The 57,671-nt window shown below is 56.9% G+C and carries 35 protein-coding genes (1 of these 35 running past the window's edge); 26 read left to right on the top strand and 9 right to left on the bottom strand.

Annotated elements, in window-relative coordinates; translation table 11 throughout:
- The 6 genes in view from C7459_RS20285 to lpdA are tightly spaced (at most 42 nt apart) and all read left to right on the top strand, a layout consistent with a single transcriptional unit that may run on beyond the window.
- Nucleotides 1-573, top strand: the end of a protein-coding gene (locus C7459_RS20285; RefSeq protein ID WP_109691109.1) for a thiolase family protein. The gene continues 627 nt to the left of window position 1, outside the view; the window shows 573 of its 1,200 coding nt (coding positions 628-1,200); its start codon lies off the left edge, out of view; its stop codon occupies nt 571-573.
- Between the two features lie 42 nt (nt 574-615).
- Nucleotides 616-1,695 carry a Leu/Phe/Val dehydrogenase gene (locus tag C7459_RS20280; protein WP_245884665.1) on the top strand — a complete coding sequence of 360 codons (1,080 nt, stop codon included), beginning with the start codon at nt 616-618 and terminating at the stop codon, nt 1,693-1,695.
- 38 nt (nt 1,696-1,733) lie between these two features.
- The gene (gene pdhA / locus C7459_RS20275; RefSeq protein WP_109691108.1) at nt 1,734-2,870 is read left to right on the top strand and encodes a pyruvate dehydrogenase (acetyl-transferring) E1 component subunit alpha; all 1,137 of its coding nucleotides are present in this window, start codon (nt 1,734-1,736) and stop codon (nt 2,868-2,870) included.
- A 2-nt stretch (nt 2,871-2,872) separates the two neighbouring features.
- On the top strand, nt 2,873-3,850 hold the full coding sequence (locus C7459_RS20270) for an alpha-ketoacid dehydrogenase subunit beta (protein ID WP_109691107.1): 978 nt from the start codon (nt 2,873-2,875) through the stop codon (nt 3,848-3,850).
- Nucleotides 3,851-3,865: 15 nt separating this feature from the next.
- The gene (locus C7459_RS20265) at nt 3,866-5,197 is read left to right on the top strand and encodes a dihydrolipoamide acetyltransferase family protein (RefSeq protein ID WP_109691106.1); all 1,332 of its coding nucleotides are present in this window, start codon (nt 3,866-3,868) and stop codon (nt 5,195-5,197) included.
- Between the two features lies 1 nt (nt 5,198).
- Nucleotides 5,199-6,617, top strand: a complete 1,419-nt coding sequence (lpdA, locus tag C7459_RS20260) for a dihydrolipoyl dehydrogenase (protein ID WP_109691105.1) — start codon at nt 5,199-5,201, stop codon at nt 6,615-6,617.
- Between the two features lie 161 nt (nt 6,618-6,778).
- Here lpdA and C7459_RS20255 read toward each other — a convergent pair whose 3' ends face one another.
- Nucleotides 6,779-7,405, bottom strand: coding sequence for a hypothetical protein (locus tag C7459_RS20255; protein ID WP_109691104.1), 627 nt, complete (start codon nt 7,403-7,405; stop codon nt 6,779-6,781).
- Between the two features lie 196 nt (nt 7,406-7,601).
- Here C7459_RS20255 and C7459_RS20250 point away from each other — a divergent pair, with 196 nt between their 5' ends.
- Nucleotides 7,602-8,351, top strand: a complete 750-nt coding sequence (locus tag C7459_RS20250) for a YebC/PmpR family DNA-binding transcriptional regulator (RefSeq protein ID WP_109691103.1) — start codon at nt 7,602-7,604, stop codon at nt 8,349-8,351.
- Nucleotides 8,352-8,525: 174 nt separating this feature from the next.
- Here the strand turns inward: C7459_RS20250 and C7459_RS20245 are convergent, their stop codons facing one another.
- From C7459_RS20245 to C7459_RS20225, 5 genes are all read right to left on the bottom strand, one after another.
- On the bottom strand, nt 8,526-10,742 hold the full coding sequence (locus C7459_RS20245) for a PAS domain S-box protein (protein ID WP_109691102.1): 2,217 nt from the start codon (nt 10,740-10,742) through the stop codon (nt 8,526-8,528).
- Between the two features lie 375 nt (nt 10,743-11,117).
- The gene (locus C7459_RS20240) at nt 11,118-11,351 is read right to left on the bottom strand and encodes a hypothetical protein (RefSeq protein ID WP_109691101.1); all 234 of its coding nucleotides are present in this window, start codon (nt 11,349-11,351) and stop codon (nt 11,118-11,120) included.
- A gap of 202 nt (nt 11,352-11,553) precedes the next feature.
- Complete coding sequence (locus C7459_RS20235; RefSeq protein WP_109691100.1) at nt 11,554-12,675, bottom strand: Ger(x)C family spore germination protein; 1,122 nt, start codon at nt 12,673-12,675, stop codon at nt 11,554-11,556.
- Nucleotides 12,659-13,753 carry a GerAB/ArcD/ProY family transporter gene (locus tag C7459_RS20230; protein ID WP_109691099.1) on the bottom strand — a complete coding sequence of 365 codons (1,095 nt, stop codon included), beginning with the start codon at nt 13,751-13,753 and terminating at the stop codon, nt 12,659-12,661. The genes C7459_RS20235 and C7459_RS20230 overlap by 17 nt, the downstream gene beginning before the upstream one ends.
- Complete coding sequence (locus C7459_RS20225; protein WP_109691098.1) at nt 13,750-15,087, bottom strand: spore germination protein; 1,338 nt, start codon at nt 15,085-15,087, stop codon at nt 13,750-13,752. The genes C7459_RS20230 and C7459_RS20225 overlap by 4 nt, the downstream gene beginning before the upstream one ends.
- Nucleotides 15,088-15,211: 124 nt before the next feature.
- Between C7459_RS20225 and C7459_RS20220 the strand changes: the two genes are divergently transcribed.
- Genes C7459_RS20220 through C7459_RS20210 form a run of 3 tightly spaced genes read left to right on the top strand, consistent with a single transcriptional unit; the run spans nt 15,212 to nt 16,967 of the window.
- Nucleotides 15,212-15,421: a spore coat protein gene (locus C7459_RS20220; RefSeq protein WP_109691097.1), complete on the top strand. Its 210-nt coding sequence runs from the start codon at nt 15,212-15,214 to the stop codon at nt 15,419-15,421.
- Nucleotides 15,422-15,437: 16 nt separating this feature from the next.
- Nucleotides 15,438-15,815: a spore coat protein gene (locus C7459_RS20215; RefSeq protein WP_109691096.1), complete on the top strand. Its 378-nt coding sequence runs from the start codon at nt 15,438-15,440 to the stop codon at nt 15,813-15,815.
- A gap of 15 nt (nt 15,816-15,830) precedes the next feature.
- Complete coding sequence (locus tag C7459_RS20210) at nt 15,831-16,967, top strand: zinc-dependent alcohol dehydrogenase (RefSeq protein ID WP_109691095.1); 1,137 nt, start codon at nt 15,831-15,833, stop codon at nt 16,965-16,967.
- A gap of 43 nt (nt 16,968-17,010) precedes the next feature.
- On the opposite strand, the gene C7459_RS20205 is transcribed toward C7459_RS20210, so the two are convergent.
- Nucleotides 17,011-18,201, bottom strand: coding sequence for an MFS transporter (locus C7459_RS20205; RefSeq protein ID WP_109691094.1), 1,191 nt, complete (start codon nt 18,199-18,201; stop codon nt 17,011-17,013).
- Between the two features lie 414 nt (nt 18,202-18,615).
- Here C7459_RS20205 and C7459_RS20200 point away from each other — a divergent pair, with 414 nt between their 5' ends.
- On the top strand, nt 18,616-19,293 hold the full coding sequence (locus tag C7459_RS20200; protein ID WP_109691093.1) for a TerC family protein: 678 nt from the start codon (nt 18,616-18,618) through the stop codon (nt 19,291-19,293).
- Between the two features lie 74 nt (nt 19,294-19,367).
- The gene (locus C7459_RS23515) at nt 19,368-19,505 is read left to right on the top strand and encodes a hypothetical protein (RefSeq protein WP_170119579.1); all 138 of its coding nucleotides are present in this window, start codon (nt 19,368-19,370) and stop codon (nt 19,503-19,505) included.
- Between the two features lie 66 nt (nt 19,506-19,571).
- Here the strand turns inward: C7459_RS23515 and C7459_RS20195 are convergent, their stop codons facing one another.
- Together C7459_RS20195 and C7459_RS20190 are read right to left on the bottom strand one after the other, a co-directional pair.
- Nucleotides 19,572-19,877, bottom strand: a complete 306-nt coding sequence (locus C7459_RS20195; RefSeq protein ID WP_245884663.1) for a HesB/IscA family protein — start codon at nt 19,875-19,877, stop codon at nt 19,572-19,574.
- Nucleotides 19,878-19,925: 48 nt separating this feature from the next.
- Nucleotides 19,926-20,705, bottom strand: coding sequence for a hypothetical protein (locus C7459_RS20190; RefSeq protein ID WP_109691092.1), 780 nt, complete (start codon nt 20,703-20,705; stop codon nt 19,926-19,928).
- Between the two features lie 119 nt (nt 20,706-20,824).
- Between C7459_RS20190 and C7459_RS20185 the strand changes: the two genes are divergently transcribed.
- The 14 genes from C7459_RS20185 to C7459_RS20120 form a co-directional block, all read left to right on the top strand.
- On the top strand, nt 20,825-21,850 hold the full coding sequence (locus C7459_RS20185) for a DUF3231 family protein (RefSeq protein ID WP_170119578.1): 1,026 nt from the start codon (nt 20,825-20,827) through the stop codon (nt 21,848-21,850).
- Between the two features lie 293 nt (nt 21,851-22,143).
- On the top strand, nt 22,144-24,090 hold the full coding sequence (locus tag C7459_RS20180) for a cyclic peptide export ABC transporter (protein WP_109691090.1): 1,947 nt from the start codon (nt 22,144-22,146) through the stop codon (nt 24,088-24,090).
- Between the two features lie 13 nt (nt 24,091-24,103).
- On the top strand, nt 24,104-24,814 hold the full coding sequence (locus tag C7459_RS20175; protein WP_109691089.1) for a thioesterase II family protein: 711 nt from the start codon (nt 24,104-24,106) through the stop codon (nt 24,812-24,814).
- A gap of 42 nt (nt 24,815-24,856) precedes the next feature.
- Nucleotides 24,857-27,400 (top strand): non-ribosomal peptide synthetase, encoded by a 2,544-nt coding sequence (locus C7459_RS20170; protein WP_109691088.1) that lies wholly within the window; start codon nt 24,857-24,859, stop codon nt 27,398-27,400.
- A gap of 36 nt (nt 27,401-27,436) precedes the next feature.
- Nucleotides 27,437-31,336, top strand: coding sequence for a type I polyketide synthase (locus C7459_RS20165; RefSeq protein ID WP_109691087.1), 3,900 nt, complete (start codon nt 27,437-27,439; stop codon nt 31,334-31,336).
- Nucleotides 31,337-31,368: 32 nt separating this feature from the next.
- Entirely contained in the window at nt 31,369-39,036 is a 7,668-nt protein-coding gene (locus C7459_RS20160; RefSeq protein WP_109691086.1) for an SDR family NAD(P)-dependent oxidoreductase, read from the top strand.
- A gap of 13 nt (nt 39,037-39,049) precedes the next feature.
- On the top strand, nt 39,050-42,982 hold the full coding sequence (locus C7459_RS20155) for a type I polyketide synthase (RefSeq protein ID WP_109691085.1): 3,933 nt from the start codon (nt 39,050-39,052) through the stop codon (nt 42,980-42,982).
- A 15-nt stretch (nt 42,983-42,997) separates the two neighbouring features.
- Nucleotides 42,998-48,199: an SDR family NAD(P)-dependent oxidoreductase gene (locus C7459_RS20150; RefSeq protein ID WP_109691084.1), complete on the top strand. Its 5,202-nt coding sequence runs from the start codon at nt 42,998-43,000 to the stop codon at nt 48,197-48,199.
- A 20-nt stretch (nt 48,200-48,219) separates the two neighbouring features.
- Nucleotides 48,220-49,083, top strand: coding sequence for a 3-hydroxyacyl-CoA dehydrogenase family protein (locus tag C7459_RS20145; RefSeq protein WP_109691083.1), 864 nt, complete (start codon nt 48,220-48,222; stop codon nt 49,081-49,083).
- 38 nt (nt 49,084-49,121) lie between these two features.
- A complete protein-coding gene (locus tag C7459_RS20140) occupies nt 49,122-49,358 on the top strand; it encodes an acyl carrier protein (protein WP_109691082.1) in 237 nt (78 codons plus the stop codon).
- A 29-nt stretch (nt 49,359-49,387) separates the two neighbouring features.
- Entirely contained in the window at nt 49,388-50,521 is a 1,134-nt protein-coding gene (locus C7459_RS20135) for an acyl-CoA dehydrogenase family protein (protein WP_109691081.1), read from the top strand.
- Between the two features lie 28 nt (nt 50,522-50,549).
- Nucleotides 50,550-51,596: an HAD-IIIC family phosphatase gene (locus C7459_RS20130; protein WP_109691080.1), complete on the top strand. Its 1,047-nt coding sequence runs from the start codon at nt 50,550-50,552 to the stop codon at nt 51,594-51,596.
- 34 nt (nt 51,597-51,630) lie between these two features.
- The gene (gene fabD, locus C7459_RS20125; protein WP_109691079.1) at nt 51,631-52,902 is read left to right on the top strand and encodes an ACP S-malonyltransferase; all 1,272 of its coding nucleotides are present in this window, start codon (nt 51,631-51,633) and stop codon (nt 52,900-52,902) included.
- A 74-nt stretch (nt 52,903-52,976) separates the two neighbouring features.
- On the top strand, nt 52,977-57,671 hold a 4,695-nt coding region (locus C7459_RS20120), incomplete at its 3' end, for a non-ribosomal peptide synthetase (protein ID WP_146201058.1).

Below are 57,671 nucleotides of genomic sequence, written 5' to 3'. Positions count from 1 at the left end.
ATTGCACAGCGCAAGGGCGAGCCGATCGTCGTCGACACCGATGAGCATCCGCGCGCCGACACGACGATTGAGAAATTGGCAAAATTGAAACCGGCGTTCCGCGAGGGCGGTTCGGTCACAGCTGGCAACGCCTCAGGCATCAACGACGGTGCGGCGGCTGTGCTGGTCATGTCGCGGGAAAAAGCGGAGCAACTCGGCTTGAAGCCGTTGGCTCGCTATGTGGCAGGAGCGGCGGCGGGCGTCGATCCGAGCATCATGGGCGTCGGCCCGATTCCGGCGATTCGCAAAGCGTTGAAGATTGCCGGGCTGTCGGTCGAGCAGATCGATACCTTCGAAGTCAACGAAGCGTTTGCCGCCCAAGTGCTGGCGTGCGCACGCGAACTGAACATCGACTTGGCAAAATGCAACCCGAACGGTGGCGGGATCGCACTCGGACATCCACTGGGTGCCACGGGAGCGCGGATGGTTACGACGTTGGTGCATGAGATGAAGCGCGAAGGGCATCGCTATGGCGTGACCACGATGTGCATCGGAGTCGGCCAAGGCTTGGCCACGGTTTTTGAACGCATCTAAGGCATCTACGAAACGACTTCCAAGACGGAGAGGTGTACCACTTTGGGGATTTTTGATGAAATGGCGAAGTATGGTCATGAGCAACTGCACTTTTTCCAACACCGCGGGACGAAGCTGAAAGCGATCGTCGCGATTCACAATACGGTCATGGGACCGGCGCTCGGCGGTTGCCGGATGCGCCCCTACGAAACAGAGGAGGACGCGCTGTTCGACGTGCTGCGCCTGTCGCGTGGCATGACCTACAAGTGTGGCGTGGCGGATGTGGACAACGGCGGCGGCAAGTCGGTGCTCATCGGTGACCCGAACGCAGACAAGACCCCGGAGATGTTCCGCGCATTCGGCCGCTATGTCGAAGGCTTGGGCGGGCGTTTTTACACCGGGACGGACATGGGCACGACACCGCAGGACTTCGTGCATTCGCAACGCGAGTCCACGCGCTTCGTCGGCCTGCCGCTCGAATACGGCGGCTCGGGCAACACGGCGATTCCGACGGCTCTGGGCGTTTTCCAAGGCATCCGCGCCACCGCTCGCGAGCTGTGGGGGCATGAAGACCTCGCGGGCAAAACCTTCGCGATCCAAGGCGTCGGCAAAGTGGGGGCGCTGGTCGTCGAACACCTCGTGCATGCAGGGGCTCGCGTCTACATCACCGATGTGTACCAGCCGTTCCTCGATACGTTGGTGGACACCACGCCGAAAGCGAACATGTTGGGCGTCGTCGCACCGACGGAGATCTATGGGTTGGATGTGGATATGTTCATCCCGTGTGCGCTCGGTGCCATCCTGAACGACGAGACGATTCCGCAATTGATGTGCAAAGCGATCGTCGGTTCGGCGAACAACCAGTTGCTCGACATGGAGAAGCATGGTGCGCAACTGCATGATCTCGGCATCCTGTACGCACCGGATTACCTCGTCAACGCAGGCGGCCTGATTCAAGTGGCCGACGAGATGAAAGGGTATGTGCCGGAGCGCGTGTTGGCGAAAACCAACTCGATCTACCAGATGCTCTTGCAGATCTACAAACTCTCCAAGGAACAAAACATCCCGACGTGGCTGGCCGCTGACCGCTTGGTTGAAGCGCGCATCGAGACGATCAAGGATTTCAAAAGCGTCCGCATCTAGCTCCACACGCAACGAATAGACGAGAGGGGGAGGAACGCATGAAACAAGTAGAAGACCACGACCTGACAAAACCAGTTCATGAACGGGAACGCAACGTGACGTCCGCGAGAGACGGCGCTTCGAGTGCGAGTGCGAAGGAAGCCGCTACAACAGGCGAGAGTGCTGGAAACCTCGTATCGCCTTCCGACGAACAACTGCTTGAGATGTACCGCTCGATGATCCTCGTGCGGCACTTTGACCGTCGTGCCGTGCATCTGCAGCGCACCGGCCGCCTCGGCACGTATGCCCCGCTGGAAGGGCAAGAAGCTGCCCAAGTCGGCTGTGGATTTGCCCTCGACAAGCGTGACTGGCTGTTCCCGACCTACCGCGAACATGGCGTGTCGATGGTACACGGACTGCCGATGTCGACTGTTTTTCTGTACTGGAACGGTCGCCCGGAGGGGTGTATCCCGCCAGCGGGCGTGAACATTTTCCCGATCGCAGTGCCGATCGCGACCCAACTTCCGCATGCGGTGGGCGCGGCGTGGGCCTCGAAACTCAAGGGCGAGGACGTGATCTCCGTCGGTTTCCTCGGCGACGGCGCGACCTCTGAGGGTGACTTCCATGAAGCGATGAACTTCGCGGGGGTCTTCAAACTCCCGGTGATCATCTTCTGCCAAAACAACGGCTACGCGATCTCCGTTCCGCTCAGCAAACAAACCGCCGCCGAGAACCTCGCCAGCAAAGCGGCAGGCTATGGCGTGGAAGGCGTGCGCATCGATGGCAACGACATCACCGCCGTCTATGAAGCGGTCAAAAAAGCGGCGGACAAGGCGCGCCGCGGCGATGGGCCGACTTTTATCGAAGCCGTGACCTATCGCTTCGGTTCGCACACCACCGCTGATGACCATACCCGCTACCGGGCAGGTCAGGAAGTTGACGAGTGGAAATCCAAGGACCCGATTGAGCGCTTGAAAAAAGACCTGCTGGCGCGCGGTCTCTGGAGTGAGGAACAGGACGAAGCGGCGTGGGCGGAAGCGGATGCTCAGGTGCAAGTGGCGATTGACGAGATGCAAGCCGTACCGCCGGTTGACCACAACCGCCTGTTCGACTACGCGTATGCAGAACTGCCGCAGCATCTGGTCGAACAGCGTGACGAGATGCGCAGCTTGTACGGAAACGGAGGGGCGAAGTAGACATGGCCAAGATGACAATTATCCAAGCGATCACCGACGGCCTGCGCGTCGCCCTGCAGGAAGACCCGCGTGTGCTCGTGCTCGGCGAGGACGTCGGCGTGAACGGCGGCGTTTTTCGTGCGACAGAAGGGTTGCAAGCGGAGTTTGGCGCGGCGCGAGTGGTCGATACGCCCTTGGCCGAAGCGGGCATCATCGGTTCGTCGGTCGGTCTCGCAGTCAATGGGATGAAACCGATTCCAGAGATTCAGTTCTTCGGGTTCATCTACCCGGCGATGGAACAGATCGTGGCGCACGTGGCACGGGTACGGATGCGTTCGCAAGGTCGGTTCACCTGCCCGATGGTCATCCGTGCTCCGTATGGGGCGGGGATTCGCGCACCGGAGTTGCACGGCGACTCTCCAGAGGCGTTTTTTGTCCACCAGCCGGGGATCAAAGTCGTCTGCCCGTCCAATCCGTATGATGCCAAAGGCTTGTTGTTGGCGGCGGTGGATAGCGAAGACCCGGTGTTGTTCCTCGAACCGTTGCGCATCTACCGCGCCTTCCGCGACGAAGTGCCGGAGGGGCGTTACACGGTGGAACTGGGCAAAGCGAACGTGGTGAAGGAAGGCAAGGACGTGTCTGTTTTTGCTTGGGGCACGATGTTGCGCGTGGCGTTGGAAGCGGCGAAACTGGCCAAGGAAAAGGGCTGGGATGTGGAAGTTGTCGACCTGCGCTCACTCTCGCCGTTGGATCGGGAGACGATTGCCGAATCTGTGAAAAAAACGGGGCGTGCGGTCGTGGTGCATGAAGCGCCCAAGACCGCAGGGCTGGGTGCAGAGATCGCTTCGGTGATTCAGGATGAGGCGTTCCTGTACTTGGAAGCCCCCGTTGTGCGCGTGGGTGGGTATGACACGCCGCAGCCGTTGTTCTCGTTGGAAGATATTTTTGCGCCGGATGCGAAGCGAGTTCTGCATGGCATCGACAAGGCGATGAACTTCTAGAGGAGGTGTTGAGACATGACCATCGCATTTAAACTGCCGGATGTCGGCGAAGGGATTCACGAAGCCGAGATCGTCCGCTGGCTGGTCAACGTCGGCGACACCGTGCGGGAGTTTGAGCCGATCGTCGAAGTGCAAACGGACAAAGCTTTAGTTGAACTCCCCGCCCCGACCAGCGGCACCGTTCTCGAAATCAAAGCTCAAGCGGGATCGCTCGCCTTTGTGGGCGATGTCATCATCGTGTTCGGGGAAAAAGGCGCTGAAGCGCTGGACGCAAGTGCCACAGGTGCGCAAACGGGTGCTGCCGTAGAAACCCTCTCGCCAAAGGGAACCTCTCCTGCGCAACCTCCTGTCGCGCAGGGCGAACAGCTCGATCTACGCACGCTCCCCGCTGGACGCGTTCTCGCCACCCCAGCCACCCGCAAGCTCGCGCGTGATCTAGGCGTTGACCTCAAACTGGTCACCGGCACCGGCAAAGCCGGCCGTGTCACCAAGGAAGACGTCCGCCAATTCCACCAAGGCGATACTCAAGCACCACCGTCACCACCCGTCGCAGCTACCCATTCCTCAGACGCGGCACCTGCTGCCACACCTGCAGCTCCGACCCGTGCGGCGGTTCCGACCCCGGCTCCGGTCATCCCGAGTGCGGATGACGAACGCGTCCCGTTGCGCGGTCTGCGTCGAACGATCGCCAACCGCATGGTGCAATCGGCGTTTACCGCTCCGCACGTCACGGCGTTTGACGATGTGGACATGACCGAACTGATGGCGTACCGCAAGCAGGCCAACGCGCTGCTTGCCGAGCGTGGCATCAAATTGACGTTCCTGCCGTTCATCTTGAAAGCGCTAACTTCGGCCCTCAAAGCCTACCCCTACCTCAACGCACACATGGATGATGCCGCGGGCGAGATCGTTTTGAAAAAAGACTATCACCTTGGCATCGCCGTCGACACCCCGGACGGGTTGCTCGTTCCGGTGCTCAAGCATGTCGACCGCAAAAGCATCCTCGACATCGCGTCTGAGATCAAAGTTCTCGTCGACAAAACGCAAGCTCGCACGCTCGACGTGTCTGAGATGCGCGGCGGGACCTTCACGATCTCGAACATGGGGCCGATCGGCGGCCTTTTTGCCACCCCGATCCTCAACTACCCGGAAGTCGGCATCCTCGGGGTACACAAGATCGAAGAAAAACCGGTCGTCCGCAACGGCGAGATCGTCATCCGCTCGATGATGAACCTCTCGCTGTCGTTCGACCACCGTGTCATCGACGGCGCAACGGCGGTGCGTTTCACCAATCACATGAAACGCTTGCTGGAAAACCCGAACCTCATGTTCTTGGAGATGAACTAGCATGGTAGTCGGAGATATCGCAGTAGAAGTCGAAGTTGTCGTGATCGGCGGCGGTCCTGGCGGCTATGTGGCTGCCATCCGTGCGGCCCAACTTGGCAAGGAAGTCGTGCTGATCGACAAAGACACCGTCGGTGGCGTCTGCCTCAACCGGGGATGCATCCCGTCCAAAGCGGTGATCCATGCAGCCAAAACTGCGGCCACCGCTCGCAAGTCTGAGCACATGGGCATCCGTGTGACGGGCGTGGAAGTGGACATGGAGCAAGTGCAAGCTTGGAAAGGCGGCGTCGTCTCCAAGCTGACGGGCGGCGTGCAATCGCTGCTCAAAGCCAACGGCGTCACCGTCGTTTCGGGCAGTGCGTTGTTCATGGCGGACAACCGAATCGGCGTCGAAACCCCGTCGGGGATGGAGTACTTCAAGTACGAACACTGCATCCTCGCGACCGGCTCGCGTCCTGTGCAGATTCCGGCGTTCCCGTTTGATGGCGAGCACATCCTGTCGTCCACCGAAGCGCTGGCACTCACGGAGATCCCGCCGTCCCTGCTCGTGATCGGCGGCGGGTACATCGGGCTCGAACTCGGCACCGCGTTCGCCAAGTTTGGCAGTCGCGTGACGATCATCGAGATGGGCGCGAACCTGTTGCCGGGCGTCGACCCGACGTTGGTGCAAATTGTGAAAAAAAACCTCAAAAAACTCGGTGTCGAGATCCTCACCCAAGCAGCAGCGTCCGGCTACGAGATTCGCGATGGTCAGATCCATGTCACCGCTGATGTCCAAGGCAACCCACGCGTGCTCAGCGCCGACAAAGTGCTGGTCACCGTCGGTCGCCGCCCGAACACCGAAGAACTCGGTCTTGCCCAAGTTGGCTTGACGCCAGATGCGCGAGGTTTTCTCGAAACAGACGCCCAACAGCGCACCCAAAACGCCACGATCTTCGCGATCGGTGACATCACACACGGGCCGATGCTGGCCCACAAAGCCAGCAAGGAGGGCATCGTCGCGGCGGAAGTGATCGCAGGACATGCCAGTGAGATGGACGCCGTGGCGATCCCGGCGGTCATTTTTACCGATCCAGAGATTGCGACCGTCGGCCTGAGTGAGACGGAAGCACAGGAGCGGGGGATGGAGACGGTTGTTGGCAAATTCCCGTTTGCCGCCAATGGCCGGGCGTTGACGACCAACGACGGAGATGGATTCTGCACGGTCGTTGCGGAGAAGTCGAGTGGCGTGGTGCTCGGCGTACACATCGTCGGCCCGGAAGCTTCGACCTTGATCGGGGAGGCGACGTTGGCGATCGAGATGGGCGCAACCCTCGAAGATTTCCACCTGACCGTCCACGCGCACCCGACGTTGTCGGAAGTGCTGATGGAGGCTGCGGCAGATGCAGATGGAGTCGCCGTACACATTGCCAAGCGAAAATAGGCATAAAAAATACACCCTCGTCCCGGGGGTGTATTTTTTCACGGGAATTATAGGGATCGAATTTCCCAGAACGGGAACTGATCAACGGGGAACGTTTGAAAAAAGGAAAGGAAGGTGTTCAATCGGCAACCAATCTGAGTTCCAACGAGAGCGTTACGAGGTTACTTCTTGCGACGTTGCTGTTGTTTCATCAAGCGACGAATCTGGAGTTCATGCTTCTCGACCTGCCACTTCAACTTCACGACCACGCCGCCAATTTCTCGCAGGCCCTCCAACATCTCGGCACGAAACGCACCGATCTCCCGCGTAAACAAACTTGCCAGCATGTCAAACTGCTGACCCATCTCCTCACGCAGCCGGTTCTCCGACTGAGCGATCTCGCCTCGAAGTCGCTCTTCCAACTGGCCCATCTCGCCTCGAAGTTGCGTAACAACGCGCTCCTCTGACTGCGCAATCTCACCTCGAAGTTGCGTAACAACGCGCTCCTCCGACTGAGCAATCTCGCCCCGGAGTCGTCCTTCCAACTGGCCCATCTCGCCTCGAAGTTGCGTAACAACACGCTCCTCCGACTGAGTGATTTCGCCCCGGAGTCGTCCTTCCAGCTGGCCCATCTCACCACGGAGTCGCCCTTCCAGCTGGCCCATCTCGCCTCGGAGCTGTCCAACAATCCTCCTCTCTGAGTCCTTGATCTCCGCCTTCAACTCACCCTCCATCGTGTCACAGCGTTCCATCACCGCACGGAACATCACTTTGGTGTCGTCCGTAGGCTTTCGTACTTGTCTTCTCATTGCAATTCCTCCTCTCTACCCCTAGCCTACCAATTCTCTCCTTGATAAAACAACCCCGAATTTGATGTTAAAATTCCTCAAGTCGATGAAAAAAGTCCCGTTCCGCAACCAATCCACCCATAACCCCTTTTGACCGCCAATTCGCCCAATGCTACACTAATTAGAATGATGCTTTTGGAATAAGGAGAATGAAACAATGCCGAAGTTTAAAAACTTTGCCGCTCGAAAAGGCGTCCAAGACGCGGCCCGCAACAACCAAATGGTCAAAATCGGCCGCCAGATCATGGCCGAAGTCCGGGCGACCGGTATTTCCGACCCGAACCACAACTTTAAGCTGAAACAACTGGTCGTCAAAGCGCGCGCCATCAACATGCCGGTCGACAACATCGAACGCGCCATCAAAAAAGGCGCAGGTGATCTCGAAGGCGAAGAGTACGTAGAAATCCGCTACGAAGGCTACGGCCCAGGTGGCGTCGCCGTCCTCGTACATTGCCTGACCGACAACCGCAACCGTTCCGGCGCCGAAGTTCGCGCCACCTTCAACAAGCGCAAAGGCAACATGGGCGAACCGAACTGCGTCGCTTGGATGTTTGAGGAGAAGGGCGTTCTGACCATCGACCGCGCGGAGACCGATGCAGATGAGGACACGGTCATGATGACCGCGCTTGATGCAGGGGCCGAAGACCTGATCGCCTCCGAGGACGAATTCGAGATCCAAACCCAACCGTCCGACTTCGAAGCGGTCAAAACTGCACTCGAAGAAGCGGGCTACACCATCTCCAACGCCGAAGTGGCGATGGTTCCGAAAAATACCGTCAAAGTCACCGGCGATGACGCGAAGAACATGATCAAGATGATCGAAACCTTCGAAGACAACGATGATGTCCAGCACGTGTACACCAACATGGAGATTGACGAGGAAGAACTCGCCGCCCTCCAAGGCTAACAACCCCCACCACCTTACACAAAAAGCGACTGATCGCCCACGGGCTCAGTCGCTTTTTTTCGCAAAACCGCTTCAGTTCACACAGCACAGAACCTCGCCCTGCCGGACTCGCGTAGTTCACACAGAACCTCGCCCTGCCGGACTCGCGTATCTCCACGCGTCAGTCCGGCTTTTTCAGGCCCGCGCCCGCTCCATCACCGCAAGCCTTGGCAATGTCAGCGTGATCATCGTCCCGACATCCTGCTCGCTCTCGATCTGCACCGATCCGCCGTGCTGTTGAATGATCTTGAAACTGACCATGAGCCCAAGCCCGGTTCCCTTGTCCTTGGTGGTGTAGAAGGGCTCGCCGATTTTGGCGATGCGCTCCTTGGAGATCCCACACCCTTCATCGAGGAAGCGCAACTGCACATCACCGGATGCGGGGCAGGAGACTTCGATGCGAATCTCACCCCCGCGAGGCATCGCTTCGATCGCGTTTTTCAGGAAGTTGATGAAGACTTGCTTCATCTGGTTCTGGTCACACTCAATCCACGGGTCCTGCCCGTCGGTGAGGATGTGGATTTGGATGTTGTTCAGGATCGCTTGTGTATCGAGCAGCGTCAAGACCTCTTGCAACACCGTTCGCACATCGGTCGGTTTGAACCGCGTCATCTGCGGCTTGGCGAGCACCAACAACTCCGACACGATCAACTCGATCCGGTTCAGCTCCGAGAGCATCACCTTTAAGTAATCCGCCTTCGAGTGCCCATCCGCCTGCATCAGTTGCAAAAAGCCTTTGAGCGCTGTCAACGGGTTGCGAATTTCATGCGCGACCCCCGCCGCCAACTGACCCGCGATTGAGAGCTTTTCGGACTGCAGCAACATCTCCTCCGTCTTGCGCCGTTCGGAGATGTCGCGGGCGACAATCAGCACGTTTTCCAGATCGCCGTGCTCATTGCAGACGGGCACCGCTCGGCATTCGAACACCAGCCAGTGCCCATCGCGATGCCGACTGCGGAACTCTGCGAGAAATGACTCCCTCGTCTGCAGCATCCGTTCAAACTCACACTCCACAAGTCTGCGGTCATCGGGATGGATCAATCGCATCGATTGCGACCCGAGCAGCGCCTCCAGCGTGAGCCCGAGGGTTGTCTCATTCGAAGGCGAGGCGTATTCCACCGTGCCATCCTGCGAGATGACTGCAATCAGGTCGGACATGTTCTCTGCCATCAAGCGGAACTTCGTCTCGCTCTCTCGCAACGCCGTCTCCGCACGCTGGCGGTCGCTGACATCGCGCGCGACACAGATATAGCCGGAGGGCTCACCGGTCAACGGGTTGCGCACCACGTTGGTCGTCGTCTCCAACCAGACCAGCCGCCCTGTCTTGTGCAGCGCCCGAAACGTCGAACGGTACACATCGTCCTCACCGACGCGTCCAAACTGTCGGAGATAGGTGTCTTGGTCGTCTGCGTGGACAAAATCCCGTCCGTAACCGCCGAGAATTTCCTCCTGCTCGTACCCCAACAGCGTGCGACAAGCCGGGGAGACAAACTCGATTCGACCGTCTGCGCCATGCGAAGTGATGATATCTAGTGAATGTTCAGAGATCAGGCGATAGCGTTCCTCGCTTTGGCGCAACTGCTCCTGTTGGTTTCGACGATCTGTGATATCCTGCAACGTTCCGATCATCTGCACCGCCATGCCGCGTTCATTGAATTTGATCTCCGCTTGGGCGCTGACATGGCGCTCCGATCCATCGGTGCGGAGGATGCGATATTCGATCGAGTAGGGCTTGCCGTGCAGCGCTTGTTGGCACACCTGTTGCAGATAGACACGATCTTCCGGATGCACGAACTCAAGGCTCGAGGGGAATTTCGGCACATACTGCTCGGGCGACAGACCATAGATGCGGTACATCTGATCGGACCAGTACATCCGATTGAGCACCATATCATAATCCCAACTGCCCAATTGGGCGATGCGCTGGGCTTGTGCGAGCGACTGCTCGCTTTTTCGCAAAAGCTCCTCCTGGCGCTTGCGCTCTGTGATGTCCTTGGCGATGCCGAGAAACCCGACGATCATCCCTTCGATGATGATCGGGGCATTCGTCACATGCAAGTCCACCCAATGCCCGTCGCGATGGCGCAATTGTGTCTCATAATTGACCGGATGGCCTTCCACAACTTGATCGAGATAGGTCAAGGTGTTCTCCAATTTCAAAAGCGAGAAGAACTGTTCCGGTGATAACTGGCTCAATTCATACAACGTATAGCCACTGATGCGCTCGCCGGCAGGGTTCACATTGAGCATCTTGCCGTTCAAGTCCATGAAGTAGATCGTGTCTGGATTATGATCAAATAAGGTATTGAAAAACGCTTCGCTCTCCCGCAATTGTTTGACGAGATCCATCATGCTAGCACCATACCTTTATCTTAGATTCCCAATGGGGTCTCATACTCGATTTGCGTAGTTCATACTTACTAGTAAGATACGATATGCGAGCCGACTAGACCTTTAGACTCTTGCTTTTTAAATATACTGAATAGTACGATAAAATATATTGCAATGCAACCCATTACAAGCGTTTACCCTCTAGTCATCACAGACAAAGAGGCGAGTCAGCCTCTATGGCTCAGTCAGTTTATTGAGACAAACGAATAGTAAGAATTCAAATCGAAATCCCGTGCATGGTCCAAAAAGAAGTGTCCGTTTGACCTATCTACGCACCCCAAAAACTCATTTCGGCACACATCAAGATAGAATCCACCATAGCATGGTTTTTTCATCCTACTGAATGTTGTCCAACGCCTTCGAATACCGAATCAGGTCATCCTCCACCAACTGCACGGCGGGCGGAAGGACTTCGCGACCCTTCGCGTCTTCGATGAGGTGGGAGAGCACCTGGGAGTAGGACGCTGCTTGCTCCTTGGATTCAGCAGCTTCGAGATGGCGCAGGGTCTCTTGGAAGCTTTCCCATTCGGTCTTGGTCAGGATGATCTGGTCGTTGTGTTCGTTTTGCATAAGACACCTCCTCTACATCGTACTCATAGCTAGGATGCCCCAAGACCGCCGGCTACCAATTCTGAAAAAGCCCCTTCATCACCAACGCCAAATCGCGAGCGAGGAACCCCTGCGGTCATCAGTTGCCGCGGGCCTGAGCATCGTGAAAAAAGAAGCCGACCCACAAGCGGGTCGGCTTCTTTTCATTTTCATGCTCCTAGACCTACTGGATCGTCCCCGTGGCGCGTAGGTTGATGGTGACGTTGACCTTGAATTGGGCTCTTTTGTAGAGCTGCTCCCAAGTTTTCACTTCAACCTCCATATCTTGCCAATGAGTAGCGCGGTACAGGGAGCCAAAACCAATCGGATCGACTTGTTTCGCTTGCAACTTGTTCAAGAGCGTGGTCATCTCTGTCGTCAGTTTTTTCTCAGCTGCCTGTTTGATCTGCTCTAAGATCTGCGGTGTGACCTGGAGGCCGTGTTCGCCTTCCTCGACCAGACCGTCGAAATTGAGCGTGACTGTAATTGTGGGGTTTTCCCCGTCTGAGATCTTGCGTTTTACTTTCACTTGGTCGGCGTGGATCGCGAACGTATTGTTCGGCATCTTGATGTTATAGTCACTTTTGTTCACGATGCCACTGAGCACATTGTAATAACGGGTTTCGTCCGGGGTCAGCACCAACGCTAAGTGTGTATCGTCAAGGACCCCGACGCTGTCAATTGTATAGTACATGCTATTTTTGCTCGTCTCGGGTGAGGCGATCGGCACTACCGGATTCTCACCGGGATCGTTGCTCTTGCGAAATAACTGAAACAGGTACTGGGAGACGATGTACTGAGACTCGACCCCTTGCCCTCCAAAGGCTAGAATCAGGGCATTGGCAGGCATCCGCTCCGATTTTTGTTTGGAATCGAGCAGTTTCTCCGCCGTTGGCTTGCCGATGACGCACCACGAGATGCGCTGAATGAAACGCTGTCGGGTAAACCAATCCAGCGGATCGCGATAGTCCTCTTCGGCGAGACTCTTCCCGATGACCAACACGCGGGTGTGCCCGAAATCGAACTCCTTGTCGACGCGCGCCTTGAGCTTCTGGATCGCGTCGGAGATCGAGTCACTGTCCAAGGACAGCGACATGTAGTCTTCCTGCCCCATCTGCAACTGTCCCTTGGGGATGGCAATTTTGAGGGTGACACGGTACTTTTTTCCGGAGTCCTCCGGCTTGTCGATGCCGATGGCCGTGATGAAGAACCGCTTGTCGATGTCTTTGAACTCACAGCCGCTTAGCACGAGACAGAGCGACAGGACAACGATCATGAACGTAGCCCATCTAGATCTGCTGTTCATGACGACGCCTCCTCTTCGCGAGATAGATCAGCAGCGCGACCAACCCGATCTCGCTGAACAAGCGTGCGATCAACCAATACGTGGCAAACTCGAACAGGATGTACTCATTGTCTAGAATCTTTTGTAACACGCCCACGCCGAGGGTGAACGCGGCCAGCACCGCATAGTTCTGCCACTTGCGCTGTTGTCGAAACAGGCTCAGGATCAAGTGATATCCGATGTGCCAGTGCATGACCGCCTGCACCAACGCCACCATCAGATAGACCAGCAAAAAGGGAATCATCATGCGTTCGATCACGAAATACTGCATCGAGATCGAGTCGGAGGTTGGAATCCAAGGGAACGTGTAGCGATTGACGGAAAACTCACCGAGACGACCGATCGGGATGAAGAAGCTGGTCATCAAGGTCGCAAAGCCGAGACCTCCGAGGATCAGGTAGTGTCGTTTCTTGAGTTTGATCGCGGTCTCTTTGTTGAAGATCACCAAGTTCGTATACCCCGTGAAGATGTAGGACGCAGCCGCGATCATCGTCAGCGTCGGCAAGTGCACCAGATGTGTGCAAACATCATAGACATCCTCCCAGTCGGTGTTTTTTTCCAACACCGATTTGAGGAGGATGATGGCGATGAGCGGGATGTTGATGACAAAGAGAATCTCCAGTCCATTGAGCAGTCGGCTGCTCTTGAGCGGAACGACCAACAGCACCGTAAGGCTTAAAAAAAACAAAATGGTAAACTGCCCCGTCTCAGGGCTCAAATAGCGTGTCATGATCGTGGAGAAGGCCAGCAGTACGATCACGCCTGCGACATACCAAAAGCTGGAGATGTAACTGAGGAAGATCACCCGAAACCAGCGCGGCAGATAGCGCTCCATCACCTCGGGCAGCGACTCGCCGGGAAACTGTGCCAGCGATTGGGTACCGAGGACCAACAAGGTCATCCCGATCACCACGGAGATCAAGATCGACATCAGCGCCCCGTCGAACAGCCCGTTGAAGAGGATGTGTGGCACGAACACGATGATGTTCGAGACCATGTTGATCAGGATCGTGTAGAAAAGAAAGCGGTTCTCCTTCATTTCGATTCCTCCCCGCGCACCATTTTCAAGTAGGGAGTACCGAAACTGGTCAAGCTGGAGAGATAGAACACCAACAGGATTGCCCCGATGATGATCCCGATCAGCCCGGCCACCGTGGCGAGCAGCACGAACAGATATTTTAACACGCGCACGGCAAAGTTCATTTCAATGATCGGAATCACGTAGTTGGAGATGCCGACCACCGAGACGATGATGATCATGATGTTGCTGATCAGGCCGGCCTGTGTCGCGGCCTGTCCAAGGATCAAACCGCCTACCGTCGTGGCTGTCGGACCGATCGCGCGCGGCAACCGAACGCTCGCTTCGGTGAGAAATTCCATCATCAACAGCATGAAGATCACTTCCAGATAGGACGCATAGGGGACGGCAGCGCGACTGGCGACGATGGAGAAGGCCAGTTGCACCCGGAAAAACTCCGGGTTGTAGGAGATCGTGGCCACATAGAGGCCGGGCAGAATGATCGTGGAGAGAAATCCGATATAGCGCAGTAAGCGCAAAAACCAACCGATGAGCGGCAATTGCGTATAATCGTCCATCGCCGAGAAAAAGTCCCCAAATGACGAGGGCAAGATGACGGCAAACGGGGTGGTGTCGATCAGCACGATGATCTTGCCTTCGGAGAGATTTTTGACGGCGCGGTCCGGTCGCTCCGTGATCACCACCAGCGGGAACAGGCTCCAGCGCTTGCGGCGCAAGAGCGTGTTTTGCAAATGACCGGCTGACAGCAAGACTTTCAGGTCGATCTCGTCCAACTCGCGGCGGAGTTCTGCGAGCGCCTGTTGGTTGACGTTTTGCTTGTCGTACAGGAGCGCCAATTGCGTCTTGGAGCGCTCGCCGACATTTTGGTAATCCACTTGCAACAGATCAGACTTGTAGCGAATGCGCACCAGATTGAGGTTGGTCATCAAGCTCTCATTAAAAGCGTCCTGTGGACCCTGTACAGTCGATTCGACGGTTGCTTCGGCGACGGGCGAGACCTGAATCGATTTGGCTTCATACAGATACAAGCGATCCGCGACAAAGACGCCCACGTAGCCGGACAAGATCAGATTGATCGTCGTATCGAGCTCCTGATGGTGTACACAATTGGGAAATGACATGAGAAATCCGGTATACTCCGCTTCCGTTTGATAGTCCCAAAAGGGCGAGACGATGTATTTGGCAATCAGTTTTGAGTCGCATAGTGGTTTTACATAGAGGAGGCTGGCCTGTTTGTCTGCAGCTTGCAGCTCGCGGGCCTCGACATCGGCGGATTCTGAAAAGCCGTCTTCCAAAAACTGCTTGAGCGATTGGAAGTCATTGTTCCGTTGCATCAACCTTCCCTCCGATCTTGACTACTTCTCCTTAGGGTGGCTGATTCTTCCACAATTATGAGTGGCATAAAGGAAGTCGATTTTGAGAAGGATAGCGCAGTCAGCAAGAAACGGAGGTGAAATCATGGCACAGCAACAGCCCTTGGCCATCCACGAAACGATGGAACTACACGAAGCCCTGAATTTCAAAACGGTTTGCGCGTTGAAGTCGAAAATGATGTATGGGTTGGCACATGATGAAGACCTGAAAGCGTTATTGGAGTTGAACGTTCAACAATCCACAGTCGCGATTCAAGCCCTGCAAAGCCTCTTGGCCAGAAGCCCAATCCAATAAAGGGTGGTGACCGCTCATGAATGAAATCGATCTGGAGCACTTGTCCGAACTGCAACCGCTGGCTGACCCGACGATCGCGCTTGATTTTTTGCTCTCCGTGAAAAATGGAGTGCGCAACACCGCCATCGCGATCACCGAATCGTCGACCCCTGATGTCAGAGCTGCTTTACATACGCAACTGGAAACCAGCCTTACGATGCATGAGAAGCTCTCCCAACTCATGATGAACAAAGGTTGGTTCCATCCTTACAACGTGAGTGAGCAATTCCAGTTGGATTTGGTATCCTCGCAGACGGTGCTGAAGATTGCAAGCCTAGACTTGTTCCCGCCGCAGCCTCCGACCCAAGCACCGGGGAACAAGGGCCAAAAAGAGCCGAATGAACTAGGAAACTAAGGAGGCAGTGCAACGATGAAGGCCGTTACCTACCAAGGCATGAAGGACGTCAAGGTCCTCGAAGTTCAAGATCCCAAACTTGAAAAAGCGGACGATATCATCGTCAAACTGACCAGTACCGCGATCTGCGGATCGGACCTGCATCTGATTCACAATTTGGTTCCGAACCTTCCGCCAGGCTACGTCATCGGGCATGAGCCGATGGGGATCGTCGAAGAGGTGGGACCGGAAGTCACCAAGTTGAAAAAGGGCGATCGTGTGATCATCCCGTTTAACGTGGCGTGTGGAACCTGTTTTTTCTGCAACAACCACTTGGAAAGCCAATGTGACAATTCCAACCCGCATGGCGACGCTGGCGGTTTCTTCGGCTATTCGGAAACGCTCGGCGGGTATCCAGGCGGTCAGGCGGAATACATGCGAGTTCCCTATGGGAACTTCACCCCGTTTCGCGTGCCTGATTCCTGTGAAATGGATGACGAAAAAATTGCGCTGCTCTCCGACGCTTGTTCGACCGCCTACTGGAGTGTGGACAATGCCGGCGTAAAAGACGGGGATACGGTCATCATCCTCGGCTGTGGCCCGGTCGGACTGCTCGCGCAAAAATTTGCGTGGTTGAAAGGTGCCAAGCGCGTGATCGCCGTGGACTACGTCGACTACCGCTTGGCGCATGCCAAACGGACCAACCATGTCGAGATCGTCAACATCGAATCGGGCCCCAACATCGGGAACTTATTGAAGGAAATGACCAAAGGCGGCGCGGATGTCGTCATCGACTGTGTGGGGATGGACGGCAAGATGTCCCCGTTGGAAGTGGTGGAAACGGCGTTGAAACTGCAAGGCGGCACGTTGAGCGCGTTCATCATCGCCAGCCAATGCGTCCGCAAGGGCGGGACGATCCAAGTCACCGGCGTGTACGGAACGCGATACAACGGCTTCCCGCTTGGCGACCTGTTCCAACGCAACATCAACCTGCGGATGGGACAGGCGCCAGTCATTCACTACATGCCGTACCTGTACAACCTGATTGCCGAGGGCAAGGTCGACCCGTCCGACATCATCACCCACCGACTCCCGCTGTCCGAAGCCGAGCGTGGCTACGAAGTGTTTGACCGGAAAACGGATGGCTGTATCAAAGTGCTGCTGAAACCGTAACCGCCAGAACCGCCCTGAACCGGATCGCAAAAAAAATCCCTCATCACATGGGATGAGGGATTTTTTCGTCGTGCAGGACAGCGGTGGTCGACTTGCGATCGAGGAACCCGGCCCCGACAAACAGCGCTAGCATGATCCCCAGCGACCCGAACATCAACCCTGGCCAAGCGGTGCTCAGGAAGTACCCGTTGACATTCGGCGCGACGATGTTGGCGACGCCGAACATGATGCTGGCGATGGCACCAGCTGTGGAAAGCAACCCCGCGGGGAGGATATCTGCGGCAAACGCGAGGCCCAGCGTGTAGAAACTCCCGACCGTCGCACCTGCGATCACCAGCAACGCCATCAGCGCCCAGACGTTGGAGGAGACCAGCGGGAGCACGAGGAAGCAAACCGCTCCGATCGCGGCACAGGCCATCATGATTTTTTTCCGACCGATGCGATCCGACCAGCGACCGAGCGGCATCTGGAGCAACAAACTCCCGACCACGAACGACGGCAGGATGATCGACACCCAGTCCAGCGAGATCCCGTTGCGCACGGCAAAGACCGGGAAGTTGACGTTCAACGCCGACTCCATGTACCCGTACAGGAACGGGGGGATCAGCGCCAACCAGCCGAGCCGGATGACGTCGAGGTAGCGATTCGTGCGTTGTGCGCTGGCTTCGACCGGTTCGGGGAAGTCGTTTTTCAAGCGGAGCAACATCACAAAGGCCGCGATGTAAAACACGGAGATCGCCAAAAACGGTGCCCAGATGCCATACCCTAACAACAGCATCCCCAGCGGGCCAAAGGAAAAGCCTGCGCCATATGCGAAGCCGTAGATCGACAGGTCACGCCCGCGACGTTCCACCGGGGCGAGCGCCGTCACCCACATCTGCGCGGCATAGTGCAACGCCACATCGCCTACGCCGAGCAACAGGCGCAGGATGAACCACACCGTGAACCCGCGAAACACCGGGAGGAGCAAGGTGCTCACCGTCACGATGCACAGCCCGATCAGGATCGTCGTGCGGTACCCATACTTGCGGAGCGGGATCTCCATCAGCGGCGAGACGAGCAGAATTCCGATGTACAAGGCCGCCGCGTTAAATCCGTTGGCGACGGTCGAGACGCCCGCTTGCTCCAGCAAGACGCTGAGCAGGGGCAGGGTCAATCCTTGGCTCATGCCAGCGATCGCCACGATGAGCAAAAGTGTGAGGAAGATAAAGCGTTGTGAAGTTTTAGGTTTCATGCGTACAAAAATCCTTTCTATTAGAAGCACATGCTTTTGACTACCCGATCATCAGTGTCATAGGAGTCATACGTAGGTCGTAAATCTGCGAATTCCTGCCTCCTATCATACCGTGAATTCCCCGTGGACGAAACTGCGCGATACGTGGATAAGTAGTTTAGATTTTTTTAAAAATACTCTAAATTCATTGACGGAAGCCCAACTTCTGGGCTACAATGAAGACAACAAAGGGGAGTAGCTTGCAGGCACCGTCCATGCCTGTGACAACGTTCGTCATTACGAGAGTCCTGTGTAGGGCCCTCCGGCGTTGTCAACCACCGCGTGTAGCGAGACCTTTGCCGATTCCACGGCAGAGGTCTCTTTTCTTATGTCTGGAATCGGGACAACTTGTAGAGGACGAGAGGAGGAACCCGAATGTCCGGCTTGGAATTTTTGATCGGTCTGGTGAGCATCATCATCATCGATTTGGTTGTCAGTGGTGACAACGCGATGGTGATCGCGCTGGCTTCCCGCAATCTCCCAGATGAGCAGCGCAAGAAAGCGATTCTCTGGGGAACGCTCGGTGCGGTCGGCTTGCGCATCGTCTTGACCGTACTGGCGGTCTATCTGTTACAAGTGCCGCTCTTGAAAGCGATTGGCGGCGTGTTCCTGATCTGGGTTGCGATCAAACTGTTGGTTGACAACACCAGCGATGACGAGGCGTCGATCCAGTCACCCGCTTCCTTTGGCAAGGCGATCCGCACGATCATCCTCGCCGATCTGGTGTTGTCGCTGGATAACATTTTTGCCGTGGCAGCCGCTGGGGAGGGACATATCGTGCTCGTGCTGATCGGTCTCGCGATCTCGATTCCGATCATCGTATGGGGTTCGACCGTGATCTTGAAGCTGATCAACCGCTTCCCGATCCTGATCTATGCAGGTGCTGCTGTGCTCGGCTGGACTGCGGGCAAGATGCTCGTGTCTGACAAAGTCATCGACGATTTCCTGACCCACGATGTGTATGATTGGATCGTTCCGCTGGTCGTCACCCTCGCCGTCGTCGGTCTCGGCAAATGGCTGAGCGGTCGTGCCAAACAGGCGGTCCGCGCGTAGCACGCGCATAAAAGGCCTCGGAACCGCATAGGATGAAACTCACAACCGATTATCCGGAAGGAGTTCATCTGTACATGCAACCGACGAACCAACCGCAACACCAGCCCTACCAGATCCCGCAGGAGCTGATCAACAGCATCCTCGCCGAGGCCGGTCTGGAAAGTCTCACCGGAGATGTCGAACCGCTGGATGACCACATCTCGCAGCGCTAGATGTTTTCAAAAAAACCGCAAGCCTTCGGGAGAAGGCTTGCGGTTTTTTGGCGTACAGTGAGGCGCTTAGTGATCGCCGTGGTTGTTTTTCGAAGGGTTGGTGATCTTGAAGCCTTCCTGTGGGTAGAGCAGGAACTTGATGCTCAGGCCGTCGATCATGTCCTTGTGCTCCGGGCCGACGAGCAGGTCGAGACCTTGCACGCTGACGACTTCATCGCCTGGCTTTTGCGTGTCAAACCCGAGTCCGTAGTGTGCGTGGTCGCCATGAACATGGTCAACTTGTACGCGGCACTTCAAGTCCGGGTTGTTTTCTTTTTCCAGAGCTTCGCGGATTTTCTTCGCCGCGAGCGAGTTCATTTCGATCGTTGTCACAGATAAGCACCTCACAGATTATGTATGTTCCTAGTATAGCATGTCCATTCAACCCTGCAAGCGCTCCTGTGCGCGGAAAAAGCTCTCCATCAGCCCGAGCTGCAACCAAGTCTGCACCAGCGCATTGACGAGCAACGTGCCCATCAACACCGGCACGCCGAAAAAGCGATTCACGGCAAAACCGAGCACGAAACTGACGATGCAGAGTGTGAAAAAGCGCCGAACTGATTCTGTGCGCGAGACGCGAAGCAGGGCGAGCGACTTTTTCAAAGCCGCAAGCGCAGACAGCCGCAGCACGACCGTCGCGTACTCCATGTACAGAAACACCAAGCGGAATCCCAACAGGCCGAGGATCAGCACGGCTCCGATCACGACGTTGCGCAGCGGGCCGTGGATCAGGTCTCCAAACAGCATGACGATCACGGTGAACACACCCTGTACCGCCATCTGGATCAGCATCCAGAGCAACAAGTTCGGCCACGCACGGGCGGCATCCTGTGTGGCGGTGGTGGGCAGGTCGCGAAACGTGCGTGCCAGCAAGCCGATGTAGTAAGCGTTGGCGAGCAGGAACAGCACGTACATCAGACACGCGAGGATCACTTTCAACACGCCCAGTTCATGAAAGCCGATCACCGAGAACTGGTGAGCGGGTTCCAGCAATTGCGTGATCGTCGGCAACCCGATCAGCGCCGTCACTTTATAGGAAGCCACCGCACGCATCGTCTGAGGCGGCCCGATCAACAACCACCCGAGCACCAACAAAATTCCATCCATCAAAATGGCAAAAAGCGCCGCCTGCCGAAACGTGGGCGCGCGGAGTTCACTCATGGTGGTAGACCTCGTTTCTGACCTGTATTTGCTTCTGCTTTTCATTATATAGCACTTTGGAGTTTTTTTCGCTTCACTTGGAGAGTTTAAACTTGATGACACGATCAGGAGGCGAAGCTATGACGACTGGCAAGGACAAAAAGATGACCGAACACAACATCCGGCTCACATCGGCTGAAATTGGACACTTATGGTCGTTATACATAAGTGATACCATGTCGGTCTGTACGCTAGGCTACTTCTTGAAAAAGCTGGAGGACGCCGAGATTTTGCCAGTTCTTGAATACGCTCTACATCTGTCGAAGCAACATCTGGAGACGGTCACGGAAATTTTTACGCATGAGTCGTTCCCGATCCCGATCGGATTCACCGACGCGGATGTGGACTTGGATGCGCCACGGTTATTTTCCGACACTTTCATTTTGAATTACCTCAAAAACATGTCGAGAATTGGTCTCGCTGCCAATGCGTTGGCGTTATCCATGTGTGCACGATCAGACGTGCGGGACTTCTATGTAGAAGCCTTGGCCTCGACATCTGAACTTTACACCAGATCCGCAAAGGTACAGCTATCGAAGGGATTGTATATAAGACCGCCCTATATCTCAATTCCCAAACAAGTGAGTTTTATCGAACATGAAAGCTTCATGTCGGGGCTGCTAGGCAAAAAACGACCGTTGACCGCACTTGAGGTTGCCTCACTATGGGTGAATTCCGAGACGAACACACTTGGGAGGTCTGTTGCGACCGGCTTTAGCCAAGTTGCAAAATCAAAAAACGTGCGCCAGTACATGGTTCGCGCAAGAGACATTAGTGCCAAGCATGTCGAGGTTTTCCATGATCTTCTCAATGAGGAGATGTTACCAGCACCCCAAACCTGGGATTCGGATGTGCTGGATTCTACTCATGCGCCCTTTTCCGACAAACTCATGATGTACCACATCGCCGTTCTCAGCCAAGCGGGGTTCGGGAATTACGGGATCGCGGCTTCGGGAGCGATGCGCAGGGATCTAGGGCCAATGTACGCACGGCTCATTGCCGAGGTCGCGACTTTTGCAGATGATGGAATGGAACTCATGATCGAGAATCGCTGGGTGGAAGAGCCTCCGCAAGCGGAAAACCGCAACGCGCTTGCGGGAGTCTGATGGGCGGGAAGGCGCGTAGTAGAGGAGTACCAATGACGAGTAGGCCTTGATTGAGTGGTTCCTGTGCATTGCAAGTGGATAGAGTTGAGAGGCGATCCCGTGGGGTCGCCTTTTTTGTCGTTGCGCTGGGAGGCAGGTCGGTATAGAGATTCATTGCAAAATAGGAGTAATAATGCTTAAAACATAGTATCTGTTACAATTTAAACTAAGATTAAATTATTGTATTGAATGAGGTTTTTCTATGCTGTATACTTGTCTCTAAATCGTCTAGAGAATTAGGTGGAGGTGAAGTGATGGAATCAATTTTACATACTAAACAGACTGAGATCATCTCTTGGCTGATCATCGCAACCGCCGGGTTGTTCGCTCTGTATTGCGCAGGATTGGTGCTCAAAACCTTGTTCCAGATTGTCAATCAGGAACGCAAGTTTCAAGGAACAGGGGCCGGTGCAGTTCGCACGGTGCTGTTCACCACACTGGTCGTAGGTGCGATTGCAGCCGGACTGTACGGGTTGCCAAACCACTTTTTCGACGGAACGACGTGGGCGGAGATCCAAGCGTTACCGTCGTCCGCGTTGCTCGGCGCATTCTGGGTGGCCTTTACAGCCGTTGTGATGTTCGCACTCCACTTTGTGCTCACTCACTTGTATCCCAAACCGGAGGAGCGACCGCTCTTCACGGTCAGCATTTTCAGCGTCGTCAGCGGATGTTCCTACGCGCTCGTCATGTTCATCGTCAACACCGCTTTGAAAACCGATACGTCGAAGCTCGGCCTGGGGAGTTACTTTGTTCTCGGACTGGTCCTCTACGTGTTCGGTCAGAAGTTGGTGCGCATGAATTTGAACAAGATGACCAACAACATGCTGTTTCGTGTACGAGTTGATTTGATCCAGAAAATCACCAAGACCCCTTTTTACAAAATGGAAGAAATCGGGAAAGAAAAAATCTACACCACCTTAAACAACGACACTGAGACGATCTCCTCATCGATCGGGCTCATCGTGATAGGCATCACAAGCTCTGTAACCATCCTGACGTCCTTTGTCTATCTGGCGGTCTCCGATCTGTTCGCCCTGTTGACTACCGCCGTGTTGATTGTGGTCGCTGGCGTCCTGATCAATTTGACGAACAAATCAGCCGAGCGACTGTTCAGTCAGTCGCGCGATGCACAGAACGTCTTTTTCCGCTACATAAACGACCTGCTCGGAGGATTCAAGGAGTTGTACCTCAACCGCCGCAAGCGCGATGAATTTCGCGAGGACATGGTCGAAAGCTGTTCGGAGTACCGCACCAAGCGTATCGCGGCGGACGGAGTGGCAGCCAACGTGTATTTTGTTGGGGAATTGGTCGCTTTTATCGTGCTGGGCGGGTTGATATTTGTGCTTCCGGCGCTGTTCGTGGGCGTTCACAACGAGACGCTCAGCGACTATGTGCTGGTGTTTCTGTTTTTGAAAGGGCCGCTGGACAACGTGCTGAACATGATCCCGCGCATCACGCAAGTGCGCGTGAGTTGGCAGCGCATTCAGCAGATCTCCGAACAGGTTGCTCGGCTGGGGTCTGACAGGATGGAAGAGCCTGTCGTGGTGGAGGCGCAGGTACATATCGCGTTGCAAGATGTGGAGTTCAGCTACCTCAATCAAGAGCAAGCATCGTTTCACGTCGGTCCGATCTCCTGCGAGTTCTCCTCAGGGGAGTTGGTGTTCATCACGGGTGGTAACGGCAGCGGCAAATCGACGCTGGCGAAATTGGTCACCGGGTTGTACGCACCGTCCAACGGGCAGATCGTCGTCAATGGCCGCCAACTCGACGAGGAACATCTGGGTCAGCATTTCTCCACGGTGTTTACCGACTACTACCTGTTTGAAAAATTGTACGGCGTCGATCATGCCGATGCCGAGCAGGAGATGCAGAAGTATCTGCAGGTGCTGGGCATCGAGAGCAAGTTGCAGATCGTCGACGGGGTGTTTAGCACGACCAAGCTCTCGACCGGCCAGAAAAAGCGGTTGGCCTTGCTGATCACCTATCTCGAAGACCGTCCGGTCTACCTGTTTGACGAGTGGGCGGCCGATCAAGACCCCGAGTTTCGCGCGTACTTTTACCATGAACTGCTGCCAGAGCTCAAGGCGCGCGGGAAATGCGTGATCGCGATCACGCACGACGACCGCTACTTCGATCTGGCAGACAAGGTGATCAAGATGGAAGCGGGACAGATCATGCAAACGCCCGTTCCGTCACGATAAAGGAGGCGATTGCATGCCCAAGATCCGCTTGTTTTGCCTCCCGTATGCCGGGGGCTCCGCGATGATGTACGTGCGGTGGAAAGAGCTCTTGCACGATGGAATCGAGCTATGTCCCGTCGAACTGACCGGGCGTGGCACGAGGATGAGCGAGCCGATCCATCAGTCTTTTGAAGAGATGTTGGACGATGTGTTTCTGCAGGTGCAGGATCGCTTGGACGTTCCGTATGCGATTTTTGGACACAGCATGGGCAGTTGGCTGGCGTTCGAATTGGCGCACAAAATCGTCGAGCAGGGCCTGCCAGCACCAGCGCATCTGTTCTTCTCGGCGCGTCGTGCCCCACAGGTGCCCAAGGAGGACATCGCGTATCATGAACTTCCCTTACCAGACCTGATGCGCGAGTTGGAGGCGCTCGGCGGCGCATCGCAAGAGATGTTTGAAAATGAAACTCTTCTCAAGCTGTTTTTGCCGACGCTGCTCGCTGATTTTAAAGTCCTGTACGAGTACCGCTACATCGCCAAAGCGAACAAACTCCCCTGCAGCATCTCGGTGTTGAGCGGGAAGACCGACACGCCGATCACAGGGTCGGATCTGTTGGCGTGGAAGGCGCTGACCGAGGTCTCGTGCCGCATACACAAGCTTTCTGGCGGACATTTTTTCATCAACGAAAACACGCCCGCTGTGGTGGAGGTCGTCAATGCGGCACTAGGCGATTCGATGCTGTAAGGCTTGTCGGGTCAACGAGGAGCAGAGAAAGGGGTATCTGTGATGAAGTTTCGCAATTTGGTAGAGATGCTGGAAGCACGTCGTGCGAGCGACAAAGGTCTTCGCTTTATCCGCTCGGACCAAGACGAGGTATTCGTGTCCTATGGGAACTTGTATGACCGCGCGCGCGGGGTGCTCTATCATCTGCAAGCGCGTGGTATCAAGCCGGGCGATGAGGTGTTGCTGCAGATCGAAAACAACGAGAGCTTCCTCTATGTGTTTTGGGCCTGTTTGCTCGGCGGCTACATCCCGGTTCCCATCACCGTGGGTAGCAAGGAAGAGCACAACCTGAAAGTGATTCGCATCTGGGAAGTGGTGAACAATCCCTATCTGGTCACTTCGGAACAACGCTACGCCAAATTGCGCTCCTACGCAGAAACCAAGGGCTTCGATGCGGTGGTGGGGCAGCTGGAGGCGGGCACCCTGTTGCTCGATGACCTGAACGATTGGTCGCAGCCAGGGGTTGTGCAATACCCAGAGGAACAGGATGTGGCCTTCATCCAGTTCTCGTCCGGCTCGACTGGCGACCCCAAAGGTGTGGTTTTGACCCATCATAACCTCTTGACCAACGTCGGCCAGATGCATGTCGCTTTTGAAATGGATGCTGAGGACGGCTTGCTCAGTTGGGTGCCGTACACGCATGACATGGGGATGATCATCGGCCATCTGACCCCGATCAATTCGGGAATCAATCAGTACAACATGGACCCGATGCTGTTCATGCGCCGTCCTGTGCTGTGGTTTAAGAAAGTCAATGAGCACAAGGTGACGATCGTCTGCGCGCCCAACTTCGGCTATAAATTGCTCTTGCAATCGTTCCAACCTGAGCATGGAGAGGGCTGGGATCTCTCAAGGTTTAAAGTGGCGCTCAACGGTGCGGAGCCGATCTTGGCCGAGACGATGCGTGCCTTTGAGGCGACGTTTGCTCCTTATGGCATGCGGCAGGGAACGAGTTTCAGCGCCTATGGGCTGGCCGAAGCGAGTGTCGCCGTCTCGTTCTCACCGGTGGGTGAAGGGATCCGCGAGTTCTTCATCGACCGCACGCAGCTGCAGGTCGGGCAACCCGTTCGCTTCGTGGAACCCACGCACCCGGATGCGTTCTCCCTCGTCGAGACGGGCCGTCCGATCATCGATTTGGAGATGCGCATCTGTGATGAAGACAACCATGTGCTGCCAGATAACGTGATCGGATATGCCCAAATCCGCGGTGCCAACGTGACATCAGGCTATTACAACAACCCGGAGGCAACCGCGCGGACGATCACACCAGATGGCTGGTTGAACACGGGCGATCTCGGGTTTATGCGCGAAGGACGCTTTTTGATGACCGGTCGCGCCAAGGAGATCATCATCGTGCAAGGCCAGAACTACTACCCGCATGACATCGAGCGCATGGTTTCGCAGGTGCCGGGGGTCGCGAGGGGTGAGGCGGCCGCTTGTGGTGTGTTCAACGAAACGCTGGGGTACGAAGAGATTCATCTCTTCGTGCTCTACAAAGGCAAGCTGGACGCCTTCGCGGAAATCGCCTTGCAAGTGAAGCAACACATCGCACAACAGCTGGGTTTGACGTTGGGCGATGTGCTCCCGCTGCGGCAGATTCCGAAGACGACCAGCGGCAAGATCCAGCGCTTTCTGCTGGCCGAAGAGTATCGCAGCGGCGAGTACGACGAATTGGCGCAGACTGTGCGCGCACAGCTGGCCGAGCTGATGCCTGCACCCGCAGCAGGTCAGGATCTGGAGCACACCCTGCTCTATATCGTCCGCGAGGTGCTCGGTGTGGTGGAGGTCGGCATACACGACAATTTCACCAAGTTCGGTGCGACCTCGCTGCAGATGACGAAGATGCAGGAACGGCTGGAGCAGGTGTTCCCAGGCCGCGTGAAAGTCTCTGACCTGTTCGCGTTCCCGTCGATCTCGATGCTGGTCGAGCTGATTGAGGGAAAAGGCAACTTGCTGTTGCCTGCTGTGCGGTTGCCAGAATCGTACTTCCACTCGACCGAAGAGCGTCCGAACAGCGGGTTTGAAGTCCGCTTCGATGCAGAGTTGACGACGGCGCTGACCCAGATTGCCGCACGCGAGCAGGCCACCGTGTCTGATCTGTTGCTGGCGCTGTGTGCAAACTTGTTCCACCAAGTCTCACAGCAACGGATGATCACCCTCCCGACCCTGATGCACTCCGACGAGCATGTGGTCGCGGTGACGGTGGATTTTGAGCAGGTGACGGGGCTTCAGGAACTGATCGAGTATGGCAAGCGACAAGCTCGCGATCTGCAAGGGGATCTGGTGTATGCGCGAAGCGATTTTTCCAAGATCGTGCGCACGAGAGATCCGCAGGCAGCGGTGGTGTGTTTCTGCGATCGTGACGTTCGCCCGCCAGATGCTGGGCTGCTGCGCTACTTCGATCTGCTGATCGAGCGTTTTGAGGATGGGCAGGGCATGGGCTTGTTCGTGGAGTTCAACTCCCGCCGTCTTGACAAGGAGCGGGTGCGGCAGTTGGCGGTCAATCTGGTGAAATTGGCGAAGCGACTGGCGAACGGGCTCGCGTAACAGGGGTAAGGAAAGGAAGAGAGGGGGGTAGCCGAGGTGAGCGAACCCAAGTTCAGCTTAGGGCTGTTGAATCTGGATCTGGTTGACGACGAGGAGATCAAGGTACAAGAGGTGTCCAACCACGACATTGCAATCATTGGGATGGCGGTCAAAATGCCGCTTGCCGATAGTACAGATGCGTTCTGGGAGAACATTCGGAGCGGAATCGACTGCATTCGTCCATTCCCAGAGGAGCGCCGTGAGGATGCCGATCGGTTTTATCGGTACCAAAAACCGAATGCTCCGTCGGCCAACTATCTGGAGTGTGGCTATCTAGAGGAAGTGGACAAGTTTGATGCTGAGTTTTTCCGCTTGACCCCGCAGGAGGCGAACTTGACGAGCCCGGTTCACCGCCTCGTCTTGGAGACGGCGTGGACGGCGATGGAGGATGCTGGCTATGGCGGCAACAAGCTCAGCGGCACTTCAACAGGCGTATTCGTCGGCTTCCTTGGCGATCTGGAAGGGTACAAGTACAAGGAGATGATCGACGAGGTCGACCCAGCGTCGGTGCCGTTGTCGGTAGCGGGCAACTTGGCCTCGATGATCACGGGCCGTGTCGCGTATACGCTCAATCTCAAAGGACCGAGCATGATCATCGACACGGCGTGTTCGTCCTCGCTGGTCGCGGTCAATCAAGCCTGCCATGCGATTCGCTCCGGCAGTTGCGACATGGCGATCGCAGGTGGGGTGCGTCTGAGCTTGTTCCCTGTCGACAAAGACAACCAGAAGATCGGGATCGAGTCGGAGGACAACGCAACGCGCGCGTTCGATAATCAGTCGAGCGGTTCAGGGCTTGGCGAAGGCGTCGGCATGGTGTTGCTCAAGCCGCTCGACCAAGCACTGCGCGACCGCGACAGCATCCATGCGGTGATCAAAGGGAGCGCTGTCAATCAAGACGGCACTTCGATGGGCATTACGGCACCCAATCCCGTTTCGCAAGCGGCGGTGATGGTGCAGGCGTGGGAAGATGCCGGGATCGATCCCGAGACGCTTTCCTACATTGAAGTACACGGCACAGGCACGAAGCTTGGCGACACGCTGGAGATGGACGGCCTGCACGGGGCGTTCCGCCGGTACACAGACAAGACGCAGTTCTGCGCGATCAGTTCGGTGAAGACGAACATCGGTCACCTGTACGAAAGTGCAGGCATCGCAGGGTTGGTCAAAACGGTGATGGCGCTCAAGAATCGCCAACTCCCGCCGACGTTGCACTTTGGCCAGCCGAACCGCCGGATCGATTTCACCGATTCGCCGGTGTATGTGAACAATCGCTTGCGGGCATGGGAGGCGGCACAGACACCGCGGCGAGCTGGCGTCAGTTCGTTTGGCATCAGCGGCACGAACTGTCACCTGGTGCTGGAGGAAGCGGCCCCGGTGCAGGCAGCGGCTGTTGGGCAAGGACCTTGGATCTTGCCGCTCTCTGCTCGCAATCAAGAGGCGTTGCACGAGTTGGCAGCGCGGTATGAACAACACTTGGCGGGCCACACACAACGGATGGTCGACTTGTGTTACACCGCGGGTACCGGACGTCATCAGCACTCCCACCGGATGGCACTATTGGTTACGGATGCCACGGAATGCCGGGAACTGCTCCGCGCAAGTCGGGGAGTTTCGGCGGACGTGGCAGATGGAAAGCGGTATCACGGGGTCCATCGCGTGATCTCGGATGATCGAGAACACCGCAGCGCCGGCGAGATCACCCAGCAGGAGTTTGAACAACTGAACCGTTCGGCGCAAGAATTGGTTCGGCAAATCGCAGGTGGAGATCGCGCGCCGGCGTTGCTCGCGCAAGTGTGCGAGTTGTACGCACAGGGGGCGGAGATCGATTGGCACACCCTGTATCGCGCAGAGAGCCCCCAGCGGTTGCACCTGCCGACCTATCCGTTCAAGCGCAACCGTTGGTGGATCGACATTCCAGAAGAACGGGCGGCGGAGCGCGAGGGGACGAATTCCTTTTTCAACGTCCAATGGAAGCGTGAATCGCTACGAGCGAGCGATGCCCGCACCCACGCCGGGCCGGTGGTGGTCTTCAAGGATCATCAGGGTCTCGGGGAGCAATTGGGGAAACGGTATCGCGAAGTAGGGCGGCGCGTGATCGAAGTTGAGGTGGGCGAGACCTACGAACGCCTGACCGAAAACCACTACCGCATCGCGGGCCTTGAGGCCGACTATGAGCAGTTGGCCACCGATCTGGCCACCGTGCCATTTGATCAGGTGATTCATCTCTTGGCGATCCGTGAACAGACAGGTGTCACCAGTGTTTCCGAGTTGGAAACCAGCCAGCGACTTGGCGTGCTGAGTTTGACGTGGTGGGTGCGGGCGTTGCTTCACGCAGGTGTAGAACGCGAGATCGACATCGTTCTCGTCGCAGAAAACGCGCGTGCGGTGAGCGGTGACGAGCATGTCTTGCAGCCGGAAAACGCCACGCTGTTTGGCTACGGCAAGGTCGTGCGCAAGGAACATCCGCAGCTCAATTGCCGCTGTGTAGACCTCGATGCGCGCACCGCGGTCGATGATCTGTGGGCGGAACTCGCTTCGCAGACGTCGGGCTACCAAACCGCTTACCGTGCGGGCGTGCGCTATGTGGAGGAGTTCGGCGCGGTCGAGCTGGCTCAGACAACGTCACAGCCTGTTGCGATCAAGCCGGAGGGCGTCTATCTGATCACAGGCGGCACGGGGGGCATCGGGCTGGAGACGGCGCGCTGGATGGCGGCACAGGAACGCGTGCATCTCGTGTTGGTCAACCGCTCGCCGATGCCGGAGCGCTCCAGCTGGGAATCCCTGCTCGAGACGGGAGCCGATGAGCGACTGGCAGGCAAGATTCGCGACATGCTGGAATTGGAAGCGCTCGGTGCCACTGTGGACTGCGTGAGCGCCGATGTCACAGATCGCGAGGCGTTGCAGGGTGTGCTGGAAGGGGTGCGGACGAAGTTCGGACACCTCGATGGCATCGTGCACGGAGCAGGGGTGGGCAACGCCTACGGAATTGCACAGCGCAAGCCGGAGGAGTTCCAAGGCGTTTTTGCTCCAAAAGTCTATGGCACGTACATGCTCGATGAGCTGACCCGTGCGGACAATCTCGATTTTCTCCTGCTGTATTCCTCGATCGCCACGATGTTCCCAGCGACAGGGCAGAGCGATTATACGGCTGCCAATACGTATCTGGACGCTTTCTCAGAGTGGCGCAATCGTCAAGGAAGCAAGACGGTGGCGATAAACTGGGCGACGTGGAGCGAGCGGGGCATGGCGGCCGACAACGGTTTTGCCATCGCGACGCTGTTTAAAACGCTTTCGTCCGCAGCGGCGATGGCGCGCATGGCAGAGGTGCTCGAACGCGAGATCTCCAGTGTGCTGGTGGGCGAGATTCACTACGAGTGGGGCAGCATTGAGACGCTGGGCCAGTATGGATTCCGCCTCTCGCCGGCGATTCGCGCCCGTCTGGACGGACGGCGCACGCGCTCGAAGCGCAAGGAGCGCCCGACAGCGTCGAGCGAGCCGATTCGTCTGACGGGTCGGGAGCAAGGGTCGTTCTCGGAGATCGAGACGCAGTTGGCGCAGATCTGCAAGGATGCGCTCGGCATGAATGAGATCAACGTGTACGACAGTTTCTTTGAACTCGGCGCTGATTCGATTCTGATCAAGAAGATGCAGGCAGACCTTGAAAAAGTCTTCCCCGGCAGCGTTGCGGTGGCCGATATCTTCGCCTATCCGACGATTGCCAAACTGTCGCAGTTCCTCGCAGAAGGCGAGGGGATGTCACAGATGAAAAAAGAGGTCAAAAAAGAGAACAAGGCAGCTGTGGAGATCTTGGACCAAGACGTTCACGATCTGTTTGGGCAGATGGAAGATGGCGATCTGTCGATCGATCAATTGGTGGATAAGTTGTTCGACTTGTAACCTCAGAATCAGATAGGAGGTGATGCGCGGCTATGAAAAACATCCTCAAGTATGTCGTGGAGAACGTCAACACCGGGAAAATCGAGAAGCAAGCAGCCGTCGAGATGATCAAGATGCTCAAGGAGGAAGAGTTGAACGCCTCTGGAGACATCGCGGTGATCGGGATGTCGGCGGACTTCCCGTTGGCCGAGACGCTCGAAGACTATTGGGAGCAGATCGAGAGCGGGTTGGAGTCGATCCGGCGCTTTCCGACCGAACGCCAAGCGGATATCGACAACTACATGAATTACATGGCGATCCCGCCAGAGCAAGTCAAGTATCCGGAAGCGGCCTATCTGGAGAACATCGACCGCTTCGACAACGCGTACTTCCGCATCTCGCCCAAGGAAGCGAGCATGATGGACCCTTGTCAGCGGATCTTCATGGAGACGGTGTTTCGAACCATCGAAGACGCCGGATACGGTGGGCAAAAAATCGTCGGCACCGAGACGGGCATCTACGTGGGATATGCCAACCACATCAAGGACAGCTATTCCAAAATGTTATACGAAGTGGCCGAGATGGACGCTTCCGCAATCGTCGGCAATCTGCCGGCGGTGATCCCAGGTCGCATCGCTTATGCTCTCGACCTCAAGGGGCCGTCGATGGTTGTGGACACGGCGTGTTCCTCGTCGCTGGTGTCGATTGCGCTCGCCTGTCGCGCACTGCGCAACCGCGAGTGTGAGATGGCGATCGCAGGCGGCATTCGCATCTCGACCGTGCCGCAAAGCAAGGAGCATGAAAAGCTCGGCATCGAGGCGTCCGATGGGAAAACGCGTGCGTTTGACCACCTATCTGACGGCGCGGGGGTCGGTGAAGGCGTTGCCGCTGTGATGCTCAAGCCGTTGCAACAAGCGTTGCGCGATGGCGACCACATCCACGCGGTGATCAAAGGGGTCGCGGTCAATCAAGACGGTACGTCGATCTCGATGACCGCCCCGAACCCGATGGCGCAGACCGAAGTGATTAAAAAAGCGTGGGAAGACGCACAGATCGACCCAGAGACGATCTCCTACATCGTCACGCATGGCACGGGCACCAACCTTGGCGACCCGATTGAGATCAAGGGGATTCAAAACGCGTTCCGCGCGTACACAGATCGGACGCAGTTTTGTGCGGTGGCATCGGTGAAACCGAACATCGGGCATCTGTTCGAAGCGGCAGGCATCGCGAACTTTATCCAAGCTGTCCTCGCGCTCAAGAACAAAAAGCTCCCGCCCTCGCTGAATTTCAACACGCCAAACCGCACGATCGATTTCTTGCGCTCGCCGATCTATGTGAACACACAGCTGCGGGATTGGGAGACAGAGGGGCATCCGCGACGCTGTGGAGTCAGTTCGTTTGGGATCAGCGGAACGAATGCGCACATCGTGCTCGAGGAAGCACCGCCTGTCAAGCAAGCCGAGGCCGTGAGCGACCAAGCGCATCCGCAGGTGCTGACCCTGTCGGCAAAAAGCCATGCGGCGCTGAGCGCCTTGGTTTACTCGTACAAGCAGTGGCTTGGACGAACGGATTCGGACCTGCGCTTGGCGGACGTCTGTGCGACGGCGAACACGGGGCGCGGGCATTACAACTACCGCCTCGCGCTGGTAGCAGATCGTGTCGAGGACATGCTGGAGCTGCTCGAACATTGGGACAGCGAACAAGAAGGGGTCCACTACGGCTATCACAAAGTCGTCGCGAAAAACCGAGAAGCTGTCGAGTCGTTCGAGATGACGGAAGCCAGCTTGCAGGCGCTGAATGCGCAAGCCAACGAACAGCTCCAAGGGTGGACACAGGAGCACTCGCACCGTGCTGACGCGCTCGTCGCGTTGTGCAAACTGTACGTCGCAGGCGCGCAGATCGAGTGGGGAGTCCTCTATGAGGGGGCGCAAACACGCAAAGTGCGCTTGCCTGTCTACCCGTTCGAACGCCTGCGCCATTGGGTCGAATTGCCGAGCCGCGAGATGCAGGAGACGGCAGCGGAAGATTTCGATCTGTTCTACTCGACCCGCTGGGTGCCGAGCGAGTTGGATGCGGAGGCTGCGGTGGCGAGTGGCACGGGGACTGTGCTGATCTTCGCAGACCCGACGGGGCTTGGCGACAAGCTCGCGGCTGCCTATCGCGAACAAAACCGTCGCTGCCTCTTCGTGGAACTGGGGGATGCGTATCGCAAAGTCGGGTCCGATCACTATGTGATCACAGGCGTTGAGAGCGATTACGACCGCCTGTTCCAAGACGTGCGGGACGCTTCGCTCACGCAGATACTCCACTTGTTCAGCAAGACCGAGCAGCTCGTAGGCAACCGCCTGTCCGAATTGGAGAGCAGTCAGCAACGCGGGTTGTACAGCCTGTTCTACCTGACGCGGGCGATGGTGCGCAACAGCATCTCCCAGGATCTCAACGTGTGCTTGATCTCCGAGTACGCAGAGGAAGTGAGCGGGCAGGAAGCGGTGCTCAAACCGGAAAACGCTGCACTGTACGGCCTTGGCAAGGTCGTCATGTTGGAATATCCGAACATCCATTGCCGAGCGATCGATCTGGATGATGACGTGTCCGTGGACACGGTGTTGCTCGAACTGAACGCGCCGCCGTCCAAGTTCTACCAGGTTTCGTACCGCCAAGGCGTGCGCTATGTCGAGCAGTTTAGCGAAATGGAGTTGCAGGATCTGCCTGATCACGCGTTTGAACTTCGTGAAGAAGGCGTGTACGTGCTGACGGGGGGCGCAGGCGGAATCGGTCTGGAAGTCGCCAAACACTTCGCTTCGCAAAAACCTGTCCGGATGGCGTTCCTCAACCGTAGCGCACTGCCCGAACGCGAGCAGTGGGATGCGCTTGTCGAGGAAGGCACGAACCCAAAACTCGCGCACAAAATCCGCTTCATCCAAGAGATCGAAGCGCTCGGAGCACAGGTGGAGTGCCATGCTGTCGATGTGGCAGACCTAGACGAGATGGATCGCGTTTTGACGCATCTGCGAGCGAAGCACGGTCGTATCAACGGCGTTGTGCATGCGGCGGGCGTGCCGGGTGATGGGTATCTCGTGCTCAAGGAACACAGTGTGTTTGATGATGTCGTGAAGCCGAAGATGCAAGGTGTTTTCCTGCTCGACCATCTGACAGCAGAGGATGATCTCGATTTCTTCGCGATCTTCTCGTCGGGCATCTCGATCATGGGCGAAGTCGGTCAAGGCGACTACGTGGCGGCCAACGCCTATCTCGACGCATACGCCGCAGCCCGCAACAAGCGAGGCAAGACGACGGTCACATTTGACTGGACGTCCTGGAAGACGGCCGGCATGTCGGTTGAGTACGGGTTTAACAAAGACCTGCTCTACAAGTCGATCTTGACGGAACAGGCGCTCTACGGATTCGATGTGGGCTTGCGCAAACAGATCCCGCGCTTGCTCGTCGGCGAGTTGAACGCCAAAAGCGAGTACGTCATCCTGCTGGAAATGATGCCGTGCGGTCTGTCTCCGAAGCTCCAGAATCTCGTGGACCAGTACAAAGCCAAGCGCGGCAAGCGACAGGAAGCCAACGAGCAGAAGCGCTCAACGGTCTCGCGTGGCGAAGTCCGTCTGACCGGCAAGGATGGCGCCGACTATACCGAGGTTGAAAAAGTGGTTGCGCGCATCTACCGGGAAACGCTCGGGTTTGACGAGATCAACGTACACGACAGCTTTTTCGAGCTAGGTGGCGACTCGGTGATGCTCAACAAACTGCACGCGCAAATTGAGAAGGAATACCCGAGCAAGGTCAAAGTGACCGACTTGTTTGCACACACTTCGATCACCAAGTTGGCTCAATTTATCGGGGTGGACGACACCGCGCCGAAGCAAAAGCCGCGTGTGGAGCGACGCACAGAGGTGACAGATGACGACATCGCCGTGATCGGTCTGTCGGTGAACATGCCGATGGCTGGAGATGCAGATGCCTTCTGGACCAACTTGGTGAACAACCTCGATTGCGTCACCCCGTTCCCGGCACACCGAGTGCAGGACGTGACCGACTACCTTCTCTACGCCGAAGGGGAGCGACTGGAGGACATCAAGTTCCCTCTGGGATGCTATCTGGAGAACAACGACAAGTTTGACTACAAGTTCTTCAAACTCTCTCCGAAGGAAGCGCAACTCACCGACCCGCATCAACGGATGTTCATGCAGACGGTGTGGCACGCGATCGAGGACGCAGGCTATAGCGGTGGGAAGCTCGCAGGCAGCAACACCGGCGTCTACGTCGGGTTCGCAGGCGGGTTCAAGGATTCCTACCAGCGCTTGATTCATGGCATGGAGCCCGAACACTTCGCCGTGTCGGCAGTAGGGAACATCAACGCGATGATTCCGAGCCGCATCTGCTATCTGTTGGATCTCAAAGGGCCGGCGATGGTCATCGACACCGCCTGCTCCTCAACCTTGGTCGCCTTGCATAACGCCTGCCGCGACCTCCGCAACGGCGATGCAGAGATGGCGATCGTCGCCGGGGTGCGCTTGGCGCTGATCCCGCTTGATCGCGACAACATGAAGATCGGGATCGAGGCGTCGATCGGGCGCACGATGTCGTTTGACGCACTTGCCGATGGCTCCGGCCTCGGAGAAGGTTCGGCGGCCGTGATCATCAAGCCGCTGAAACAAGCGCTCGCCGATCAGGATCAGGTCTACGCGGTGATCAAAGGCAGTGCGCTCAACCAAGACGGCGCTTCGATGGGCATCACCGCTCCTAACCCAGCGGCACAGGAAGCCGTGTTGATCAAGGCGTGGCAGAACGCGAACATCGATCCAGAGTCGCTCAGCTTCATCGAAGCGCATGGGACGGCGACCGCACTTGGCGATCCGATTGAGATCGATGCCTTGCACAGCGCGTTCCAGAAGTACACCGACAAAACCCAGTTTTGCGCGGTTGGTGCCGTCAAATCGGTGGTGGGACACCTGTACGAAGCGGCCGGGATTACCTCGTTCGTCAAGTCGGTGCTCGCGCTGCAACATCGCGTGATTCCGCCGTCGATGCACTTCAACCAGCCGAATCCAAAAATCGACTTCACCAGTTCGCCCATCTATGTGAACACGATGGCGCGACCTTATGAAGGAGAAGGTCCGATGCGCTGTGGGGTCAGTTCCTTCGGCTTTAGCGGAACGAACTGTCACATCGTGTTGGAAGAAGCACCGGTTCCACAGGTACACGAGCGCGAGCGCACAGGGTTGCAGGTGTTCACCCTGACGGCGAAGAGCGAGTATTCGTTCCGTGAGCTGCAAGCCTCGTACCAAGCGTTTTTGGAGAAGCACCCAGAGGCGCGCCTAGCCGATGTATGCTACACCGCCAACACGGGGCGCGATCATTACCCGCACCGCTTGGCTGTGATCGTGCGCGACGGAGAGCAGCTCTTGGACAAACTGCGCACACCGTCTCAAGCAGGCGTGTTCCAAGGCGTGCATCGCGTGGTCTCAGAGCGCCAAGGCGCTCGCGAAGAGCATGCGATCACGGAGCGTGAGCGTTCGCAACTCAGCGCACAAGCCCGCGAGAAGCTGGCGGCGTTCCTCGCTTCTGGCCAACGCGACGAAGTCCTGCTCGACGATCTGTGTGCTCTCTATGTGCAAGGCGCAGACCTCGACTGGGATGCACTTTATGAAGACGAACCGGAACACCGCATCTCGCTGCCGCTCTATCCGTTCGAGCCGAACCGCTGCTGGATCGAAGTTCCGGAAGGAAGCAAGTGGATCACCGCTACCTCCGTACAAGCGGAAGCGGACAAGTTCTTCTCCATCGCCTGGAAGCAAGAGCCGCTCGTCATAGCGGAACAGCGTCAAACGTCCGGCCCTGTGCTAATCCTCATGGATGAGCGCGGCATCGGAGCGGAACTGGCGAATCGCTATCGCACAGCAGGGCGCGAAGCGATCGAGGTAGCATGGGGAACGGAGTACCGCCGACTTGGAGAGAACCGCTTTGTGATCTCCGGTGCGGAAGCGGACTACGTGCAACTCGCAGCCGATCTGCAAGCGGTGCCGTTCGATCAAGTGTTGCATCTGTTCTCGGTTCGTCAGCAGGACCAAGGGGAGATCGCCACGTTCGACGAGCTGGAAGGAAGCCAAGAGCGCGGCGTGTACAGCCTGTTCTACTTCGCACGAGCCCTTGCCAACTCAGGCGTGGACCGCGAGCTAGATGTGGTACTGATCGCGGACAACGCGGCGGAGGTAACGAAAAAGGAATCGCACCTTCGTCCCGAACACGCGACGCTGTTTGGCATCGGCAAGGTGGTCGTCAAGGAACACCCGAACCTGATGTGCCGCAGTTTGGATCTGGATGAACACACATCCTACGAGGCGATCTTCGCTGAGCTGGGGGCGGTCGCTGATACCTATCAGGTCGCCTACCGCGCAGGCGTTCGCTATGTGGAGCAGTTCACAGAAGTCGATGTCAAAAGCGCGGAAGATCGTCCGCTGACGATTCGCGAGGATGGCGTCTACGTGATCACAGGCGGTGCGGGCGGGATCGGCCTAGAAGTGGCGAAATGGATCGCCGGGCAGAATCGCGTCAACCTCGTCCTGATCAACCGCACGAAGATGCCGGAACGAGCGCGTTGGGATGAAATCCTCACCGCAGGACAGGACGAGTTCTCGATCAAGAAAATTCGCAACGTGCTGGACATCGAAGCGCTCGGCGCGACGGTGGAATGCGCTAGCGCCGACGTGGCTGACTACGAACAGGTTCGAGCGGTGCTGGAACACGTGCGGGCCACGTTCGGTCGGATCGACGGCGTAGTACACGGAGCCGGCGTTGGCGGAGCGGAGGGGATCGTCACTCGATCACACGCAGACTTCCACGCGGTGTTCGCGCCGAAAGTGCAGGGCACGTGGAACTTGGACGACCTGACACGAGCGGACGATCTCGACTTCATGGTGCTGTTCTCCTCGATTGCGACGATGTTCCCGATGGCGGGGCAGAGCGATTACATCGCGGCCAACGGCTATCTCGACGCTTATGGAGAGTACCGCAACAAGCGGGGGCAACGCACCGTCGTCATCAACTGGTCGACGTGGCGCGAGACGGGGATGTCGGTCTCGTACAATTTCAACATCGACACGCTCTTCAAGGCGATCCTGACCCAAGAGGCGATCGGCGGTCTGGAGATGCTCTTGAACAAAAACGTGCCGCGCGCACTGATTGGCGAAATCAATTACGACAGCAAGATCATCTTCCTGCTTGGAAAATCGTCCTTCCGCCTGTCAGACAAGATCAGCACCGAACTGGCGAAACGCACCGCGTCGTCCAAAGCGCGCGGCAAGAAAAAGCAAGGCTCGTCCAGCGGTGAAGTGATCCTGACCGGCAGTGAGAACGGCGAGTACGCCGAGACCGAGAAGTGCATCGCACGCATCTGTCAGCAGACGCTCGGGTTCGATGAACTCAACATTTACGACAACTTCTTCGAATTGGGTGCGGACTCGATTCTGTTGACACGTATGCACGGCTTGATCGACAAGGAGTACCCCGGAGTGGTCGCGATGACCGACATCTTTGAATACACCTCCATCGACAAGTTGGCGCAGTACATCAACGGCAAGCAAGCTGGAACGGATGTCGAAATCATCGAGCCCAAAGAAAATGTGGAAGACGCGTTGCGCTCGATCTTCGACAATCTGGAAAACGACAGCATCTCTCTCGAAGAGGCGCTCGACAGCTTGAAGGATATTTGATGGGGGCGATGTAGTGGATCAGCTCTTCAAATTTATCATTGATCAAACGGGCAAAGGCAAGATCGACAAAGAGACAGCGATACAGCTCGTCAAACAGTTCAAGGAACAGGATATCAAAGAGGCGGACGACATCGCGATCATCGGCATGGCAGGCAAGATGCCGCGCGCGAACAACCTTGGTGAATACTGGCAGAACATTCAAGCGGGCATCGACTGCATCACCACGTTCCCTGCAGGGCGCGAGGACGACATGACCCGCTACATGCGGGCCGTCGGAACGCCAGAAGAGGACATTCGCTTTAACAAAAACGGATTCATCGAAGATATCGACAAGTTTGACTACAAGTTTTTCCGCTTGTCGATCAAGGAAGCCAGCCTGATGGACCCGCACCAGCGGATGTTCCTGGAAACCGCGTGGGAAGCGATCGAAGACGCGGGGTATGGCGGGTCGAAGCTGACGGGCAGCAACACGGGCGTCTACGTCGGCTTCGCAACCTCCATTCGCGATTCGTACCAAAAGCAGATCCTCGAAGTGGACCCGTCCGCGATTCCGCTCTCGATGGTCGGCAACCTCGCCGCCGTGTTGCCAAGCCGGATCTCGTACCTGCTCGACCTGCGCGGGCCGAGCATGGTCATCGACACCGCATGCTCCTCCTCGCTCGTGGCGATCAACCTCGCCTGCGAAGCCCTGCGCGATGGCAAGTGTGACACCGCCATCGCCGGAGGGGTGAAACTGAACATCCTGCCACTCGACAATGAATTCATGCGCATCGGAATCGAGTCAAGCGATGCTCGCACTCGCGCATTTAATGATGATTCCAACGGGGCAGGGATCGGTGAAGGGGTCTGTGCAGTCGTGCTCAAGCCGCTCAAAAAAGCGCTTCGCGACGGCGATTCGGTCTACGCGGTGATCAAAGGGTGGGCGATGAACCAAGACGGCAACTCCGTCGGCCTGACCGCCCCCAATCCAGCCGCACAGACCGATGTGATTCTCAAGGCGTGGGAATCGGCAAAAATTCAGCCGGAGACAGTCAGCTACATCGAGACGCATGGGACGGGCACCAAGCTCGGCGACCCGATTGAGATCAAAGGCATTCAAGACGCGTTCCGCAAGTTTACCGACAAAACGCAATTCTGCGCAGTTGGCTCACTCAAGACCAACATCGGTCACTCTTCGGAAGCGGCGGGTTTGCTCTCGCTGATGAAAACGGTCCTCGCCCTGCGTCACAAGCAGTTGCCAGCGTCGCTGTATTTTGACAAGCCGAACCGCGCGATCCGCTTTAGTGAATCCCCTGTGTATGTCAATACGCAGTTGCGTCCGTGGGAGGCGCCAGCAGGAACGGCCCTGCGCTGTGGCGTCAACTCCTTTGGCATCTCCGGGACCAACTGTCACGTCGTGCTCGAAGAAGCTCCCGCGCAAGAGTCGCGCAGCCCGCAGGAACCATCGCTGCCACTCCTCGCGATCTCGGCCAAGAGCGAAGCCGCCTTGCAGGAGTTGGTGCGCAACTACCGCGACTTCTTGTTGGAGCAACCAGATGTGAATCTGGCGAACATCTGCTACACGGCGAGCACCGGGCGCTGGCATCACAGCCACCGCCTCGCGATCCATTTTTCCAGCCGCGAAGACCTGCTCCACAAGCTGAGCCGTCCAGATGTCCTGCAATCTTCGGAACACGAGGGCATCGCATACGGCACGCACAAAGTGGTCGGCAGCAAAGGCGAGAACGCAGATGCAGGCGTGATCACCGAGCAGGAAAAAGTCGCGCTGGACAAGCAAGCGGCGCGCCTCATCGAAGCGGGGGAGATCGAAGGGAGCGACATCCTCGCACTCGGCACCCTCTACGCGACGGGGGCAGAGATTCAGTGGGACCAGCTCTTCGACAAAAAACAGCATGCGCGCTTGCACCTGCCAGTCTATCCGTTTGAGCGCACGCGCTGTTGGATGGATGTGCCGGAGGTCGCGATCTCCGCTCGCGAGGAAGAACCCGAAGATCAGTTCTACGGGGTCTCGTGGCAAGCTACACCGCTGGAGATCGAGCCGAGCGTTTTGAGTGACTGGCACGAGCAGACCGTGCTGATCTTCAAAGACCAGGGCGATCTGTGGGAACGCATCGCGGAACAGTTCAAGAGCCGCAGTGAGAAACTGCTCTTCGTGGAATTCGGGGATGCCTACGCGCAGCGTGCGGATGACACGTTCGTCCTGAGCGGGGCGGAGGAAGACTACGAACGCCTGCTGTCGAGCTTGCGAGAGGGCGAACTGTCGCGCATCCTCTACCTGAATGCAGGAAGCGGATCGACGGGGGTCGAGAGCTACGACGCGTTGCAAAAATCGCAGCGCGAAGGCGTGTACTCGCTGTTCTACCTCACGCGTGCGCTGGTCAAGCTCGGATTCGACCAAGGCTTGAATCTCAATGTAATCTCGCAAGGTGTGTACACAGTAACCGGCGAGGAAGAAGCGTTGTATCCGGAACATGCACCGTTGATCGGCATCGGCAAAGCGATCAACCACGAGCACCCGGGAATTCGCATCCGCTGTATCGACATGGATCGGCACACGGATCTCGACGCGGTGCTCAAGCAGATGCAAGACCCGAGCGAGACCTACCAAACCGCCTATCGTCATGGCGTTCGCTATGCCGAGGAGTTCCGCGAGATGCCGATCGAACAGGCGGCAGATGAGCCGGTCACGATCAAGGACGAAGGGCTCTACCTGATCACCGGGGGTCTTGGGGGCATCGGTCTGGAAGTCGCCAAGTACTTCACCACCAAAGCTCGCGTGCGTCTCGCCTTGGTCACCCGCACGGTGATGCCGGAGCGAGCCAAGTGGGATGACATCATCAGCGCGGGCAGCAACGACAAAGACATCAAGCGCATCGCGGCGATCCGCGCGATCGAAGCGTCTGGTTCGGAAGTGATTCTCTGCAGTGCCGACGTCGCAGATGAAGCGAGCATGCGCGTGGTGATCGACGATCTGCGCAGCACCTACGGAAAAATCGATGGCATCGTACACGGGGCGGGGATTCCGGGGGACGGGTTCTTGTTCCTGAAAACACAGGAAGCGTTCGACCAAGTGCTCTCGCCAAAAGTGTTCGGGACCTATGTGCTCGACCACTTGACGAAGGACGACGCGCCTGATTTCATGATCTGCTTCTCCTCTGGATTGGCGATCTTGAGCGAGCCAGGACATGGCGATTACACAGCCGCGAACTCCTACCTCGACGCGTATACCGCCTACCGCAATCGCCAAGGGCGCAAAACGCTCGCGATCAACTGGACCACATGGAAAGAAACAGGGATGGCGGTCGATTACGGATTCAACTATGACACGTTCTTCAAGGCGATCCCGACGGAGGCTGCGCTGTCAGGTCTGGATATCGTGCTGAACAAAAAACTGAACAGCGTGTTGATCGGCGAGTTTAGCTACATCCCGCAGTTCTTGTTCCTGATCGATCGCCTGCCGTTGAAATTTGCCGGCAAGTTCCGTGAAAAGTGTGACCGGGTGCTCCGCGAGCACAACGCCACCAAGGGTCCGCGCAAGGAGACGCGTGCGGCCAAGCCAGGCGGCAAAGTGGAGTTGGTTGGCAAAGCGGGCGAGGCGTTTTCTGAGATCGAGTTGAAAGTGGCGCAGATCTACAACGAAATCCTCGGCTTCGCGGAGATCAACATCTACGACAGCTTCTTTGAACTCGGGGGAGATTCGGTCATGCTCAATCGGATGCTCGCGATCTTGAACAAAGAGTTCCCGAGCAAAGTCAAGCTGATCGATCTCTTCAATTACACGTCGGTCGCCACGCTCTCGGCGTACATCTCCAGCAAGTATGAACCGGTGGAGAGCGAAGTGATCACCGTGCAAGAAGAGGTCCGCGCAGAAGACTATGAGGACATGCTGGACGAGATGGTCAAGGGGAACTTGAGCATCGACGAGATCCTCAAGAACATGACGTAAGCGAGGGGTGAACGAATGGAGAAGCTGCTGAGATTCGTCTTAGAAGGGACGAGCAAGGGGCAGATCGACAAGCAAGCGGCGGCCCAGTTATTACACCTCATCAAGAGCGAGGAGTGGAAAGGGGACGAGGAGATCGCCATCATCGGTGTCTCCGCCAACCTTCCACATGTGCGCGACTTGGATGAGTTCTGGGAGAACTTGAAGCATCACGTCGATTTTATCGGCCCGTTTCCTGAAACCAGACGAGCGGACATCGACCGCTATCTGGAATACACGGGACTTGAGGACATCGACGATTTGAGCTATTTGGATTCTGCCTACTTAAAAGAGATCGACAAGTTCGACTACAAGCTGTTCCGCTTGTCGCCCAAGGAAGCGAGCTTGATGGACCCGTACCAGCGCTTGTTCTTGCAACAGGCGTGGAGTGCGATTGAGGATGCCGGGTATGGCGGGAAGAAAATCGCCAAGACGGCAACCGGCGTGTTCGTCGGCTACGCGAGCAACGCGAAGGACTGCTACCAAAAAATGATCCTAGAGGTCAACCCGGACGACATGTCGATGGCGGGCGTCGGCAACGTCACAGCGATGATGCCGAGTCGCATCTCGTACCTGCTCGACCTCAAGGGGCCGACGATGGTGCTCGACACCGCTTGTTCGTCGGCGATGGTCGCGGTGCACTCCGCCTGTCAAGCGATCCGCAACGGAGATTGCGAGATGGCGATCGCCGGCAGCGTGCGGATCAACTTATTCCCCTATGAAAAAGAGTATCTAAAATTCGGCCTCGAATCGGATGATGGTCGCACGCGCACCTTCGATAATCTCTCAAACGGCGCAGGCATGGGGGAAGCGATTCTGACGATCCTGCTCAAACCGCTGAGCAAGGCGCTCAAAGATCGCGACCACATCCACGCGGTGATCAAAGGCAGTGCGATCAACCAAGATGGGGCATCGATCGGCATCACAGCACCGAACCCGGATGCACAGATGGATGTCATCCTGAAGGCATGGCAAAAAGCCGGCATCAACCCGGAGACCTTGTCCTACATCGAAGCGCATGGGACGGGCACATCGCTTGGCGACCCGCTGGAACTCGATGGGCTGGAGCGAGCGTTCCGCCGCTACACCGACAAGAACCAGATCACAGCGCTCGGTTCGGTGAAAACCAACCTCGGTCACACCTTCGAGAGCTCGGGCTTGGCCGGCCTGATGAAATGTCTGATGGTGCTAAAAAACCGCACGATTCCGCCGAATCTGCACTTCAATCGCCCGAATCAAAAATTCAGTTTTCAAGAGTCGCCTGTCTACGTGAGCACCCGCTTGCGCCCCTACGAAGGGGAAGACCCGATGCGTTGCGGCATCTCGTCGTTCGGGTTTAGCGGAACGAACGTACACATGGTGATGGAGGAAGCGCCCGCCATCGTGCGCGAAAGCGACGTGCAAGCACAGCATCAAGTGTTCACGCTGTCCGCTCGCACGGAGACGGCGTTGCGCGAGTCGGTCAACAACTACGTTCGCTTCCTCGACGGCAAAGGGCAGGCGCTGCACATCGCCGACATCTGCTACACGGCGAACACCGGTCGCGCGCACTTCGAGCATCGCTTGGCGCTGGTCGTGCAGGATGTCGCAGAACTTCGAGCGCGACTGGCGCACGTACAAGCAAACGGTCTGGAAAGTTCACCCGCGCAACGCCTGTTCTACTCCTTGCACAAAGTCGTGCCGCCCACCAAGACGGAGCGCACGGAGCAGGAGATCACCGAGCGGGAAAAAACAGAGTTCAGCCGACGGAGCGAGGAGCAAGTGAACCGGTTCCTCGAAGCGCAAGGGCGTGACGAGCAACCGTTCCTCGACTTGTGCGAGCTCTATGTGCGCGGGGCGGACGTTGCGTGGGAGGCCCTGTACGCAGCGGAGCCCGTGCGCAAAGTCTCCCTGCCGATCTACCCGTTCGAAGCGCACCGCTGCTGGCTCGACGTACCGGAAGGGCGGATGCAGAGCGCGCCGGTCAAACAGCCGGATCTCTTCTTCGACCTCAGGTGGAAACAACAGCGCGTCACGACAGCTCCTGCTCGTACCGATCGCGGCCCCGTCTTGCTCCTGCTCGATGAAAAAGGGTTGGGGCAGCAGCTCGCCCAGCGCTACCGCTCGGTGGGACGCCAAGTGATCGAAGTCGAATGGGGTACTTCGTACCAGCAAGTAGATGAGCATCGCTATGTGCTTTCGGGGGATGAGACGGAGTATGACCAGCTCGTCCACGATCTGCAAAACGTTGCGTTTGACAAAGTGCTGCACCTGTTCTCGATCCGCGAGCGAGCCGTCACAAGCCTCGAAGAACTGGAAGCGACACAAAAAAGTGGTGTCTACAGCCTCTTCTACCTCACGCGTGCGCTGGCCAAAGCGCAGGTGGAGCGCCAGATCGATGTGGTGTTGGTGGCAGAGCACGCGTCGGAAGTCACAGGCGCAGAGACGGCGATGCGACCGGAGAATGCCACGCTGTTCGGGATGGGGAAAGTGGTGCTCAAAGAGCATGCAAACCTCGCCTGCCGCTGCTTGGACCTCGACGAGAACGCATCGATCGAAGCGATTTGGGGCGAGCTGGCGATCAATACCGGACTGTACCAAGTGGCGTTGCGTGACAATGTGCGCTATGTGGAAGAGTTCACCGAGATCGATGTCAAAAAAGCGCCCGATCGCAAGCTGACGATTCGGGAGGATGGTGTCTACCTGATCACCGGGGGCACAGGCGGGATCGGGCTCGAAGTCGCCAAGTGGATGGCTTCGCAAAACCGCATCAAACTGGTGCTGATCAACCGAACCCCGATGCCAGCGCGCGAGCGTTGGCAAGAGATTCTGGACGCGGGCGAAGACCGCAGCAACATCGACAAGATTCGCAACGTGCAACAGATCGAAGCGCTGGGTGCGACCGTCGAATGCGTCAGCGCAGACGTGGCGAATCGCGAACAGTTGCAAGCGGTTGTGGACGAAATGCGCGCGAAATTTGGGCGCTTCCACGGCGTTGTACATGGGGCTGGCGTAGGTGGCGGCGAGGCGATCGTCCTGCGCAAAGAGCAGGATTTCCACAACATCTTCAACCCGAAAGTACAAGGAACGTGGAACCTCGATGAACTGACGTGGGAGGATGAACTGGACTTCATGGTGCTCTTCTCCTCGATCGCCACGCTGTTTAGCGCACCTACGCAGAGCGAGTACATCGCGGCGAACGCCTACCTCGATACGTATGCGGCTTACCGCAACAAGCGTGGACGCCGCACCGTGACGATCAACTGGTCGACATGGCGCGAGACGGGGATGTCGGTGCATCACAACTTCACCGTCGACACGCTGTTCAAGTCGATCATGATCCGCGAGGCGATCGACGGGCTGGAACTGGTCTTGAACAAAGACGTGCCCAAGGCGTTGATCGGCGAGATCAACTATGACAGCAAGATCATCCACCTGCTCGATCGCTTCCAGTTCGGTCTTTCGAAAAAAGTCAGCCGGGAACTCGACAAACGCGTGGGGCACGTGCGCAAAAACCTCGCGAACAGGACGAGTGCGACAATCGACTCCGTGAAACTGACCGGACGGGAGAGCGGTGCCTACAGCGACTTGGAAGCATCAGTCGGGATGATCTGGGCAAAAGTGCTGGGCTTTGCCGAGCTCAGCATCTATGACAATTTCTTCGAACTTGGCGGCGACTCGATTCTCGCCCTGAAGATGGCGAACAAAATCAATGAAGAGCTCGGAGTGGAGATTGGCGCGGCCGAACTGCTCACCTTGCTGACTGTCGCCGATCTGGTCAAGCATCTGGAAGTGCTGGGGGCTGACGCATCAAGTCGGACAGCCAGCCTGTACTCCCTGCTCGCACCCATCGAGGAGCAAGAGCGCTACCCGGCATCGTCGGCGCAGAAGCGACTTTACGTCATCGATCAATTGGAAGGGAACGGCATCACGTACAACCTGTCGAAGGCGATCACCATCGACGGTCCGCTCGATGTCGATCGCGTCGAGCATGCCTTCCAGCAATTGATCGCTCGCCACGAAACGCTGCGGACATCCTTTGAACTGGTGGACGGGGAGCCGTTCCAGCGCGTTCATCCGCACGCAGAGTTCCGCGTGGAGCGCGATGTGGTGGCAGCGGAGGCGATTCGCGACCGATTGACCGCCTTCGTTCGTCCGTTTGATCTGAGCCGAGCGCCCTTGTTCCGCATCGGGGTGTTTGAACAGGAAGCACAGCGTCACACGCTGGCATTTGACATGCACCACATCATCACCGACGGCGTGTCGATCGACATCCTGATCGAGGAATTCGTCAAGCTGTACGAAGGCCAAGCGTTGGACGCGGTTGGACTCCAATACAAAGACTACGCCGCTTGGCAGCAACGAATTCGCCAAGAGGGGTTGCTCGACAAGCAAGAGGAGTACTGGTTGAACACATTCAGCGGTGAGATTCCGCTGCTGGAACTGCCGACCGATTTCCCGCGCAAAGCGGTGAAAAGCGACGCAGGCGACATGCTGACGATCACACTGTCACCTGAGTTGCGCGAGAACATCTACAAGCTGACCAAATCGACGGGCACAACGCTGTTCATGCTGCTGTTCTCCGCGTACAACGTGCTGTTGTCCAAATACGCGGCACAGGAAGACATCGTGATCGGAACGCCGATTCTCGGCCGCCCGCATCGCGATCTGGATCGCATCCTCGGCATGTTCGTCAACACGTTGGTGCTGCGCAATCGACCCAGCGGCGAGAAGCGCTTCGTGGACTTCCTAAAAGAAGTGCATGAACACACGATCAAAGCGTTTGAGAACCAAGACTACCAGCTCGAGGAGTTCATCTCTAAACTTCGCATCCAGCGCGACCGCAGCCGCAACCCGCTCTTCGACGTATTGTTCGTTCTGCAAAATGTCGGTGTGAGCGAGATGCGCCTACAAGATCTGGAGATCACGCCTTACGAATTTGAGAACACCACAGCGAAGTTCGACTTGGAGCTGGAAGCGTTCGAGCGCGAGACGGCGATCACGCTGAACCTCTATTATGCAACCGACCTCTATCGGACAGAGACGGCCACCCGCATGCTGGGCGACTATGTCGCACTGCTCGAAGCGCTGTGCAGCCAGGGAGATGTGCTGATTCGCGACATCGAGCTGGAAAGCAGTCGCCGTTTGGGTGAGGCCGGTTCTGACGAAGACGAGTCGGAAGATGTGGAATTTAACTTTTAGTTGAGAGGGGCACATAGACGATGGTAGTTGGCGTCATCGGTGCAGGTGTGATGGGAACAGGGGTTGCGCAAAGCGCAGCCCAAGCGGGTCATCAGGTCGTGTTGATCGACCTGACAGACGCGGCCTTGGAGAAATCCAAGGAGGAGCTGTACAAAAACATTCGCTTCAGCGGCTTTTTTAACAAAGGCGCGAATGTGGAGCCGGTGGATGTTGTGATGGAGCGCATCACGTTCACCACCGATTACGAGCTGCTGCGCAACGCAGAGATCGTGGTCGAGAATGTGCCGGAAGTTTATGAGATCAAGCGCGATGTGTATCTCAAGATCGATCCGATCTGCCCAGCGGACTGCATTTTCTTGGTCAACACGTCTTGCATCTCCATCACCAAGATCGCCGGGTTGACGAATCGCCCAGACCGCGTGATCGGGGTACATTTCATGAACCCGGTTCCGCTCAAGAAAACGGTCGAGTCGATCCGCGGCTGGCACACGTCCGAAGCGACGATCACCGGCACCGAGAACTTCCTGGCGTCGATGGGCAAAACGCACGTGTTGGTCAACGACCTGCCGGGCTTTGTCTCGAACCGCCTGTCCCACTTGTTGATGAACGAAGCGGCGTATGTCGTGCAAGACCAAGTGGCGTCTCCCAAAGACGTGGACGACATCTTTAAGCAATGCTTCGGGCACAAAATGGGCCCGCTGGAGACAGCCGATCTGATCGGTCTGGATACGGTGGTGCAGTCGCTCGACATCCTCTATGATTCCTACCAAGATACAAAGTTCCGCGTCTGCCCGCTGTTGCGCAAGATGACGGAAGCCGGTCTGCATGGTCGCAAGTCCGGCCAAGGGTTCTACACGTATGACGAGCACGACATGTTGGACTAAAAAACAATCCCCCCCTTACGAAAGGTGAGTGCCATACCATGGAAATCAACGCTAAAATCCGCAAGTTCTTGTCCCGCTTCTTCAAAAAACACGAGATCGCTGACACTGACGATATCTTCGCACTGGGTTTCGTGAACTCGCTGTTCGCGATGCAACTGGTCATGTTCCTCGAAAAAGAGTTCGGCATCGCCGTTGAGACCAAGGATTTGGATTTCAATAACTTCCGCACGATCGAATCGATGATTCAATTCGTCGAAAACAAGCAATCCGCTTAATATCGAAAATCCGAATTGAGGGTGAAACCATGATCATCGAACTGACCGAAAAGCAAGTCGAATGGCAAGAGCAGTTCCGGGCGTTTGTGGACAAATCGATCGTGCCGTATGCCGCGCAAATTGACAAAGAGGAGATCCTGCACCCTGCCGTTGTGGCGGGGATGCGGGAAACCGGGTATCTGGGCTCCATGTTGCCGCAAGCATATGGCGGGCTGGGTCTGGACGAGGTATCGCTTGGCGTGCTGAACGAAGAAGTCGGGCGCGGCTGCACATCGACGCGCAACCTGCTGACCGTACACGGCATGGTGGGCCTGGCGATCCTGCGTTGGGGCACACAAGAACAGAAGGATCAGTGGCTGCCGAAACTGGCGCGCGGGGAGATCATCGGCGCATTTGGGCTGTCCGAACCGGACGTTGGCAGTGACGCGAAAAACATCCAGACGACCGCCGTGGAAGACGGCGACGATTATGTGCTCAGCGGCACGAAAAAGTGGATCACGATGGGGATGATCGCCGACGTGTTCCTGATCTTTGCCCAGTTCGAAGGCAAGCCGACCGCGTTCTTGGTGGAGAGCACCCGTGCAAACTTCACGAGAACGCCGATCCGCGGCATGATGGGTTCGCGCGGCTCGATGCTTGCGCAACTGGAAATGGACAACGTGCGCATTCCCAAGGAGAACTTGGTGGGCAAGCTGGGCACCGGTCTCTCGCACGTCGCGCTGTCTTGCTTGGACTATGGGCGCTACACGGTAGCGTGGGGTTGCATCGGCTTGGCGCAGGCTTGTCTGGAAGCCAGCGTCGCGTATGCGAAGTCCCGTCAGCAGTTTGGCAAGCCGATCGGCGAGTTCCAACTGATCCAAAAAATGCTCACCGAGATGGTGGTGAGCATCAAGGGCGCACGGTTGCTGTGCTACCGCTCGGGCTATTTGAAACAAATCGGCGACCCCGATTCGATCCTCGAGACGTGGACAGCCAAGTATGCCTCGTCGGTGATGGTGACCAAGGTAGCGGGCGACGCGGTGCAGATTCACGGGGGCAACGGTTGTCACGATGGCTACCCGATCGAGCGCTACTACCGCGATGCCAAAATCAACGAGATCATCGAAGGCTCCACGCAAGTCCACGAATACTTGATCGCGAGAAACCTGTTACAGACGATGTAACAGAGGTCTATAGGGGAGGGCTTCGAACATGTCGCAAGCGAAAAAGAAAGAGAAAAAAATCAAATGCGTTGTCTGGGATCTCGACCACACCCTGTGGAACGGCGTCCTGTTGGAAGACCGCAACGTTCAACTGCGCGAAGGTCTGCTCGAGATCATCAAAGAGCTAGACAACCGCGGCATCCTGCAATCGATCGCGAGCAAAAACGAGCACAACACCACGATGGCCAAACTTGAGGAGTTCGGGATCGCGGAGTATTTCCTCTACCCGCACATCAACTGGAACTCCAAGTCCTCTTCGATCAAAAACATCGTGACCTCGCTGAACATCGGCATGGACACGATCGCATTTGTCGATGACCAACCGTTTGAGCGCGAGGAAGTGTCGTTCGAACTGCCGGATGTGTTCTGTTGGGACGCCGCCGACGTGCATGCGATGCTCGACCTGCCGGAGATGACGCCGACGTTTATCACGGAAGATTCGAAAAAACGTCGCCACATGTACATGAGCGACATCGAGCGCCAAAAGGTCGAGGAAGAGTTCACCGGCCCGCAAGAAGAGTTCCTCGCATCGCTGGAGATGGTGTTGAAGATCTCGAAGGTCGGCAGTGACGACCTGCAGCGCGCCGAGGAATTGACCGTGCGCACCAACCAGTTGAACACGACCGGCTACACCTATTCCTACGAAGAACTCGATGCGCTTCGTCAGTCTGATCAGCACAAGCTGATGATCGTCGAACTGCAAGACAAATACGGCGAGTATGGCAAAATCGGCCTCGTCCTGATCGAATGCGGCGAGCAGGATTGGAAGATCAAGCTGCTGCTGATGTCCTGCCGTGTCATGTCGCGCGGTGTCGGTTCGATCCTGATGAACCACATCCTGCAACTGGCGCACCAACACAACGTCCGCCTGCTCGCGGAGTTCGTGAAAACCGACCGCAACCGCATGATGTATGTCAGCTACAAGTTCGCTGGATTCAAGGAAGTGGAGGAGAACGGCGATCACGTCCTGTTTGAAGCAGACCTGTCGCGCGTACAGCCGTTCCCTGACTATGTGAAGGTTCACGTGTTGGACTAACCAGAATTTCGACTTGAGAAAGCGAGGGAACCTCATGGAGAAAATTGCATTTTTGTTCACCGGGCAAGGCGCGCAGTACGTGGGGATGGCCAAATCGTTTTATGACGAGCATGCGATCGCCAAGCAAACGTTCGAAGAAGCCAATGATGTGCTCGGTTTCGACCTAGCTCGCCTGTGCTTTGAAGGTGGCTTGGGCGAACTGACCCGTACTGAAAACACCCAGCCGGCATTGCTGACCGCAAGTGTGGCTGCCTTCCGCGTGTACATGCAGGAGATCGGGATCGCGCCGCAATTCTGTGCGGGACACAGCATGGGCGAATACGCGGCACTGACTTGTGCAGGCGCGATCCGCTACTCCGATGCGCTCAAGATCGTCCGCCAGCGCGGACTGTATACCAAAGAGATCGCCGATTCGGAAATCGGCGGGATGACGATCATCGATGGACTGCCGGTCGAAGTCGTGGAAGAGGAAGCGCGCAAGATGGCGGCCGAGGGGAAATACGTGGTCGTGAATTGCTACAACTCGCCGACACAGACGGCGATCGCAGGCGATGCCGAAGCGGTCGAAGAGTTGGAGTCGCGCCTGCTCGATCTCGACGGACAAGTCACACCGCTGTTGATGAGTGCACCGTTCCACACCAAGCTGATGAGCCCGGTGGCCGAGAAATTGAAGGAACTGCTCCAAACCATCGAATTCAACCACTTCCGCTACCCGGTCATCGCGAACATCGACGGTCAGCCCTACGGCGATCCGGCGAACATCGTGGAAAAACTGACGCAGCAGACCGTGCGTCCTGTGCGTTGGCAGGAGACGATGCAGTTCTTGCAACGCTTCGGCGTGACCCATGCGATCGAGATGGGGCCGAAAAACGTGCTGTGCAACCTGGTGACGGCGAACACGCCGAGCATCGAAGCGTTGTGCTTTGCCGCCCGCGAAGATCGCAAAGCTCTGCATGAGATCTTCTCCCCGACGCATCCGCTGAAAAAACACATCCCGACCGTCGTCACCCGCTGCCTCGCCATCGCGGTGGCCACGCCGAACAAAAACAATGACAAAGACGCGTATCGCGAAGGCGTGATCGAACCGTACCGCAAGATCCAACAACTGCAAGATGAACTCGATCAAGAACAGGCGCAACCGACAGAAGCGCAGATGCGAGAAGCGTTGCAGATGCTGGCATCCGTTTTTGCAACCAAGGGCGTCCCGGTTGCCGAACAGCGGGATTGGTTCTATCAGATCCTCGATGAAACGGGCACGTACTATCTCTTCAATGACCTCGTATTCTCCAACTTGCAGACGGTGTAAATCGCCTGCTACATGATCCTGATGGCCTCCGTTCCCTGCGAGCGGAGGCCCTCTTCTAAAAAGGGGGACCTCACGTGCTTGATCGTTATACGCTCAACATGCTACGCACGAGCGGCAAATATGCGGATGAACGAGCTTACTGGCTGGAAAAGCTGAGCGGTGACTGTGTGATGGGCGTTTTCCCATACGATCATCTGCGCCAACCTGACCTCAGCTATCTCCCCGTCACGCGGACTGGTCGCATCGAAGGCGAAACGTTTGCGAACCTGCATCGTCTGTCAGGCGGCTCTCCAACCGGCCTGTTCATGACGTTGCTTTTGGGCGTTTCGTATCTGCTCTACCGCTACACCTCCAATGAAGACCTGCTCGTCGGGATGCCCGCATTCCGCTCGAACAGCGAGCCTGCATCAGGCAATCAGCCGTTCTACGCGCTGCGCACCGCGATCAATCGCACGGGTACGGGCCGGGACCTGCTGTTGCAGATTCGCGATGTCGTCAGCGAAGCGCGGAAGCATCGCCACATCTCCTACGAAGTGATTCAGGACCAACTCGCGAGCAAGGGCGAGGAGTCCCCGCTCTTCAACACCGTGGTGTCGCTCAAGGGTCTGCATGAGGAGTTCGATCTGCAAGCAGCCGCGGCGGACAGCGTTTTTTGCTTCGAATTGCAAGACGGAGCGGTAGAACTGTCCTACACCTACAATGCAAGTCTGTACACCGAGGAGACGGCGGAGCAGATTCAACGCCATCTGTTCCACCTGCTGTCCTTGCTCACGAACGATATGAACCGCGAGTTGTCGAGCCTTGATATTTTGACCGAGGAGGATCGCCAGCGGATTCTCATCGACTTCAATGACTCCGGCCTTGACTATCCGCACGACAAAGTGTTGTATCAATTTTTCATGGAGCAGGCGCAAAAGACCCCGGACAACATCGCCGTGATCTTCGAACAAGAGCGGCTGACCTACCGAGAGTTGGATGAGCGGTCCAATCAGGTGGCGCGCTACCTGATTGAGCAGGGCGTTCAGATTGCCGAGTTGGTGGGGGTTGTCGCCAAGCGTTGCCTGAACACGGTTGTCCACATCATCGGGATCTTGAAGTCGGGTGCCGCCTATGTGCCCATCGATCCTGATTATCCAGAGGATCGCAAAGCGTATATCTTGGAGAACAGCCAGAGCCGGATCTTGCTCCAGCCGGACGCCTACGAGAGCTTGGAGTTGGCTCGATATGACGCGGACGACGTGGGAGTTCCGATGGATGCGGAGCGCTTGGCCTACGTGATGTACACCTCGGGCAGTACGGGGATGCCCAAGGGCGTGGCGATGACGCACCGTTCGGCGCTGAACACGGTGCTGGATTGCAACCGAATTCTCAACTTGACGGAAAACGATCGCGTGCTTTCTGTCGCCTCGTTCTGTTTCGACCTCACCGTCGTCGATATGTTCGGCACGTTGGGTGTCGGTGGCGCGGTCGTGCTGATTCCCAAGCAGAAGGATGTGCGGAGAATTGTCGAGATCGCGATCGAGCATGAAATCACCGTCTGGAACTCGGTGCCGTCTGTGGTCGAACTCGGCTTGCTCTATTTACAGGAAGGGTATCGCAACACAACCGTTCGGAACTTCATGCTCAGCGGCGATTTTATCCCGCTGGACTTGCTCGGCAAAGTGCGGGAATTCTTCCCTGAGGCGAAATTGTTCTCCTTTGGCGGTTGTACAGAAGTCGGCATCTGGTCGCTGTATTTTCCCATTGAGCAGATCGAGCCGGAGTGGACGAACATCCCCTACGGATACCCGCTGTCGAACCAGCAAATCTATGTGCTGAACAAGGACTTGCAACCGTGCCCACTGGAAGTGGAAGGGGAATTGTACTTCGCAGGCGATGGTCTGGCGATCGGGTACTATCGCGATGAGGTGCGGACGCGCGAGGCGTTTATCGATCACCCTGAATTCGGCCGCTTGTACAACACGGGCGACTATTCGATTTTGAAGCGCCAAGGATACATCAAACTGCTCGGCCGCAAAGATTTCCAGGTCAAGATTCGCGGATTCCGCGTTGAGATGCACGAAGTGCGGTTGGCGTTGCTCAAGCACGAAGGAGTGCGCGAGGCGGTGATCACAGCGCGCAATCACGCGAACATCCTCGGCCATAAATTTTTATGCGCATATGTCACCGCCGAACCGGGTGTGACGATGCGGTCGTTGCGCGAACACATGGGCGAGCGGTTGCCGGAGTTCATGGTGCCGTCCTATTTTGTAATCATGGACGAGATTCCGTTGTCGGCAAACGGGAAGGTCGACATCAAGGCTTTGCCAGCGCCCGAACTGAGCAGCGAGCCGGAAACGGTGTTTAAAGCACCGCGCACAGAGGTAGAAGTCGCGCTCGCCGACGCTTGGAAGGACGTACTCGGTCTGGAAAAAGTCGGGGTCGACGACAACTTTTTCGCGCTCGGTGGGGATTCGATCAAGGCGTTGCGCGTCATCGCCAAGCTCTCGTCCGCGTTCACCGTGGAGATCAAATCGGTGTTCGAACAACAGACGATCGCTGGATTAGCAGCCTTGTTGGAAGGAGATCAGGCGCAGACCAGCGCCAGATCTGGTCACGAAATTCAAGTGATCTCGCACGCGGAGCCACTGCCGCTCTCCTTCGCGCAGCAACGCTTGTGGGTGTTGGAACAACTGGTTCCGGGCACGGACGCGTACAACATGCCGATGGCGGCACGTCTGATCGGCGACCTGCGCATCGACGCGTTGGAGTACAGTTTGAACGAGGTGTTGCAGCGCCATGAAGCGTTGCGTACAACGTTCGCTGACGTGCAAGGCCAGCCGGTGCAGATCATCGCACCTATGTCGCCAATGCAGCTTGCTGCCGAGGATTTGCGTGCCGAAGCAGACCGACACCAACTGGCACTGCGCTTGGTGCAGGAAGAGGCGCAGCGCCCGTTCGATCTCCGCACAGGGCCGCTTTTCCGCGCACGCTTGATGCAAGTGGAAGATCAGGAGCATGTGCTGGTCCTGAACATGCACCACATCATCTCTGACGGTTGGTCGATCGGCGTATTGATTCGCGAAGTGACCGCGCTGTACGAAGCGTTCGTGCAGGGTGCGCCTTCGCCCTTGACCGATCTGCCCGTGCAATACGCCGACTATGCGGCGTGGCAACGAGAATGGTTGCAAGGCGATGTGTTGGAGGGACAATTGTCCTATTGGAGAGAGCAGTTGGGTGGCGAGTTGCCGGCCTTGCAAGTGCCGACCGATCGTCCGCGCCCACCGGTGCAGACGTATCGTGGCGGGACGGAGCGCTTCACGATTTCCAAGTCTTTGGTGGACGCGTTGCAAGCGATCGGGCAGCGCTACGGAGCGACCCAGTTCATGACCTTGCTCGGGGCTTTCCAAACGTTGCTGTATCGCTATTCGGGGCAAGAGGACTTCACGGTGGGCACGCCGATGGCTGGACGGGTACACGAAGAGACCGAGGGCTTGATCGGCTTCTTCGTCAACACGCTGGTCATGCGCACCGATCTGTCTGACGATCCGACCTTCGTCGATCTGCTGTCTCGCGTGCGGGACATGTCGATCGGAGCATTTGCGAACCAAGATGTGCCGTTTGAAAAATTGGTCGAGGAGCTTCAGCCAGAGCGCGACACCAGCCGCACACCGCTGTTCCAAGTGATGTTCGTGCTGCAAAATACGCCGGTGGCGGAGGCGCACTTCAGTGGGCTTACGCTGGTGCCGATCGACGCGGATAACCAAGCCGCGAAATTCGATCTGGTGTTGACACTGGAAGAGCAGACCGACGGTATGCTCGGTGTGTTCCAATACAATTCGGACCTGTTCGATGCTGCGACGATTCAACGCATGTCTCAGCACTTTGAGAATCTGTTGATGGCGATGACCGCCGATCCGATGCAAAAAGTGGCGGAAGTGCCGTTGCTGACGTCGTCAGAGGAGCAAGTCCTGCTGGTCGATTGGAACCAGACAGATGCGGACTTCCCGCGCACCGTAACGATGCACCATCTGTTCGAAGCCCAAGTGGAACGCACGCCAGAAGCAATCGCGCTCGTGGTTGGCGAACAGCGTCTGACCTATCGCGAATTGAATGCCCGTGCAAATCAAGTAGCGTATTATCTGCGTCGTCTCGGCGTGCAGCAGGAATCGTTGGTCGGGGTCTATCTGCAGCGTTCTGTGGAGATGGTCGTCGGGATGCTGGGGATTCTCAAGGCTGGCGGTGCTTACGTACCGCTCGATCCGGCCTATCCGCAGGAGCGGATCTTGTACACGATGGAAGATGCGGAAGCGACCGTGCTGTTGACCCAATCTGACCTCCAAGAACAACTGCCTTCTTCATTGAAAACGGTATGTCTGGACACGGAGTGGGCGTCCATCGCACAGGAAGCGGAGCAGAATCCGTCCTTCGCACAGGAAACCTCTGCCACTCACTTGGCTTATGTCATCTACACCTCCGGCTCCACCGGCCGTCCGAAGGGGGTCGCGATCGAGCACCAAAGCGCCGTGGCGATGATCAATTGGGCACAAGGCGAGTACAGCCAGCAGGATCTCGAAGGTGTTCTGTTCTCAACGTCAATCTGCTTCGACCTCTCTGTCTATGAGCTGTTCGTCACGCTCAGTAGCGGAGGCAAGCTGATCCTCGCTGAAAATGCGTTGCACCTGCCGCAACTGCCTGCCAAGGACGAAGTGACCCTGATCAACACGGTGCCCTCAGCGATCGCGGAACTGTTGCGCATCGGCGGGCTACCGACAACCGTGCGCACGGTG

It is taken from the genome of Tumebacillus permanentifrigoris (assembly GCF_003148565.1).
Taxonomy (GTDB): Bacteria; Bacillota; Bacilli; order Tumebacillales; family Tumebacillaceae; genus Tumebacillus; species Tumebacillus permanentifrigoris.
The sequence above is the reverse complement of the archived record's forward strand: the minus strand, read 5'-3'. Positions and strand labels throughout refer to the sequence as shown.

Bases quoted from the DNA above. Each gene is read 5' to 3' on its own strand.
- C7459_RS20250 (WP_109691103.1), top strand. From the start codon at position 7,602: ATGCCGAAGTTTAAAAACTTTGCCGCTCGAAAAGGCGTCCAAGACGCG.
- C7459_RS20190 (WP_109691092.1), bottom strand. From the start codon at position 20,705: ATGAGTGAACTCCGCGCGCCCACGTTTCGGCAGGCGGCGCTTTTTGCC.
- C7459_RS20200 (WP_109691093.1), top strand. From the start codon at position 18,616: ATGTCCGGCTTGGAATTTTTGATCGGTCTGGTGAGCATCATCATCATC.
- C7459_RS20150 (WP_109691084.1), top strand. From the start codon at position 42,998: ATGGAGAAGCTGCTGAGATTCGTCTTAGAAGGGACGAGCAAGGGGCAG.
- pdhA (WP_109691108.1), top strand. From the start codon at position 1,734: ATGAAACAAGTAGAAGACCACGACCTGACAAAACCAGTTCATGAACGG.
- C7459_RS20255 (WP_109691104.1), bottom strand. From the start codon at position 7,405: ATGAGAAGACAAGTACGAAAGCCTACGGACGACACCAAAGTGATGTTC.
- C7459_RS20145 (WP_109691083.1), top strand. From the start codon at position 48,220: ATGGTAGTTGGCGTCATCGGTGCAGGTGTGATGGGAACAGGGGTTGCG.
- C7459_RS23515 (WP_170119579.1), top strand. From the start codon at position 19,368: ATGCAACCGACGAACCAACCGCAACACCAGCCCTACCAGATCCCGCAG.
- C7459_RS20270 (WP_109691107.1), top strand. From the start codon at position 2,873: ATGGCCAAGATGACAATTATCCAAGCGATCACCGACGGCCTGCGCGTC.
- C7459_RS20135 (WP_109691081.1), top strand. From the start codon at position 49,388: ATGATCATCGAACTGACCGAAAAGCAAGTCGAATGGCAAGAGCAGTTC.
- fabD (WP_109691079.1), top strand. From the start codon at position 51,631: ATGGAGAAAATTGCATTTTTGTTCACCGGGCAAGGCGCGCAGTACGTG.
- C7459_RS20130 (WP_109691080.1), top strand. From the start codon at position 50,550: ATGTCGCAAGCGAAAAAGAAAGAGAAAAAAATCAAATGCGTTGTCTGG.
- C7459_RS20185 (WP_170119578.1), top strand. From the start codon at position 20,825: ATGACGACTGGCAAGGACAAAAAGATGACCGAACACAACATCCGGCTC.
- C7459_RS20170 (WP_109691088.1), top strand. From the start codon at position 24,857: ATGAAGTTTCGCAATTTGGTAGAGATGCTGGAAGCACGTCGTGCGAGC.
- C7459_RS20240 (WP_109691101.1), bottom strand. From the start codon at position 11,351: ATGCAAAACGAACACAACGACCAGATCATCCTGACCAAGACCGAATGG.
- C7459_RS20265 (WP_109691106.1), top strand. From the start codon at position 3,866: ATGACCATCGCATTTAAACTGCCGGATGTCGGCGAAGGGATTCACGAA.
- C7459_RS20180 (WP_109691090.1), top strand. From the start codon at position 22,144: ATGGAATCAATTTTACATACTAAACAGACTGAGATCATCTCTTGGCTG.
- lpdA (WP_109691105.1), top strand. From the start codon at position 5,199: ATGGTAGTCGGAGATATCGCAGTAGAAGTCGAAGTTGTCGTGATCGGC.
- C7459_RS20220 (WP_109691097.1), top strand. From the start codon at position 15,212: ATGGCACAGCAACAGCCCTTGGCCATCCACGAAACGATGGAACTACAC.
- C7459_RS20175 (WP_109691089.1), top strand. From the start codon at position 24,104: ATGCCCAAGATCCGCTTGTTTTGCCTCCCGTATGCCGGGGGCTCCGCG.
- C7459_RS20245 (WP_109691102.1), bottom strand. From the start codon at position 10,742: ATGATGGATCTCGTCAAACAATTGCGGGAGAGCGAAGCGTTTTTCAAT.
- C7459_RS20230 (WP_109691099.1), bottom strand. From the start codon at position 13,753: ATGAAGGAGAACCGCTTTCTTTTCTACACGATCCTGATCAACATGGTC.
- C7459_RS20215 (WP_109691096.1), top strand. From the start codon at position 15,438: ATGAATGAAATCGATCTGGAGCACTTGTCCGAACTGCAACCGCTGGCT.
- C7459_RS20205 (WP_109691094.1), bottom strand. From the start codon at position 18,201: ATGAAACCTAAAACTTCACAACGCTTTATCTTCCTCACACTTTTGCTC.
- C7459_RS20160 (WP_109691086.1), top strand. From the start codon at position 31,369: ATGAAAAACATCCTCAAGTATGTCGTGGAGAACGTCAACACCGGGAAA.
- C7459_RS20225 (WP_109691098.1), bottom strand. From the start codon at position 15,087: ATGCAACGGAACAATGACTTCCAATCGCTCAAGCAGTTTTTGGAAGAC.
- C7459_RS20235 (WP_109691100.1), bottom strand. From the start codon at position 12,675: ATGAACAGCAGATCTAGATGGGCTACGTTCATGATCGTTGTCCTGTCG.
- C7459_RS20210 (WP_109691095.1), top strand. From the start codon at position 15,831: ATGAAGGCCGTTACCTACCAAGGCATGAAGGACGTCAAGGTCCTCGAA.
- C7459_RS20140 (WP_109691082.1), top strand. From the start codon at position 49,122: ATGGAAATCAACGCTAAAATCCGCAAGTTCTTGTCCCGCTTCTTCAAA.